Origin of the sequence: Streptomyces sp. 3MP-14 (assembly GCF_006334905.2) — a bacterium.
GTDB lineage: Bacteria > Actinomycetota > Actinomycetes > Streptomycetales > Streptomycetaceae > Streptomyces > Streptomyces triticirhizae.
The window spans coordinates 115,343-173,013 of record NZ_VDLZ02000017.1 but is presented as its reverse complement, the minus strand read 5'-3'; the positions used below and the strand labels follow the sequence as shown (position 1 = coordinate 173,013).

The 57,671-nt window shown below is 75.0% G+C and carries 46 protein-coding genes and 1 riboswitch (2 of these 47 running past the window's edge); of the genes, 14 read left to right on the top strand and 32 right to left on the bottom strand.

Going from position 1 to position 57,671, the window contains the following annotated elements:
* The 4 genes from FH609_RS25680 to FH609_RS25665 form a co-directional block, all read right to left on the bottom strand.
* Positions 1 to 543, bottom strand: the 5' portion of a protein-coding gene (locus FH609_RS25680) for an SDR family oxidoreductase (protein ID WP_226961952.1). 180 nt of this gene lie to the left of the window's left edge; only the first 543 of its 723 coding nucleotides appear in the window; it begins with the start codon at positions 541 to 543; its stop codon lies off the left edge, out of view.
* Between the two features lie 76 nt (positions 544 to 619).
* A complete protein-coding gene (fabG, locus tag FH609_RS25675) occupies positions 620 to 1,384 on the bottom strand; it encodes a 3-oxoacyl-ACP reductase FabG (RefSeq protein WP_139672031.1) in 765 nt (254 codons plus the stop codon).
* A 137-nt stretch (positions 1,385 to 1,521) separates the two neighbouring features.
* Positions 1,522 to 1,923 (bottom strand): DUF3037 domain-containing protein, encoded by a 402-nt coding sequence (locus tag FH609_RS25670; RefSeq protein ID WP_139672028.1) that lies wholly within the window; start codon positions 1,921 to 1,923, stop codon positions 1,522 to 1,524.
* On the bottom strand, positions 1,920 to 2,795 hold the full coding sequence (locus FH609_RS25665) for a HipA family kinase (protein WP_139672025.1): 876 nt from the start codon (positions 2,793 to 2,795) through the stop codon (positions 1,920 to 1,922). The genes FH609_RS25670 and FH609_RS25665 overlap by 4 nt, the downstream gene beginning before the upstream one ends.
* A 165-nt stretch (positions 2,796 to 2,960) precedes the next feature.
* Here FH609_RS25665 and FH609_RS25660 point away from each other — a divergent pair, with 165 nt between their 5' ends.
* From FH609_RS25660 to FH609_RS25640, 5 genes are all read left to right on the top strand, one after another.
* Positions 2,961 to 3,932, top strand: coding sequence for a hypothetical protein (locus tag FH609_RS25660; RefSeq protein WP_139672022.1), 972 nt, complete (start codon positions 2,961 to 2,963; stop codon positions 3,930 to 3,932).
* Positions 3,929 to 6,193 carry a CHAT domain-containing protein gene (locus FH609_RS25655; RefSeq protein ID WP_139672019.1) on the top strand — a complete coding sequence of 755 codons (2,265 nt, stop codon included), beginning with the start codon at positions 3,929 to 3,931 and terminating at the stop codon, positions 6,191 to 6,193. Before FH609_RS25660 ends, FH609_RS25655 begins: the two co-directional genes overlap by 4 nt.
* A gap of 67 nt (positions 6,194 to 6,260) precedes the next feature.
* Positions 6,261 to 6,524: a hypothetical protein gene (locus tag FH609_RS25650; protein WP_139672017.1), complete on the top strand. Its 264-nt coding sequence runs from the start codon at positions 6,261 to 6,263 to the stop codon at positions 6,522 to 6,524.
* Positions 6,521 to 7,519 (top strand): hypothetical protein, encoded by a 999-nt coding sequence (locus FH609_RS25645; RefSeq protein WP_139672015.1) that lies wholly within the window; start codon positions 6,521 to 6,523, stop codon positions 7,517 to 7,519. The genes FH609_RS25650 and FH609_RS25645 overlap by 4 nt, the downstream gene beginning before the upstream one ends.
* A 128-nt stretch (positions 7,520 to 7,647) precedes the next feature.
* The gene (locus FH609_RS25640) at positions 7,648 to 8,055 is read left to right on the top strand and encodes a Rieske (2Fe-2S) protein (protein ID WP_139672012.1); all 408 of its coding nucleotides are present in this window, start codon (positions 7,648 to 7,650) and stop codon (positions 8,053 to 8,055) included.
* A 129-nt stretch (positions 8,056 to 8,184) separates the two neighbouring features.
* Here the strand turns inward: FH609_RS25640 and FH609_RS25635 are convergent, their stop codons facing one another.
* From FH609_RS25635 to FH609_RS25610, 5 genes are all read right to left on the bottom strand, one after another.
* Entirely contained in the window at positions 8,185 to 9,372 is a 1,188-nt protein-coding gene (locus FH609_RS25635) for a glycoside hydrolase family 64 protein (protein WP_139672009.1), read from the bottom strand.
* A gap of 704 nt (positions 9,373 to 10,076) precedes the next feature.
* Complete coding sequence (locus tag FH609_RS25630; RefSeq protein ID WP_139672006.1) at positions 10,077 to 10,808, bottom strand: hypothetical protein; 732 nt, start codon at positions 10,806 to 10,808, stop codon at positions 10,077 to 10,079.
* Positions 10,809 to 11,015: 207 nt separating this feature from the next.
* A complete protein-coding gene (locus FH609_RS25620) occupies positions 11,016 to 11,321 on the bottom strand; it encodes a hypothetical protein (RefSeq protein WP_139672003.1) in 306 nt (101 codons plus the stop codon).
* 13 nt (positions 11,322 to 11,334) lie between these two features.
* On the bottom strand, positions 11,335 to 12,345 hold the full coding sequence (locus FH609_RS25615) for a LysR family transcriptional regulator (protein WP_139672000.1): 1,011 nt from the start codon (positions 12,343 to 12,345) through the stop codon (positions 11,335 to 11,337).
* Between the two features lie 84 nt (positions 12,346 to 12,429).
* Positions 12,430 to 13,761 carry an aminotransferase class I/II-fold pyridoxal phosphate-dependent enzyme gene (locus FH609_RS25610; protein WP_139671997.1) on the bottom strand — a complete coding sequence of 444 codons (1,332 nt, stop codon included), beginning with the start codon at positions 13,759 to 13,761 and terminating at the stop codon, positions 12,430 to 12,432.
* Between the two features lie 93 nt (positions 13,762 to 13,854).
* Here FH609_RS25610 and FH609_RS25605 point away from each other — a divergent pair, with 93 nt between their 5' ends.
* Both FH609_RS25605 and FH609_RS25600 read left to right on the top strand, forming a co-directional pair.
* Positions 13,855 to 14,538 (top strand): pyridoxamine 5'-phosphate oxidase family protein, encoded by a 684-nt coding sequence (locus FH609_RS25605; protein WP_139671992.1) that lies wholly within the window; start codon positions 13,855 to 13,857, stop codon positions 14,536 to 14,538.
* 450 nt (positions 14,539 to 14,988) lie between these two features.
* A complete protein-coding gene (locus tag FH609_RS25600) occupies positions 14,989 to 15,393 on the top strand; it encodes a DUF4232 domain-containing protein (RefSeq protein ID WP_139672159.1) in 405 nt (134 codons plus the stop codon).
* Between the two features lie 509 nt (positions 15,394 to 15,902).
* Here the strand turns inward: FH609_RS25600 and FH609_RS25595 are convergent.
* Together FH609_RS25595 and FH609_RS25590 are read right to left on the bottom strand one after the other, a co-directional pair.
* Positions 15,903 to 16,688 (bottom strand): CPBP family intramembrane glutamic endopeptidase, encoded by a 786-nt coding sequence (locus FH609_RS25595; RefSeq protein WP_193318048.1) that lies wholly within the window; start codon positions 16,686 to 16,688, stop codon positions 15,903 to 15,905.
* 118 nt (positions 16,689 to 16,806) lie between these two features.
* On the bottom strand, positions 16,807 to 18,294 hold the full coding sequence (locus FH609_RS25590) for a glutamate--cysteine ligase (protein WP_139671989.1): 1,488 nt from the start codon (positions 18,292 to 18,294) through the stop codon (positions 16,807 to 16,809).
* A 273-nt stretch (positions 18,295 to 18,567) separates the two neighbouring features.
* On the opposite strand from FH609_RS25590, the gene FH609_RS25585 reads away from it, so the two are divergent.
* Complete coding sequence (locus FH609_RS25585; protein WP_139671986.1) at positions 18,568 to 19,137, top strand: hypothetical protein; 570 nt, start codon at positions 18,568 to 18,570, stop codon at positions 19,135 to 19,137.
* Positions 19,138 to 19,224: 87 nt separating this feature from the next.
* On the opposite strand, the gene gcvP is transcribed toward FH609_RS25585, so the two are convergent.
* Positions 19,225 to 22,116: an aminomethyl-transferring glycine dehydrogenase gene (gene gcvP, locus FH609_RS25580; RefSeq protein ID WP_139671983.1), complete on the bottom strand. Its 2,892-nt coding sequence runs from the start codon at positions 22,114 to 22,116 to the stop codon at positions 19,225 to 19,227.
* 177 nt (positions 22,117 to 22,293) lie between these two features.
* A riboswitch (glycine riboswitch) is annotated at positions 22,294 to 22,393 on the bottom strand.
* A gap of 151 nt (positions 22,394 to 22,544) precedes the next feature.
* Here gcvP and FH609_RS25575 point away from each other — a divergent pair.
* Positions 22,545 to 22,937, top strand: a complete 393-nt coding sequence (locus tag FH609_RS25575) for a PRC-barrel domain-containing protein (protein ID WP_193318044.1) — start codon at positions 22,545 to 22,547, stop codon at positions 22,935 to 22,937.
* Here the strand turns inward: FH609_RS25575 and FH609_RS25570 are convergent.
* The 9 genes from FH609_RS25570 to FH609_RS25530 all read right to left on the bottom strand — a co-directional run bounded on the left by FH609_RS25570 (position 22,838) and on the right by FH609_RS25530 (position 31,923).
* On the bottom strand, positions 22,838 to 24,301 hold the full coding sequence (locus FH609_RS25570) for a DNA polymerase IV (protein WP_139671977.1): 1,464 nt from the start codon (positions 24,299 to 24,301) through the stop codon (positions 22,838 to 22,840). The two genes, FH609_RS25575 and FH609_RS25570, sit on opposite strands and share 100 nt — an antisense overlap.
* 82 nt (positions 24,302 to 24,383) lie before the next feature.
* The gene (locus FH609_RS25565) at positions 24,384 to 25,001 is read right to left on the bottom strand and encodes a MerR family transcriptional regulator (RefSeq protein ID WP_139672153.1); all 618 of its coding nucleotides are present in this window, start codon (positions 24,999 to 25,001) and stop codon (positions 24,384 to 24,386) included.
* A 143-nt stretch (positions 25,002 to 25,144) separates the two neighbouring features.
* Positions 25,145 to 25,618 (bottom strand): bifunctional nuclease family protein, encoded by a 474-nt coding sequence (locus FH609_RS25560; RefSeq protein WP_139671974.1) that lies wholly within the window; start codon positions 25,616 to 25,618, stop codon positions 25,145 to 25,147.
* 76 nt (positions 25,619 to 25,694) lie between these two features.
* Complete coding sequence (locus FH609_RS25555; RefSeq protein ID WP_139671971.1) at positions 25,695 to 26,396, bottom strand: FHA domain-containing protein; 702 nt, start codon at positions 26,394 to 26,396, stop codon at positions 25,695 to 25,697.
* Positions 26,397 to 26,559: 163 nt separating this feature from the next.
* Positions 26,560 to 27,360, bottom strand: a complete 801-nt coding sequence (locus FH609_RS25550; protein ID WP_139671969.1) for a DUF881 domain-containing protein — start codon at positions 27,358 to 27,360, stop codon at positions 26,560 to 26,562.
* Positions 27,361 to 27,364: 4 nt separating this feature from the next.
* On the bottom strand, positions 27,365 to 27,697 hold the full coding sequence (locus FH609_RS25545; protein ID WP_097232514.1) for a small basic family protein: 333 nt from the start codon (positions 27,695 to 27,697) through the stop codon (positions 27,365 to 27,367).
* Entirely contained in the window at positions 27,694 to 28,629 is a 936-nt protein-coding gene (locus tag FH609_RS25540) for a DUF881 domain-containing protein (protein WP_139671966.1), read from the bottom strand. The genes FH609_RS25545 and FH609_RS25540 overlap by 4 nt, the downstream gene beginning before the upstream one ends.
* A gap of 52 nt (positions 28,630 to 28,681) precedes the next feature.
* On the bottom strand, positions 28,682 to 31,177 hold the full coding sequence (locus tag FH609_RS25535; RefSeq protein ID WP_139671963.1) for a mannose-1-phosphate guanyltransferase: 2,496 nt from the start codon (positions 31,175 to 31,177) through the stop codon (positions 28,682 to 28,684).
* 137 nt (positions 31,178 to 31,314) lie between these two features.
* Positions 31,315 to 31,923 (bottom strand): CDP-alcohol phosphatidyltransferase family protein, encoded by a 609-nt coding sequence (locus tag FH609_RS25530; protein ID WP_139671960.1) that lies wholly within the window; start codon positions 31,921 to 31,923, stop codon positions 31,315 to 31,317.
* A gap of 280 nt (positions 31,924 to 32,203) precedes the next feature.
* On the opposite strand from FH609_RS25530, the gene ptsP reads away from it, so the two are divergent.
* Positions 32,204 to 33,880: a phosphoenolpyruvate--protein phosphotransferase gene (gene ptsP / locus FH609_RS25525; RefSeq protein WP_139671957.1), complete on the top strand. Its 1,677-nt coding sequence runs from the start codon at positions 32,204 to 32,206 to the stop codon at positions 33,878 to 33,880.
* A 17-nt stretch (positions 33,881 to 33,897) separates the two neighbouring features.
* On the opposite strand, the gene FH609_RS31260 is transcribed toward ptsP, so the two are convergent.
* Both FH609_RS31260 and FH609_RS25510 read right to left on the bottom strand, forming a co-directional pair.
* Positions 33,898 to 34,626: a hypothetical protein gene (locus tag FH609_RS31260; RefSeq protein WP_193318042.1), complete on the bottom strand. Its 729-nt coding sequence runs from the start codon at positions 34,624 to 34,626 to the stop codon at positions 33,898 to 33,900.
* Positions 34,627 to 34,659: 33 nt separating this feature from the next.
* On the bottom strand, positions 34,660 to 36,732 hold the full coding sequence (locus FH609_RS25510) for an acetoacetate--CoA ligase (protein ID WP_139671951.1): 2,073 nt from the start codon (positions 36,730 to 36,732) through the stop codon (positions 34,660 to 34,662).
* Between the two features lie 148 nt (positions 36,733 to 36,880).
* On the opposite strand from FH609_RS25510, the gene FH609_RS25505 reads away from it, so the two are divergent.
* Positions 36,881 to 37,621: a M15 family metallopeptidase gene (locus tag FH609_RS25505; protein WP_139671948.1), complete on the top strand. Its 741-nt coding sequence runs from the start codon at positions 36,881 to 36,883 to the stop codon at positions 37,619 to 37,621.
* A 38-nt stretch (positions 37,622 to 37,659) separates the two neighbouring features.
* Here the strand turns inward: FH609_RS25505 and FH609_RS25500 are convergent, their stop codons facing one another.
* Positions 37,660 to 38,778, bottom strand: coding sequence for a serine hydrolase domain-containing protein (locus FH609_RS25500; protein ID WP_139671945.1), 1,119 nt, complete (start codon positions 38,776 to 38,778; stop codon positions 37,660 to 37,662).
* A gap of 105 nt (positions 38,779 to 38,883) precedes the next feature.
* Between FH609_RS25500 and FH609_RS25495 the strand changes: the two genes are divergently transcribed.
* Positions 38,884 to 39,543 carry a TetR/AcrR family transcriptional regulator gene (locus FH609_RS25495; protein WP_139671942.1) on the top strand — a complete coding sequence of 220 codons (660 nt, stop codon included), beginning with the start codon at positions 38,884 to 38,886 and terminating at the stop codon, positions 39,541 to 39,543.
* Positions 39,544 to 39,797: 254 nt separating this feature from the next.
* Here the strand turns inward: FH609_RS25495 and FH609_RS25490 are convergent, their stop codons facing one another.
* A complete protein-coding gene (locus FH609_RS25490) occupies positions 39,798 to 40,235 on the bottom strand; it encodes a roadblock/LC7 domain-containing protein (RefSeq protein ID WP_139671939.1) in 438 nt (145 codons plus the stop codon).
* Between the two features lie 33 nt (positions 40,236 to 40,268).
* Positions 40,269 to 42,824: a nitrate- and nitrite sensing domain-containing protein gene (locus tag FH609_RS25485; RefSeq protein WP_139671936.1), complete on the bottom strand. Its 2,556-nt coding sequence runs from the start codon at positions 42,822 to 42,824 to the stop codon at positions 40,269 to 40,271.
* Positions 42,825 to 43,056: 232 nt separating this feature from the next.
* Here FH609_RS25485 and FH609_RS25480 point away from each other — a divergent pair, with 232 nt between their 5' ends.
* Positions 43,057 to 43,482 carry a hypothetical protein gene (locus FH609_RS25480; protein ID WP_193318041.1) on the top strand — a complete coding sequence of 142 codons (426 nt, stop codon included), beginning with the start codon at positions 43,057 to 43,059 and terminating at the stop codon, positions 43,480 to 43,482.
* Here FH609_RS25480 and FH609_RS25475 read toward each other — a convergent pair.
* The 4 genes from FH609_RS25475 to FH609_RS25460 form a co-directional block, all read right to left on the bottom strand.
* Entirely contained in the window at positions 43,371 to 48,152 is a 4,782-nt protein-coding gene (locus FH609_RS25475; RefSeq protein WP_139671932.1) for a hypothetical protein, read from the bottom strand. The two genes, FH609_RS25480 and FH609_RS25475, sit on opposite strands and share 112 nt — an antisense overlap.
* Before the next feature lie 62 nt (positions 48,153 to 48,214).
* Positions 48,215 to 49,078, bottom strand: coding sequence for a hypothetical protein (locus FH609_RS25470; protein WP_139671929.1), 864 nt, complete (start codon positions 49,076 to 49,078; stop codon positions 48,215 to 48,217).
* Complete coding sequence (locus FH609_RS25465) at positions 49,075 to 50,628, bottom strand: hypothetical protein (protein ID WP_226961944.1); 1,554 nt, start codon at positions 50,626 to 50,628, stop codon at positions 49,075 to 49,077. Before FH609_RS25465 ends, FH609_RS25470 begins: the two co-directional genes overlap by 4 nt.
* A 126-nt stretch (positions 50,629 to 50,754) precedes the next feature.
* Positions 50,755 to 53,253 carry a SpoIIE family protein phosphatase gene (locus tag FH609_RS25460; protein WP_139671922.1) on the bottom strand — a complete coding sequence of 833 codons (2,499 nt, stop codon included), beginning with the start codon at positions 53,251 to 53,253 and terminating at the stop codon, positions 50,755 to 50,757.
* A gap of 164 nt (positions 53,254 to 53,417) precedes the next feature.
* Here FH609_RS25460 and FH609_RS25455 point away from each other — a divergent pair, with 164 nt between their 5' ends.
* A complete protein-coding gene (locus FH609_RS25455; protein ID WP_139671919.1) occupies positions 53,418 to 53,867 on the top strand; it encodes a Crp/Fnr family transcriptional regulator in 450 nt (149 codons plus the stop codon).
* A gap of 497 nt (positions 53,868 to 54,364) precedes the next feature.
* Here the strand turns inward: FH609_RS25455 and FH609_RS25450 are convergent, their stop codons facing one another.
* Both FH609_RS25450 and FH609_RS25445 read right to left on the bottom strand, forming a co-directional pair.
* On the bottom strand, positions 54,365 to 57,196 hold the full coding sequence (locus FH609_RS25450) for a glycoside hydrolase family 88 protein (RefSeq protein WP_139671916.1): 2,832 nt from the start codon (positions 57,194 to 57,196) through the stop codon (positions 54,365 to 54,367).
* Between the two features lie 264 nt (positions 57,197 to 57,460).
* Positions 57,461 to 57,671, bottom strand: the 3' portion of a protein-coding gene (locus tag FH609_RS25445; RefSeq protein ID WP_139671913.1) for a hydantoinase B/oxoprolinase family protein. 3,389 nt of this gene lie beyond the right edge of the window; only the last 211 of its 3,600 coding nucleotides appear in the window; the start codon falls outside the window, past its right edge; the stop codon is at positions 57,461 to 57,463.

Sequence of the window (57,671 nt, the reverse complement as noted above, 5' to 3'; positions counted from 1 at the left end):
GGCGAACCGGGTCTTGACGACGGCGGGCGCCACCGCGTTGACCCGGACCGCCGGGGCCATCTCCTGGGCCAGCTGCTCGGTCAGGTTGATCAGGGCGGCCTTGGTGACGCCGTAGCCGCCGAGGAACGGCGTGGCGCCCAGCCCCGCGATCGAGGAGACGTTGACCACCGTGCCGCCGTGCTCGCGCTGCCAGGCCGACCAGGCGCCCCGGGCGAAGCCGAAGGCGGAGAGCACGTTGATCTCGAAGACCTTGGCCAGCAGCGCCGGCTCGACCTCGGTGAGCGGGCCGAACGCCGGGTTGCTCCCCGCGTTGTTCACCAGGTGGTCCAGCCGTCCCCAGGCCGCCATGACCCGCTCGACGACCTCGGCCTGGTGCGCCGGGTCGTGGGCCTTGCCCGCCACGCCCATGGCGTGCGGCCCCAACTCGGCGACGGCCTCGGCCAGTCGCTCCGCGTCGCGCCCGGTGACGCAAACCCGGTCGCCCCGGGCGATCAGCGCCCTGGCCACGCCGAGCCCGATGCCCCGGCTGCCGCCGGTGACCACGGCGACCGGCGCCCCGTCCCGCCCCTGCTCGCGCCCCGCGCGCGCCTCGTGCGCCGTGCGCGCCCCGCCGTCGGCGTCAGTCAAGGGGACCACCCGCCACATAGAGCACCTGGCCCGAGACGAAGCCGGCGGCCTCGCTCGCGAAGAACGCGATGGCGTGCGCGACGTCCGCCGGCTGGCCGACCCGGCGCACCGGGATCTGCTCGGCGGCGGCCCGCTGGAACTCGTCGAACGGCACCCCGACCCGGTCAGCCGTGGCCGACGTCATGTCGGTGGCGATGAACCCGGGCGCCACCGCGTTGACCGTGACGCCGAACTTGCCCAGCTCGATGGCGAGGGTCTTGGTGAAGCCCTGGAGGCCGGCCTTGGCCGCCGCGTAGTTGGCCTGCCCCCGGTTCCCCAGGGCGGAGCTGGAGGAGAGGTTGACGATCCGGCCGAACCCGGCCTCGACCATGTGCGCCTGGCAGGCGCGGGACATCAGGAACGCGCCCCGCAGGTGGACGTTCAGCACCGTGTCCCAGTCGGCCTCGCTCATCTTGAACAGCAGGTTGTCCCGCAGGACGCCCGCGTTGTTCACCAGGACCTGCGGGGGGCCCAGCCGCTCGGCGACCTCGGCCACGGCGGCCCGTACCGCGTCCGTGTCGGAGACGTCGCAGCCGACGGCGAGGGCGGTGCCGCCGGCCGCCTCGATGGCGGCGACCGTCTCGCCGCCGGCCTCCCTGCTCAGGTCGAGCACGGCGACCCGGTGGCCGTCGGCGGCCAGCCGTGCGGCGGTGGCGGCCCCGATGCCCCGGGCCGCGCCGGTCACCAGCGCGACGCGCTGCTGCGTGGTGGTGGTCATGTCGGTCGCTCTCCTCGCCGTCGAGTGCTGCGCTCGGCGTGAACGCCGTCGTTCACGCACTACCGAGAAGTAACTACCACCCGGCACCGACACCGCGGAACCCCGCCCCCGCGATTGAGGCGCCTCGGGCGGGCGCCTCAGCGCACCAGGAGGGTCAGCAGCCGCTCCAGTTCGGCGTCCGGGTCGGCGGTCAACCCGCTGTGCACCGGGCCCGGTTGGACCACGGTGCTGCGCGGCGCGATCAGCCAGCGGAACCGACGCCCGGCCTCGTCGCCGGCCGCCGCGCCCGCCTCGGGCCCGCCGTCACACACCCGCTCGACGGCGCGCAGCGCGGCGCGCACGCCGGCCACGTCCGCCGTCGGGTCGAGCGCCAGCAGCCGCCCGGTGTCCAGGTGGGTGCGGGCGGCCAGGAAGGAGCGGGGGCGCGAGTAGAGCAGCACGCCCGCGTTGATCGCCTCGCCGCGCTCCACGCGGGGCACCACCCGTAGCAGCGCGTACTCGAAGACGGCGCGGTCGGCGGCGTTCGGCGGCGGCGTCATCGGCTCGCTCCCCCGGTCCTGCCGGCCTCGGCCGCCTCGGGACCCGTCGGCTCGGGGCCAGCCGCCTCGGTCCTGCCGGTGAGCCAGCCGGGCGCGCCGGAGCCCCGCCGTTCGGTCCTGGCGCCCAGCTCGACGCGCTCGCCGATGGTGGCAGCCCGGGCCAGCAGCGTGTCCCGGTAGGCGGCGCGCAACGCGTCGGGCCCGTCGAGCCCCGGCTCGGACGCCAGCCAGGCGTCGGGCACCTCGGCGAGCACCGCGTCCAGCAGCTCGGCGGTGACCAGCGGCGCCAACGCGGCGTCCGCGCCCGCCACATCGGGCCCGAACGGCGCGAGCGCGTGGTCGGCGGCGGCGAAGGCCCGGGCCGCCGAGGCGGCGGCCGAGGGCCAGTTGTGGTGCCAGATCAGCGCGGCGCCGTGGTCGATCAGCCACAGCTCGCCGTGCCAGACCAGCAGGTTGGGGTTGCGCCAGGAGCGGTCCACGTTGTTGACCAGCGCGTCGAACCAGACGACCCGGCCGGCCTCGACGGGGTCGACGCGGTAGGCCAGCGGGTCGAAGCCGATCGAGCCCGGCAGGTAGTCCATCCCCAGGTTGGTGCCGGCGCTCGCCTTGAGCAGCTCCTGCACCTCCTGGTCCGGCTCGGCCAGCCCGATCACCGGGTCGAGCCCGATCAGGACCAGCTCCGGCACCCGCAGCCCGAGCCGCCGGGCCAGCTCGCCGCAGACCACCTCGGAGACCAGCGACTTGGGGCCCTGGCCGGCGCCGGTGAACTTCATGACATAGGTCCCCAGATCGTCCGCCTCGACGATGCCGGGCAACGAGCCGCCCTCCCGCAGCGGGGTCACATAGCGGGTGGCGAGGACTTCGCGGAGCATGGCCGTAGGGTATCCGGCGCGGCGGTCGGGTCCGTGGCGCGTCTCGCGGCCCGGATCACGGCGCCCGGGGCCGCCCGGGGGGCGGTGGCGGGCCCCGCGTCAACGGCGTTACGGAGCGCACGAGTTCGTCACGCGGTTCGCCACGAGACCACTACGCTGGTTCCCATGCCCTCGGAAGGGATGTCCCCGGACGAATCGCCCTCGGGCGCACCCGACGTCGTCGGCGGTCCGCGCGCGCCATGGGTGCCAGAGGCGTTGGCGTTGGAGGCCGGGCTGGCCAGGGCGTTGGACGACGACCACGGCCCGCCTCCCGACGGGAACCTGAGCGTGAACGCCTCCGCCGTGCGCGCGGCCGCCGACCAGCTGGCGGCGCGGGAGGGCCATGCGGCGGCGCGGGCCCTGCTGCTCCGGGAGGTCGGCCGCTGCCACCGCTGGTCGCGGGCCATCGATCTGGGGCTGGCCGGGAACGCGGGCGTGCCGGCCGAGCGGCTGGCCGCGACGCTGCGGGAGCACACCGCGCAGTTCACGATCTGGGCGGTCAGCCACGGCCTGTGGGCCGGGGTGCCGCCGCAGCGGCTGCGCGGCGAGTGCGTCGCCGCGCTCGCCCTCACCACCGAGCCGGCCCTGCGGGACGTCGCCGTGCGGTTTCTCGCCCTCTGCGAGACCAGGGACGGCCGCCCGGAGCTGGCGCTGTCGCTGCTGCTGCGCACCGAGCCCACCGATCCGGCCGCCCGCCTGCGGGAGGTGCTGGACGCGGCGCGCCGCACCGTGGGGCTGGGTGGCGCGGGGCGGGTGCGGCAGCTGCTCGACCTGGCGCCGTGGCCGTTCGACCCGACCGGCCTGGGCCATCAGCTGGTGCGCCGGCTGGTGGACGAACGGCCGCCGGGCCCGGCCGAGTTGGCGGAGCGCAACGCGCGCCGGCGCGCGGCCGGGGACGCGCGGGACTGGCCGGCGCTGTGCGAGCTGGCGCTCTCCGACGTGGTGTGGGTGCGGGAGAGCCGGGAGCGGTGGCTGGCGCTGGCCGGGCTGCTCCGGCTGACCGGGGCCGACGACCGATCCGACCTCGCCGCGCTGCTGGCCGAGACGGCCCCCGGGGCGGACGGGGCGCGGGACACCCGCGAGGGGAGCGGCCGGTGAACGGGGAACGGGAGCGGGAGTCGGTCTTCGACGCGTACGCGCGGTCCCGGAGCGCCGGCGGGGCCGGCCTGTCGGTGATGCGCCTGGGGCCCTCCGCGCTGACGTTCGCGTTCTTCGTGGAGGAGAGCTTTCTGGTGCCCACCGTGTTCGTGGAGAACCTCCGCAGAGGCGCGCGCATCACCTGGGACAGCATGATGGCCGCCGCCTGGGAGGCGGTGGAGCCGCTGAGTGCGGACCGGTCGGCGGGGCCCGCGTTGGGCGCCCAGCTGCTGGTGGCGCTGGGCGGCAACGAGCAGCGCGCGGCGGCCGACCCGCAGCGCCATGTGCGGCTGGCGCTGGCCGCGCTGGACAGCTTCCGTGGCCTGGGCCTGCCCCGGCACGAGGGGCGCGGCTATCTCGAACTCGGGCGGGCGCTGGTCGCGTTCGACCGGCCGACCGACGCGCTGACGGCGTACGAGCGGGCGCGCGCGCTGTTGGAACGCGCCGGCGACGACCGGGGCGCGCGGGCGCTGCACGCGCGGTCGGCGCACCTGCTCAACGGGCTGGGGTGCTGCGAGCAGGCCCTGGCCGAGGCCGAGGCCGGGCAGCGGGTGGGCGCGCGCCTCCCGCCGGTCGAACCCGCCGGCGGCGGCACGGTCGGCGACGGGCACCTCAGCGCGTATCTGCACCACGAGCGGGTGTTGGCCCTGACCAGGACCGGCTACCACCGGGAGGCGGAGGCCGCCTGGGAGGAGTGGCGCCGGGAGACCCCGGACACCTCGGAGAACGCGTTCGAACTCCAGGCGAGCCTCGCCCGGCTACGCCGGCAGCAGGCCCGGCACGAGGAGTCCCTGGACGCGTATCTGCGGGCGATCGACGCCCGGTTCGCCCGGCTGAACGCCGCCTCGCTGCCGGTCCGTGAGCTGTACCAGACGAACGCGGTCACCGTCTTCGGCGAGGCCATCGGCGCGGCCGTTTATCTCGACCGGCCCGAGCTGGCGTTGGCGCTGCTGGCCGCGCTGGCCACCGGCCCGCCGCCGGGCACCGCCCGCACCGGGGCCCCACCGCCGGCGACGGTGGCCACGGCGCTGCGCTCGCTGGACGAGGAGGTGACGCGGCTGGCCCGGCGGGCCACGGCCGTGACGGTGGCCCGCGACGCCGGCGCGCTGCGCGCCTGCGACGACCGGGCCCGCACCCTGCTGGAGACCCGCGACGACCTGTGGCACGAGGGCACGCGGGCCGGCCGGGCGGCGGGCGGCCGGACCGTGCGCGAGCTGGCCCGCGCCATCCCGCGCGCCGTCGGCCCCGGCGAACTCGCCCTGTGCTACCTCCCGGAGGGGACCGGCCGGCTGCGGCTCTTCGCCGTCCACGGCGGAGCGGTGACCCAGCACGTCGTCGGCCTGGGCGTCGAGGAGGCCGCCCGGCTGGCCTCGGCCGCCCGCCGGGAGTGCCTGGGCGGCGCCCCGCCGGAGGCGCTGCGGCAGCTGGGCGAGGCGCTCCTCGCGCCGGTCGCCGACCTGGCGGCGGGCGCCTCCGGCATCCTGGTGGCGCCCTCCGACACGCTGGCGGACTTCCCGTTCCACGCCGCCTCGCTCGGCGGTCGGCCGTTGATCTCCCGCGCCGAGGTGCGGACGCTGCCGACGCCGGCCGCGCTCGCCTGGCAGGCCGCCGGCGGCCGGCGGGCCACGGCCACTCCCCCACGCGTCGTGGCGGCCGGCGTGCCGCGCCCCCGGTACGAGCTGCTGCCCGAACTGCCGGCGGTGCGCGCGGAGTTGCGCACCGTGCGGGCGGCGTTCCCGCAGGCGGGGGAGCTGGGGCCCGAGGAGGCCACGGCCGAGGCGGTGGTGGCGGCGATGGCGTCGGCCGACGTGCTCCACCTGGCCGGGCACGCGACGTTCGAGGCGCACGCACCCAACCTGGCGCGGATTCTCCTGGCCGACCGCCCGCTCTTCGCGTTCGAGGTCGCCGCGGCGCCCCGCGCGCCGCGCCTGGTGAACCTGAGCGGCTGTCGGGCGGCCGCCGAGCGCCGCACGCCGGGCGGCGAGGGCGAGGGGCTGGCGGCGGCGTTCCTGGCGGCGGGCGCCGAGGCCGTCATCGCGCCGCTGTGGCCGGTGCGGGACGACGCGGCGCTGGCGTTCAACGCGCTCCTGTACCGTGAACTGACCGTTCCCGGCGCGCGGTTGGGGGAGGCGGTGCGCCGCGCGCGGCTCGCCCTGCGGGCGCGTGCGGAGTTCGCGCACCCGGGCCTGTGGGGCGCCTTCACGGTGCTGGGAACGCTCTGAGGCGTCGCCCCGGCGCGGGCAGACCCGGGCCCGGCGGGAGTGAGGGGTAGGAGGGGTAGGAGGGGCCGTGGACGATCCGAGGAATCCGTGGGCGCGTCGGGACGACGAGGCGCGCGAGGAGGAGACGACCGGGCCCCCGGGCCAGCCGGGCGAGGTGCCGTGGCACCCGGTCCGGCACGCCTTCCCGGACGACGGCCTGCCCGGGCAGCCGCTGAGCGAACTGCGCTTCGTCTGCGCCACGCACGGCGAGGAGAAGATCGTCGAGTACTACGACCCGGCCCAGCCGCCCCGGTGCAGCGCGGGTGACCCGATGACCCGCGCACCCCAGTGAACACGCTTCTGGAGTCCGGCCTGGACAGCGCCGAACGGCTGCTCGGCGCCAGGTTCCTGCTCGGCGTCCTGCTGCCGCTCACGCTGGCGGCCGGCGCCTCGGGCGCGGTGGTCCTGGCCGCCTCCGGCCACACCCCGGGCGAGGCCCTGCGGGCGTGGCAACGGTTCGACGCCTCGGGTCAACTGACCGCCGCCGTCCTGGCGTTGCTCGCGCTGGTCTGTCTGGCCAGAGTCCTGGCGCTCTTCCAACTGCCCCTGCTGCGCCTGCTGGAGGGCTACTGGCCGGCCGCCGGGCCGCTGGACCGGCTCTCCCGCCGTGGCACCCGGCGGCAGACGGCGCGCGCCAGGGCCGGCTGGGAGCGGGTCCGGGCGCTGGGCGAGGCCGGCGAGCGGACGGCCGGCACCGCGCTGGCCGCGCGGCTGCTGACCGGCTACCCGCCTCCGCCGCGCCTGGCCGACGGCGTTCTGCCCACCGCCCTGGGCAACCGGCTGCGCGCCGCCGAGTACTACCCGCTGGAGCGCTACGGCATTGACGCGGTGGTGGTCTGGCCCCGGCTCGTCCCGCTGCTGCCGGCGGAGGCCGCCGCCCGGTTGACCAGCGCGCGCACCGCGCTGGACGGCACGGTCAACCTCTTCGCGCTGGCCCTCGCCTTCGGCGTGTGCTGGCCGCCGGTCCTGCTGGCCGTGGGCGAGCCTGCCTCGTTGGCCGCGCTCTGCCTGCTGGCGCTGCCGGTCGCCTGGGCGGCCCACCGGGCGGCGCTGGCGGCGGCGGTGGGCTACGGCCAGGAGGTGCGGGTCGTCTTCGACCTGCACCGGCGGGCGCTGCTCGACCACCTGGAGGTCGAGGTGCCGCGCGACCCCGCCGAGGAGCGCCGGCTCTGGGGCGACCTGGGGCAGTTCTACCAGCGCAACCTGCCGTTCGACCCGCGCCCACGGCGGGGAACGGACCCGGGCGCTGCCGGCGGTGACGGGCGGGCCGGGTCCGGGAGTCCGTGAGGCGGTCCGGGAATCCGTGCGGCGCTGAGGCGGAGGCCGTTCCTCCGCTACTCTCGCCCGACGGCCGGGTGGCGGCGGGGCGCGTTCCGCCGTCGCCCCGGCGGGGTCGTTTCCGAGAGGGGTTGCGCATGAACGGTCCAAGGACCACACGACGCACGGCGATGCTGGCCGGCGCCGCCGGGCTCGCGGCGGCGGGGCTGGCGGGGTGCGGCTCCGAGGACGGAGGCTCGGGCGAAGGGGGCGGTGGCGGCGAGGAGTTGGCGCCGACCTCGGACATCCCGGTGGGCGGCGGGAAGATCCTCTCCGACCAGCAGCTGGTGGTGACCCAGCCCGCCGAGGGCGAGTTCGTGGCGTTCTCGGCGATCTGCACCCACCAGGGCTGCGCGGTCTCCCAGGTGGACGAGGACGGCATCCTGTGCACCTGCCACGGCAGCCGCTTCGCGCTCCGGGACGGCGCGGTGCTGGAGGGCCCGGCCACCGAGCCGCTGCCCGAGGAGCCGATCACGGTCGAGGGCGACACGGTCCTGCGCGGCTGAGGCGCCGCCGGCCGGCACGCGCCGCGCTCCCGGCGCTCGGGCGTGAAGCCCGAACGCCGGGAGCGGCTGGGTTGTTACCCGACGCCGGTCACCCGAGGCGGTGCGTCGGGCGGTCGGCGTGGACGCCGTTCACTCGTAGGGCGTCAACGTCATGAACGCCTCGGCCGGGTCGCCGTCGTGCACCAGCGACTCGTGGGCGCCGACGTCGTCGAACGCGAACGCGTACGCCTTGCCGTCCACCATCTGCTCGTGGATCACCCGGGCGTAGTGGTTGGTGACCGGGTCCTGGTAGAAGTTCGAGTTGTCCGGGTCCGGCTGCTCGGAGTTGGTCAGCAGCGTCGACCGGTTGAACCCGGCGCACAGGGTGCGCGACAGCGGGCCCCGCACCTGGTCGTTGGGCGCGTCCAGCTCCTTGTGGCAGCCGAAGACGCTGTCGGAGTCCGGCTTGTTGAAGCTGGTGACGACCTCGCCCGAGCCGTCGGTGAAGTTCATGACGTCGCCGGAGACCGTGCCGTAGTACTTGGTGTCCGGCTCGTGCGAGATCGGCGTGACCGTCAGGGTGTTGGAGGAGTAGTGCTCCCACACCCGGTCGATGTAGTCGCTCATCGCGTCGGCGGGGACGTCGCCGGTGCCGACGCCGTGGCCGGGCGAGAGCACCCGCAGCGGGGTGCCGTCCGGGCCGTTGTGGACCAGGTCGCCCCAGCCGGCATCCCGCACCCCGTCGAAGACGGCGGAGTAGCCGCCGGGCTTCAGCTCGCCGGTGGTGCGGACCGTTCCGCTCTGCTCGCGGACGCCGACGGTGTAGGGCGCGGTGAACATGTCGACCTGGGTGCTGTTGATCCACAGGCCGGCGTCGTTGAGCGTGTACTCGGACCAGTTGAAGAGGATGTCGCGGTTGGGGTCGTCCGGGTTCTGGACGGCGGGCTGGACCAGGCCGTCGGGGGTGAGGGAGAAGTGCAGCTTCTCCCCGACGGAGAAGTAGATCCGCCCGGAGAACTTGGGCATCTGGATGGTCAACGTCTCGCCGTTGGCGGGGCCTTCGATCGAGGCGTCGGGCGCGGGGGTCGGCGGGTTGCCCCCGGCGGGCCAGGCGTGGAAGGTGCCGTCCGCGTCGGCGTAGCCCAACTGGCCGCTGCTCAGCTCGGTTCCGAGGTTGTAGATGTAGACGGGTTCGCCCCGGCCCGAGTTGTTGGTGATGGTCAGCGGGATGGTGTCGGGAACGGCCTCGGCCTCGGGCGCCGGGCCCGAGACGATCAGGCCCGTCGCGACGGCGATGCTGGCGGCGGCTGCCACCAGGAATGTCCGCAAGCGGAACACCGGGTCCTCCTTGTTCGGCTGGGTGTGAGGGCGTCCGGTGTGCTGCGGCGCGCGCGGGTGGGCGCCGCTCCAGCCGGTCCCACGGCTGGTCCCGGCCGCCACTCCGCGCCGCGCCGGGGACCAACGCACCCGGGCGCGTGGGGGGTTGTGAACAACGCTCCCAGTGGGGGTGAGAGCGCTCTCACGTTCTCGTACAGGTCTGTACCTGTCAATAGTTTGGGGCCGGGTGGGCTGACGGCCACGGGCACGTGGCGGAGCCCGGGAGTCGTATCCAGCTCCCGGGCCCCTGGGGGTGCCACCCAGTTGCGCACGCCGGCGGCGTTGAAGAGGACGGATCAGCGTGAGGCCCTCGTGTTCTACCTTTGAACTACCGCACCGCGTGGAGGTGCAGGCGAGACTTGAACTCGCGTCCGAGGGCGTTCGTCCGTCCCCGATCGTCCGGCGATCGGTGGCGATGCTGAAGCTTGAGCGAGAGTCTGAGCTTGAACGCGGCTGCCCCACCCGGGCTGCCCCGGCCGGTGGGCCGGGGGAAGGAGTCGAACCTTCCTCTCACCGCGTGCGTCAGGCTGAACCTCAGTTTCAGCTTGCGCCCATCACGCGAACCGGGCCTCAATCCGGTCCGCGCCTGTTGCGCACCCCCGCGCTCGCGCGCGGGGGCGTTCGTGGGGCCGCTCTCGCGGCCGGGCGTCGGCCGGGTGGCGGCGTCAGCCGAGGAGATAGCCGAAGACCGCCTCCCCCACGCGCCGGTCCGCCACCTCGGCCGAGTTCGCCTCCTCGCGGGCGAACTTGACCGCGTTCTGGAGCTTCTCGACGCGCTCCAGCAGCTCGTTCACCGTGCGCGCCGCGAGGGCGCCGGAGAACTTCACCGTGGTCCAGTAGCCGATCGGCACGTCCTCGTAGTACACCTCGACCTGCGCCGGGTGCTTCTCCGTCGCCTCGGCCTTGACGTGGTTGCGCGGGACCTTGCGGGTGCGGATCGTGCGCACCGGCTCGGTCTTCCACCAGTCCGTGGAGGGGTCCAACGACCAGGTCTCGGCGGCGTCCAGGACGGGCAGCTTCTTCACGAAGCCGTGCAGCTCGGCGAGTTGCTTCTCCAGGAAGAGGAGATAGCTGACCGGCACGTCGGCCACGACGGTGCGCCCGTCGACCACGACATCGGCGCGGGCCGAGCAGTTGGCCCAGTCCTTGGTGGCCGTCACGTCGAACAGCCGGGTCAGCGACGTCGCCATCTCCCGGAGCACGTCCTCGGCCTTGACCTGGACCCGGGTGGACTCGGGCGGCAGCTGCTCGCCCTCCTCGTCCTTCGGCTGGTACGTCCGCGCGATCCCGACCAGCAACGCCGGCTTCTGTAGGCGCTGATGGGCCGCCGTGACGTCCTGGTACGACTTGCTCTTGACGCCCTTCTCGACGGCGATGATCTGATTGAGCTTCGCCACTGCTCCCCCTCGCTCCCCTGCTCCCCCGTTGTCAACACGCCCAACCTAGCCGAACCGTTCCCGCTCCGGCGCCCGTTTTTCCGCCGGCGGACGGGGAGTTGGGCGCGCCGGCGGACGGGAAGTTGGGCGGGGAGTTGGGCGGGGCGGGAACGTCGGGGGGCGGGGAGTCGGGCGGGGCGGGAACGTCGGGGGGCGGGGGGCGCGCGGCTAGGGCAGCGGAGGGGTCGCCGGCTGGGGGCCGTGCCCGGCGAGATAGAGCCGGAGGGCGCACTGGTCCTCGGCCTCGACGAACACCCGCTGGCCCCAGTGGGCGCTCAGGCGGTGCGCGACGTCGACCAGCCGCCGGCGTTCCTCCGGCGAGTACGCGGGGAACCTGACCCAGCCCCGCTCGGCGATGGCGTTGCCGAGGTCGTGGAAGAACACGGCCCGCACGCGCCGTTCCTCCTCCTCGGTCAGCGGCGTGGTGCCGCCCTCGGGCGGCTGCGCGCGCACGTTGTACAGGTCGCGGATCACTGGCCCTCACCCCTCATCCGGTCTGTTCGGACGAGACTATCGGCACGGCCGGCGGCCGGGGCGCCGCATCCGGCGGCGCGGGGGCGTTCGGGCCCTGCGGCGCCGGGGCGGCCTGGCCCGCGTCCTCGCCGGCCGGGGCGGCCGCGCGGAGGGCCGCCACGGCCGCGCGGATCGAGGGGCGCCCGCCGGAGCCCTCGCGCCAGACGGCGTACACCCGGCGGGTGATCGGGCCGCGCACGGGGATCAACGCGACGCCGTCGGGGACCGGCGTCCGGCCCAGGCGCGGCGCCACGGCCACGCCCAGGCCGGCCGCGATCAGGGCGAGTTGGGTGTGGTGCTCGGCGGCGGTGTGCACCACCCTGGGCTCGATGCCCCGGCCGCGCAGCGTGAACATCAGCCAGTCGTGGCAGATGGCGCCGGGCGGCCAGGAGACCCAGGGCTCGTCGGCGAGGTCGGCCAGGTCCAACTCAGGCCGGCCGGCCAGCGGATGGTCGGCGGGCAGCGCGACATCCGCCACGTCGTCGAAGAGCGGGCGCCTGCTGAGCCCGCCGGGCAAGGCCAGCGGCCGGTTGAACCAGTCGAGCACCACGGCCAGGTCGATGTCGCCGCGTGCCAACACGGTGAGCGCCGCCTCCGGCTCCATCTCCCGCAGCATGGGCCGCAGTTGGGGGTGCTCGCCGCGCAGCGCGGCCAGCGCGGCGGGGAACAGCCCGCGCGCGGCGGTGGCGAACGCGCCCACCCGCAGCTCGCCGACCGCCTGCCCGCGCTGGGCCTCAAGGTCGGCGTGGGCCAACTCGACCTGGCCGAGGATGCGTTCGGCGTGGTCGGCCAGCAGGCGGCCGGCGTCGGTGAGCCGGATGCCGCGCCCGTTCTTGGCCAACAGCCGCTGGCCGGTCTCCCGTTCGAGCTTGGCGAGCTGCTGCGAGACGGCGGAGGTGGTCACGCGCAGCGCGAGGGCGGCGCCGCTGACGGAGCCGTGGTTGCGGACGGCGTGCAGCACCCGCAGCCGGTCGATGTTCAACACCTCAGCGATGCTACACAGTCCATCGCCCCTCCCCTCAGCAGCGCTTGATCCCGACCGTGGCTCATGTCCGCGTCTCCCCTCGGCTCAGCCGAACCGGTGCCCGGCGGCCGGGCGGGCGGCGTCGGCCACGGCGGCGGCCAGCGGCTCCACCTCGGCCTCGGCCACGGCGACGACGGTGAGCCTGATCCCCTGCGGCGAGGCCACCCGGAACCGCGCGCCGGGGGCCACCGCCCAGCCGGCGCGCAGCAGTTGGGCGACGGCCCGGGTCTCGTCGGGGACCGGAACCCAGACGTTGAGCCCGCTGCGGCCCCTGGCCTCGACGCCGCGTTCGGCCAGCGCGTGCAACAACCGGTCCCTGCGGGCGTCGTAGGTCGCGGCGACGCGCGCCGCGTCAACGGCGCCGGTGCGCCACAGGTGGGCGACGATCCGCTGGAGCAGCAGGCTGACCCAGCCGGGCCCGAGCCGCTGCCGGCCGCGCACCCGGTCGACGGTGGTGCGGTCCCCGGTGAACGCGGCGACCCGCAGGTCGGGGCCGTGCGACTTGGCCAACGAGTGGATCTCGACCCAGCGTTCGGTGCTGCCGACCACCGGGTTCAGCGGCGCCGAGACGATGCCGCGCCCGTGGTCGTCCTCGATCACCAGCGTCTGGGGGTGCTCGGCGAACAGGGCGCGCAACTCCCTGGCGCGCGCCGGCGTGACCGCCGCGCCCGTCGGATTCTGCGCGCGGGCGGTCACCACCACCGCGCGTGCGCCGGCGCGCAGGGCCTCGGCCACCGCCTCCGGGCGGGGGCCCTCGTCGTCGAGGCGGCACGGCACGGGGCGCAGGCCGAGCGCGGCGACCAGGTCCAACAGCGCGGCCCAGCCGGGGTCCTCGACGGCGACGGCGTCGCCGGGGCGGAGCCAGGCCAGCAGCACGCGTTCGATGGTGTCCAGCGCGCCGGAGGCGACCCCGACCGGCCCCGGGGGAACGCCGTCGGCGTCGAACCTGGCCCGCGCCAGCTCCGCCAACTCCTCGTCCACGGCGGCCTCGCCGTAGAGCACGGGGGCGTTCCCGGCGCGCTTCGCGGCCTCGGCGAGCGCGTCGGCCAGCGGCGGCAGCAGGGCGGGGTCGGGATTGCCCTTGGAGATGTCCCGGGTGCCGGGCGGGAGGTCGAACGGCATGGCCTCGCGGGGGCTGGTGGCGGGCCTGCCGCGCACCCGGCTGCCGCGCCGGCCGGCCGTCTCGATCACCCCGCGCTCCCGCAGGGCGCGGTAGGCGGCGGCCACGGTGTTGGCGTTGACCCCGAGGTCGGCCGCCAACTCCCGTTGCGGCGGCAGGACATGGCCCGGGGCGAGGGCGCCTTCGCCGACGGCCCGCTCGATGCTCGCGGCAATCTCGGCGGCACCACGCCCGCCGATCCGATATTCTCCTAGCACAAAGCCGAGTTTGCACTAGTGCAATCTCGGCGTCAAGTTCCATCCCGGGTTCCGCCAGCCGCGAGCCCGAAAGTTCTTCTGAGGAGCGAGGACATGTCCGCCACGACCGCCGGCGCCACACCGGGGACGCCACTCGGCAGCTATGCGCCCGCCACGTCGACCACCCCCACCCGGGCCAGGGAACGGGTCACCTACGACCGGGCGTTGGTCCACTCCGTCCTGGACGCGACCTACCTGTGCCATCTGGGCTTCGTCGCCGACGGCCAACCCGTCGTCCTGCCGACGCTCTACGCCAGGGACGGCGAGCGGCTCTATCTCCACGGCTCCACGGGGGCGCGGGCGCTGCGCCACGACGGGCTGCCGGTCTGCGTCACCGTCACCCAGGTGGACGGACTCGTTCTGGCCAAGTCCGCGTTCCACCACTCGATCAACTACCGCTCGGTGGTGATACACGGCACCGCGCGCCGGGTGACCGACCAGGAACGGGCCAGGGCGGCGCTGGACTCCCTGGTCAACGCGGTGGTGCCGGGGCGGGCCGCCGACTGCCGGCCGGCGAACGCCAAGGAGCTGGCGGCCACCGCCGTGCTGGAGCTGGACCTGGCCGAGGTCTCGGCCAAGGTCCGCGCCGGCGGCCCCAACGACGACCCGGCCGACCTGGGACTGCCGCACTGGAGCGGGGTGGTGCCGGTGCGGACGGTCAACGGCACGCCGCTGCCGGCCGATGACGACGGCACACGCCCCGAACTGCCGGACTATCTGCGGGAGTTCGTCGCCTGAGACGGGCGGGAAGCGAGGATGACGAGGACCGGTGGCGGGCAGGGGTAGGTCAAGCGCCGGCGCGCGTGCGGCCGTTGGCGCCGGTCCCGCGCTTCCCCGCGCCCCTGGAGGGAGGAACCCAGGACGGCGGTCGAGCGTCGGACCAGTTGCACTCCTCCGCATCCAGCCGAATCCCTCCGGAGGACACGATGACCCCGACGAGTCCCACATCCCCGAAGAGCCCGATCACCGCGACCCCCACACCCCCACCACGGCGGTCCCCGCTCCGCCGGACCCACCGCGCACGTCTTCTCGTCCTCGGCGCCGCCCTCGGCCGACGACCGGTCCGACACCCGCCCCCAGGCGGGCGCCGAGGACCAGGACGCCACCGAGCGCCCCGACGCGGACGACGCCGACGCCGACGCCGCCGAGGAGTCGGCACCAGCGGTCGACTGGTGCGCCCCCGAGGCCCTGTCCGCCTCGCTCACCCCGCTGGACTCCGGCGCGGGGAACCGCTACGCGGCCCTGACGCTCACCAATGTCTCGGACGCCGACTGCCGCACCCAGGGCTGGCCAGGACTGGAGCTGGCGGACGACGACGGCGAGGCCCTGCCCACGACCACGGTCAGGGACACCTCGCAGGAGGCCGACCAGCTGACCCTGGCCCCCGGCGAGAGCGCCTGGGCCCAGCTGCGCTGGACCGTGGTGGCCGGCGAGGAGGACGCGACGGACGGCACCTGCGGTCCCGAGCCGGCCGAGCTGCGGGTCATACCCCCGGACACCTACGACGCCACGGCGACGGACTGGGCCGGCGGCACGGTCTGCGGCGCCGGACGCATAGAGGCGCTGCCACTGGCGGCAGGCGACGGCCCCTGAGCCAACCCGACCACCCTTCCAAAGTCCGCCCGTTGACGGGCCTGCACTCGACTACGCGCCGGGACCGCCCTCCACCGTTGTCGTCTGCGGTCAGTCCCCTATGACTCGCGCAGTTCCCCGCGCCCCTGAGCGCCCACGCGCCTGAAGGGGCGCGGGGAACTGCGCGAGCAACCGTCGACGGGCCCGCACCCGACCACGCGCCGGGACCACCCCCACCGTTGTCGTCTGCGGCCTGCACCCGACCACTCTCCCCGGCCGCGCCAACGGGCCCACCACAGGACCGTCCTGACCCGACGCGCCCCTCGCCGGCAAGCGTGGGACCGGCGTGCGCGAGGCCGGCGCGGCTTCGCGCGGCGTGCCGTTGGGTCACGGCGCGCACCACACACCGGGCCGCACGCCGGCAAGGCGCACCGCGCACCCGGCCGCACAGCGGCCGCCGACAGGCCGGCAAGGCGCACCGTGCAACCCCACCCGCACGCCGGCAAGGCGCTTGGCGCGCCACGCACAAGTCAGAGCGTGGGCAGCCAGTCCACCCGTCCGGCCAGCAGGCCGTAGCCGACGAAAGCCACGATGTCGATCAGCGCGTGGGCGACCACCAGCGGCATCACCCGGCCCCAACGCCGGTAGAGCCAGACGAAGATCACGCCCATCGCCACATTGCCGAAGAACCCACCGATGCCCTGGTACAGGTGGTACGCCCCGCGCAACAGCGCGCTGGCCGCCAGGGAGCCCGTCGCGCTCCAGCCGAGCTGGTCCAGCCGCCGCAGCAGGAAGCCCACCACGATGACCTCCTCCACCACCGAGTTCTGCACGGCGGAGGCGATCAACACCGGGTACTTCCACCAGACCTCGGGCAGCGACTCGGGCACCACCGTGAGGTTGGCGCCGGCCGCGTGGGCGCCCAGGTAGAGGGCCAGCCCGCTGCCGCCGATGCCGGCGGCGACCACGGCCCCCCAGGCCAGGTCGAAGCGGGGCCGCGTCAGGTCGAAGCCGATCAGCCGCATCCCTCGTTGCCCCGGGCGCCCGTCGGGGCCGCCGTAGCCGTACTCCCTCAGCAGCAGATGGGCCACCAGCAGCACCGGCACCAGCGCGGTGGAGATGGAGACCAGCTGCCAGGCCAGATCCAGCCAGGGGCGGTCGGGGGCGCGCGAGGTGTTGAGGTTGGCCGCCTGTTCGCTGAGCCCGCCGGGGCGGGTGACCACCCCGGCGAAGCTGACCAGCGCGCGCACCGCGCTCGCGCCGAGCGAGACGCCGAGCACCAGCAGCAGTTCGTGGCGCAGGGCGCGCGCCGGCAGCGCGCACGGCGCGGGCTCCGGGGGTGGTGGGGTGGCCGCCCGGCCGTCGTCACGCGTGAGCCGCACTCCGTCTCCCGTCCGGCGCGCGACCGCCACCGGCGCGCGCCGGCCCGCGCCGTCAGGGCTGCGTCGGCCAGTCGTGCACGGGGGTGTCGGTCCGCGCCAGTTCGCAGTACCGCCGCACGAGGCCCTTGAGGGCCGTCGCCCGGTCCTTTCCGTCCGCCACCAACTGGTGGTAGACGGAAGTCTGCCAGTCCGCCCCGGTGACCCCGCGCCGGCACCGCCCCTCGATGACCGCGAGATAGCGGTCCCGGTCGGCGGCGTTGACGCCCCAGGCGTCCAGGCCGGCGGCGGCCAGCGGCAGCAGGGTCTCCGCGATCAGCTCGGCCGCCGGCAGCTCCCGGGTGCCGTCCGGCCCCGGCCAGCGGAGCCGGGCGCCGAGGCCGTGCCGGCAGGCGGCGTCGAAGTTCCGCTCGGCGTCGGCGAACGGCAGCCGTTCCCACACCGGTTCCGGCTCGTCGGCCAGCGCCCGCACCAGCCCGTAGTAGAAGGCGCCGTTGGCGATGGTGTCGGTGACGGTGGGGCCGGTGGACAGCACGCGGTTCTCCACCCGCAGGTGGGGAACCCCGTCCACGACGGCGTAGACCGGGCGGTTCCAGCGGTAGACCGTGCCGTTGTGCAGCGCCAGTTCGCCGAGCGCGGGAACGCCGCCGGCCGCGAGCACCGCCTGCGGGTCCTCGTCCCCGAGCAGCGGCAGCAGCGCGGGGTAGTAGCGGACGCTCTCCTCGAAGAGGTCGAGCGCCGAGGTGATCCAGCGCTCGCCGAACCAGGTGCGCGGGCGCACGCCCTGCGCGGCCAGCTCCGGCGGGCGGTCGTCCGTGGCCTGGAGGAAGAAGATGGGCCGCGACTCGTGCCACAGTTCGCGCCCGAAGACGAACGGCGCGTTGGCGCCGACCGCCGCCTGCGCCGCGAGCGCGGCCTGCGCGGCGTTCCACGCCGGCGCGAAGCGCTGGGGCGTGACCTGGAGGTGGTACTGCACGGAAGTGCACGCGGACTCGGGGGCTATCGAGTCGAAGGTGCTGGTCAGCCGCTCGGCGCCGGCGATGTCCAACTGGATCGACTCGCCGCGCGCGGCCATGATCTGGTCGTTGAGCAGGGTGTAGCGGTCGCCGAGGGAGAGGCTGCCCGGGACCATCTGCTCGGCGGCGATGGTGGGCAGGACCCCGGTCATCACGACCTGGGCGCCGAATTCGCCGGCCATTCGGTCGGCGTAGCGCAACGCGATACGCAACTCCTCGGCCATGTCCTCGAACACACCGCCGCCCAGCTCGCGCGGCGACATATTCAGTTCGATCGTGAATTTTCCCAGCTCACTCTGGAAATCCCGGGTCGCCATTCGGCCAAGAACTTCCGCGTTGACCATTCGGGGGGACCCGTCGGAATCGGCCAGGCAGAGTTCGACCTCCATGCCCACCCGATCCCTCGGCCCGTGGAACCGCTCCTCGGCGAGGAGCGTCGCCAGGGCGTCGAGACAGGCGTGGAGTCGGTCCCTGAACCGCCCTCGGGCGGCGAGGTCGAACCGGTCCGCCGCGACCTTCTCCCCCATGGGGCCACCTCCTGCGTCGAGGGACGGGCGCCCTCGATCCTGCCCACGTCACGCCGGAGATAACACGCAACGTGAGGCTCAGGCCCCACGGCGGGGGCATATTCACTTGGCAAGACAACGGTCGGAACGTCCGTTTTGGCGGCCGGATTTACCCTTGCCGAAACACTGCGGTAAGGCTAGTGGAAACAAACCGCAATCCAGCATCGTATAAAATCGCGGGACGGCGTGTCTCCTATTAGAGGCGACCTACTCCAAAGCGAGAGGCGACCCATCATGCCCCTGAGCATCCCCCAGGTTCCCGCGACGGTCGAGCGCACGATCGACGAAGCTCTGCGCTCGGCCGCCGTCCCCGCCCCCCGCAGGCTCCGGTTCGACCGTGGCGCGCTGCGTCCCACCCTGCCGCTGCCGGTCCACCGCCTGGAGCGGCTGACCGCGCCGGCGGAGCCGCCCACGGCCCGGCTGACCGGCTGGCGTTATCTCCTCGCCCAGGACGGCCTGTCCGTGGGCACCGCCGAGTGCCAGGTCACCCCGGACGGTTGGGCGTTCTCGCACTTCGGCGAGGGCCCCTACATCGCCTCCACCGAGCGCGCGCTCCGGCTCGCGGAGGAGCGGCCCGAGCGCTTCCAGCCCCGGCTGCTCTCCGTTCCCGAGTTGTACATGCTGACGCTCTGGCTGTATCCGGACGAGGCGGCCGACCCCGCCGAGGGCAGCCCCTCAGGGAACGACCTGCTGATTCCGCTCGCGCCGGCGCCGCCGGGGATCGCGGCCGAGCGGCTGATCACCGTGGACGCGCTGGTGGCGCTGGTCGCCAACCGTCTCGCCCCGCTGGGCCTGGCCAGCTGAGCGACGCGCCGTAACGTTCCACCGCCGGGGGCGGTCGGGCATCCCGCCCGACCGCCCCCGGCGCCGTGTGCCGCTGCCCGGCGGGCGTTACTCCGCCAGCTCCTCGATGGGCGGGCAGGAGCAGACCAGATTGCGGTCGCCGAAGGCGCCGTCGATCCGGCGCACCGGCGGCCAGTACTTGCCGTCCCGGGACAGCTCGCCCGGGTAGACGGCCTCCTGCCGCGAGTAGGGGTGCGGCCAGTCGCCGGTCAACTGCTCGGCCGGATGCGGGGCGTTGACCAGCGGGTTGTCGTCGGCCGGCCACTCGCCCGAGGCGACCCGGTCGATCTCCCCACGGATCGCGATCATCGCGTCGCAGAAGCGGTCGAGTTCCGTCAGGTCCTCACTCTCGGTGGGCTCGATCATCAGCGTGCCGGCCACCGGGAACGACATGGTCGGCGCGTGGAAGCCGTAGTCGACCAGCCGCTTGGCGACATCGTCGATGGTGACCCCGGTCGCCTTGGTGAGCGGGCGCACGTCGATCACGCACTCGTGCGCCACCAGCCCGCCGGGCCCGGTGTAGAGCACGGGGTAGTGCGGCTCCAGCCGCCTGGCCACGTAGTTGGCGCTGAGCACGGCGACCTGGGTGGCGCGGCGCAGCCCGGCGGCGCCCATCAGCCGCACATAGGCCCAGGAGATCGGCAGGATGCCGGCCGAGCCCCAGGGCGCCGCCGAGACCGGACCCGACCCCTCGGGCCCCGCGCTCGGCTGCCCCGGGTGCCCCGGCAGATACGGCGCCAGATGGGCGCGCACCGCGACCGGGCCCACGCCGGGGCCGCCCCCGCCGTGCGGGATGCAGAACGTCTTGTGCAGGTTGAGGTGGGAGACGTCGGCGCCGAAGCGGCCCGGCCTGGCCAGCCCCACCAGGGCGTTGAGGTTGGCGCCGTCCACATAGACCTGGCCGCCCGCGTCGTGCACGGCGGCGCAGATCTCGCCGATGCGCTCCTCGAACACGCCGTGCGTGGACGGGTAGGTCACCATGAGCACGGCCAACTCGTCGCGGTGCTTGGCGATCTTGGCCTCCAGGTCGGCGACGTCCACGTCCCCGCTCTCGCTGGTGGCCACGACCACCACCCGCATCCCGGCCAGCACCGCGCTCGCCGCGTTGGTGCCGTGCGCGGAGGACGGGATCAGGCAGACGGTGCGCTGCTCCTGCCCGTTGGCGCGGTGGTGGGCGCGGACCGCGAGCAGGCCGGCGAGTTCGCCCTGGGAGCCCGCGTTGGGCTGGAGCGAGACCGCGTCATAGCCGGTGATCTCGGCCAGCCGGTCCTCCAGTTCGCGGATCAGCGCCAGATAGCCCTCGGCCTGCTCCAGCGGCGCGAACGGGTGCAGCCCGGCGAACTCCGGCCAGGTGATCGCGGCCATCTCGGCCGTCGCGTTGAGCTTCATCGTGCAGGAGCCGAGCGGGATCATGCCCCGGTCCAGCGCGTAGTCCCGGTCGGCCAGCCGCCGCAGATACCGCAGCATCGCCGTCTCGGAGCGGTGGGCGTGGAAGACCGGGTGGGTCAGGTACTCGTCCTCACGCAGCAGGCCGGCCGGCAGCGCGTCGGGCACCCGGGCGTCCAGCGCGTCGATGTCGCCGGCGCCGGCGGGGACGCCGAACGCGGCCCAGACGGCGGCCAGTTCGTCCCGGCCCGTGGTCTCGTCGCAGGCCACGCCGACGCGGTCGGCGTCGACCTGGCGCAGGTTGACCCCGGCGGCGCGGGCGGCGGCCACCACCTCGGCGGCCCGGCCGGGCACCCGCGCGGTGACGGTGTCGAAGAACGCCTCGTGCGCCACCTCGACGCCGCCCTCCCGCAGCCCGGCGGCCAGCAGCGCCGCCAGCCGGTGGGTGCGGCGCGCGATGGCGGCCAGCCCCTCGGGCCCGTGGTAGACGGCGTAGAGGCCGGCCATCACGGCGAGCAGCACCTGGGCGGTGCAGATGTTGCTGGTGGCCCGCTCGCGGCGGATGTGCTGCTCCCTGGTCTGGAGCGCCAGCCGGTAGGCGGGCTTGCCGGCCGCGTCCCGGGAGACTCCGACCAGCCGGCCCGGGAGGTTCCTGGCGTACTCCGCGCGCACGGACATGTAGCCGGCGTGCGGCCCGCCGAAGGCCATGGGAACGCCGAACCGCTGGCTGGTGCCGACCGCGATGTCGGCGCCCAGCGTCCCCGGCGAGGCGAGCACGGTCAGCGCCAGCAGGTCGGCGGCGACCGTCACCACGGCGCCCAGCTCGTGCGCCCGCTCGATCAGCGCGCGCGGGTCGCGCACGGCGCCCGAGGCGCCCGGGTACTGGAGCAGCACCCCGAACACCCCGCGTTCGACGGCCTCTTCGGGGATGCCAGCGCTCAGGTCGGCGACGAGCACCTCGACGCCGGTCGGCTCGGCGCGGGTGCGCACCACGGCGATGGTCTGCGGCAGGCAGTCGGCGTCCACCAGGAAGACCCCGCCCGCCTTCCGCGTCACGCGCCGGGCCAGGGCCATCGCCTCGGCCGCCGCCGTGCCCTCGTCGAGCAGCGAGGCGCCGGCCGTCGGCAGCCCGGTGAGGTCGGCGACGACGGTCTGGAAGTTGAGCAGCGCCTCCAGCCGGCCCTGCGAGATCTCCGGCTGGTAGGGCGTGTAGGCGGTGTACCAGGCCGGGTTCTCCAGCACGTTGCGCTGGATCACCGGCGGGGTGAACGTGCCGTGGTAGCCGAGCCCGATCATGGAGCGGGCCACGGTGTTCCGCCCGGCCAGCGCGCGCAGTTCGGCCAGCACGGCCGCCTCGTCCAGCGGGTCGGGCAGGTCCAGCGCCTCGGTGTGGCGGATCGCCTCCGGCACGGCGGCTGCGGTCAGCTCGTCCAGGGAGCCGAAGCCCACCTGCGCCAGCATCTTGGCCACGGCTTCGCGGTCGGGCCCGATGTGCCGGTCGGCGAAGGGGGTGCCCTGCTCCAGGGCGGTCAGCGGGGTCGGGTGCGCGGTCATCGTGGAGGCTCCTTGGGCCGTGGGCGACCTACGGGGCGCCAGGCGGCACCGCCTGACTGCCTCCCCCTCTGTCATACGACCTGAGAGCTTCGCCCCGCGCCACCGCGCCGGGCTTGCACCGTCGGTGAGGACGACCGGGGAACAACGCTCCGCCGCCGCCCTGCTTTCCAGAGTGGTTTCGCTCGCGCGGTACAGGGGCCTGAGAGATTCCGGGGAGGATTTGCTCCTTCGGCGCCCGTCGCCCCGAAGGGCGGCAGGACTCTCCCGCACGAGGTTGACAACCGCCTCCGAGACTACCAGCGCCACCCGGCTGGGCCGAGGGGTGGACCTCGACTGGCCGGCGGCCCGATTCTGGCCTTGGGTAGGTGTGGGGGGACGACGTTCTCGGGGACGCCCACACCGTCCCAGGCGCGCAGTTGGAGGAACCCGTGCGAACCGACATCGATCCGCGTGGCCTGATCGGCCGCAAGGCGTTCGACCGCCACGGCGACAAGATCGGCACTGTGGACGAGGTGTACCTGGACGACGCCACCGGCGTCCCCGAGTGGGCCGCCGTGCGGACCGGGCTCTTCACCCGGGACGCCTTCGTGCCGCTGGAGCCCAGCGAGCTGGTGGGCAACGCGCTGCGCGTCCCGTTCGACAGGTCGCTGATCCGCCGCGCGCCCGACCTGGGCGTGGGCCGCCACCTCTCCCCCGAGCAGGAACTCCAGCTCTACCGCCACTACGGGCTCGACCTCCCGTCGGGACCTGACGCCGAGGCCGGCCCGGCCCCTGACGCCGACTTCGGCCGTCTGGCCTCGTCCGACGACCCGGAGGGCTGATCCCGGCCGAGCCCCGCGCCCGGCCGCGCCAGCGGCAGCGGCAGCGGACCGGAGCGCGTCAGCAGCGGATCGTCCACGGCGAAGGTCCGCACCCGGCCAGGCGCCACGTCCTCCGGCCGCTCGAAGCGCACCGTCACCCGCCCCACCCCGCTGCCCTGCACCCAGCCGGGGCCGAACCGCTCGTGCGTCACGTCAACACCGGGCAGCCACCGCCGGTCCGGCTCGGGCTCGGCGGGCGCCGCCTCCGTCGTGGCCGCCGGCTCGGGCGGCCTCTCCGCGCCCGATCCGGCCCGTTCCGACTGCGCGAAGAGATCCTCCTGGGTGAAGTCGGCCAGCGAGCTGACCCCGACGCCCAGCAGCCGCACGCCCTCGGTGGTGTCCACGCCCTCCAGCAGCCGCTCGGCCGCCTCCCGCACCACGGCCAGGTCGTCCGTCGGCCCGCGCAGCGTCTCGGAGCGGGTGAGCGTGCTGAAGTCGTACCGTCTGACCTTCAGCACCACCGTGCGGCCCGAACGGCCGGCGGCGCGCAGCCTGGTCACGCACCGCTCGGCCAGCCGCCGCACCTCGAACCTGATCCGGGCCCGGTCGGTCATGTCCACCTCGAAGGTGTCCTCCACGGAGATGGACTTGGTGTCCCGCTCCGCCACCACCGGCCGGTCGTCGACGCCCAGCGCCATCTGGAAGACCCCGGCGCCGTGCGCCCGCCCCAGCAGCCGGGTCAGCTCGGCCTGGCCGGCCCGCACCGTCTCCTCGATGGTGTGGATGCCGGCCCGCCGCAGCACCTCGGCCGTCGCAGGACCGACGCCGGGCAACGTCCGCACCGGCAGCGGCGCCAGCAACTCCCGCTCCGTGCCCGGCTCGATCAGCACCAGCCCGTCGGGCTTCGCCCGCTCCGAGGCGATCTTCGCCAGCATCTTGGCGCCGGCCAGCCCGACCGAGCCCGTCACCCCCGTCACGGCGGCGATCTCGGCCCGCAGCCGCTCCCCCACCGCCCGCGCCTGCTCGGCGGTGGCGGCGCTGCCGCCGGCGGCCAGATCGACGAACGCCTCGTCCAGGCTGAGCGGCTCCACCAGCGGGGAGAGCCGCGCCAACAGGCCCATCACGCGCTCGCTGACCGCCCGGTACACCTCGAACCTGGGCACCAGATACGCCCCGTGCGGGCACAGCCGCCGCGCCTGGGCCGTGGGCATGGCGGAGCGGACCCCGAACACGCGCGCCTCGTACGACGCGGTGGCCACCACCCCGCGCGGCCCGATGCCGCCGACGACCACCGCCTTGCCGCGCAGGCTCGGCTTGGCCGCCTGCTCCACGGAGGCGTAGAAGGCGTCCATGTCGAGGTGGAGAATCGTTGGCTGGCCCCTCACCCGTCCGATGGTGCCCCAGGGCACTGACAATCGCCGGTCCGGACGCGGTGCCCGGTGCTCGGCCGGTCGAGCGCGGGGCCGCTCAGCGCGAGCGCTTCCGCCGCCTGGCCAGCTCGTCCTCGGGGTGGTCGGCGGGGACGACGCGCTCCCCGGTGTCGGCGCGCTCGGCGTGCAGCCGGCCCAGCGCCGCCTCCACGTCGCTCCAGACCGCGCCGACCGCGATGCCGAAGACCCCACGGCCGCCGCGCAGCAGCTCGGCCAGCTCGTCGGGGGACGCGCAGCGGTAGACCGCTGCGCCGTCGCTCATCAGCGTCATGTGCGCCAACTCGCCCAGCTCGGCGGTGCGCAGCGCCTCGGCGGTGGCGCGGATGGCCTGGAGCGAGACCCCGGCGTCCAGCAGCCGCTTGACGATCTTGAGAACGAGCACGTCCCGGAAGCTGTACAGCCGCTGCCCGCCCTGGCCGGGGGCCGGCCGGACGCCGGGCTGGACGAGGCCGGTGCGGGCCCAGTAGTCGAGCTGTCGATAGGTGATGCCGGCCGCCGCACAGGCGCTGGGTCCCGGGTAGCCCAGCAGTTCCCTGGCCGCCTCGTCCCTGCGGCCCGCCGGGGGCGCGACCGACTGTCGCAAGCCCGGGCGGGGCGCGGCACCGGAAAGTGCCGTGGTCTCCCCGACCGCGCGGCTGTCGCCGTCACCTGTCACGCCGGCCTCCGTTCCACATGTCCCGACCGTGTCCTTGTCACTCACCGGCTGTCACGATGAGTTGGCACACAGCGCTCCTCCCAAGACATGCCCCACTGAAGCTAGGTATCCACACGGAGCGCGTCAACGATCGCCACGCGCCGCTACTGGCTGCTGGTACCGAAGTCCTCGGGGGAGATCTGGTCGAGGAACTCGCGGAACCGCTCCACCTCGTCCTCCTGCTCGTCGGGGATGATGATCCCGGCGTCGTCGAGCACGGCGTCGCTGCCGTAGATCGGGGTGCCGATCCGCAGCGCGAGCGCTATCGCGTCCGACGGGCGGGCGCTGACCTCGACCCCGCTGGCGAAGACCAGCTCGGCGTAGAACACCCCGTCGCGCAGATCGGTGATCCGCACGGCGCTGAGTTCCTGGTCGACGGCCTCCAGGACGTTCTTGAAGAGGTCGTGCGTCAGCGGCCTGGCCGGGGTCATCCCCTGCTGGGCGAACGCGATGGCGGTCGCCTCGCCCGGCCCGATCCAGATCGGGAGGTAGCGATCGCCATCGACTTCTCGGAGGAGCACGATGGGCTGGTTGTTGGGCATCTCCACCCGCACGCCCACGACATCGAGCTGATTCACACAGCAACCCTAGGCCGTGCCCGGTGCATTTGGATAGTCGAGCCTCGGCCCCACGCGCTCTCGCGCCCCCGCACCGTCAGTGCCCCTGCCGTCCGGCGAAGTACACCATCCGGTACTTGCCGATCTGCACCTCGTCCCCGTTGGCCAGGGCCACGGAGTCGATCTGCTCGCGGTTGACGTAGGTGCCGTTGAGGCTGCCGACGTCGCTGACGGTGAACCCGCCGTCGGGGCTGCGCCGGAACTCGACATGGCGCCGGGAGACCGTGACGTCGTCCAGGAAGATGTCGCTCTGCGGGTGCCGCCCCGCCGTGGTGACATCGCTGTCGAGCAGAAAGCGGGAGCCCGAGTTCGGCCCTCGGCGAACGACGAGGAGGGCCGAGCCGGCGGGCAGCGCGTCCACCGCCGCCTGGGCCTCCGGCGAGAGCACCGGAACGTGGTGCTGGCCGGTGGCCTCGGCGTCGTACGCCTCAAGTCCGGAGATCGAGATCGTGGAGGTGGTCTCCGACGAGCCCTCGACGCCGGGGCGGAGCGCGGCGCCGCAGTACGAACAGAAGCGGCTGTTGGGGGTATTGGTGTGGCCGCAGCGGCCACAGGCGGGCCCCGCGGCCCCGCGCCCCTGGTCCGCTATGCCGCCTGGCCGGGAGACCTCGTCCCGGAACAGGGGGCGGCCGGGCTCGGACGGCGGCGCCGGAGGCTGGCCTTGCTGGCGGGCGCGGGCTCCTGCGGCACTGTGCGTGCCGCTCTGACGCCTGCCGAACAACCTAGCGAAAAAACTCACCAGCGATCCCCTCGCACCTAGCCCGGCCCGCCACCGGGGCGGGACGGTCCATTCTCTCTCTCCACCGACCACACACGTCATCCTGACAACGTGAGCGGCCTCTCTTCAGTTTCCCTCACTGGGCGGCACGGTGATCGATAGCCCCCGTGACGTCGAGGTTCGGTCATGATGACGACTGAGCGTAGTCAGGCTGCTCCGCCGATCGCAAGGCATCCACGGTCACGGTCTCGGGACGCGTCACGGCGACCGCCGCCTGCTTGTTCTCCAGCGACTGCACCACTCCGCCCGGGATGTTCAGCGCCGGCTCCAGGTCCTGCGGGCGGCCGATCGCGTCGATCACAAACGGAGCACGAATGCGCTCGTCGTCCACGTGAACCCCACCGTTGTGGTCCACGAAGGAGGTACTCGCGACGATCCGCACCCCGTTGATCTGAAGTGCCTCGGCACCGGCGGCGCGCAGCTCCTGGACGGCGTCGAGCAGCATGTCGGCCGTGACGGCGCCCGTCGGGTCGTCGACGCGGAGGGTGATGCCCGGGCCCTCCGCCGCCACCGTACCGGCCAGCACGCCCAGTTGTCGCTCCCGCTCCTCGCTCTGCCGGCGGGCCTCCTCGGCCTGGTCGCTGCTGTTCTCCAGCTCGGCGCGCTGGTCCTCCAGGGTGCTCTGCTCGTCCTCCAGGCGGGCCGAGCGGTCCTCCAGGTCGCTCAGGATGCGCACCAGGTCCTCGGGGCGCGCGCCGCGCAGCGCGGTGTCCTCGCTACCGGCGGCCCGCACCTGGATGGCCAGGCCGAGGCCGAGCACGAACAGCAGCACGGCGGCGACCAGTTGGCCCCGGCTGGCGCGCGGCGGCCACAGGGCGGCCCGCAGCGCGGCCCGGCCGGTGGGCCTGGCGGGCGCGCTCGGCTCGTTCGGCTCGTTCGGCTCGCGGGAGCCGTTCGGCTCGTTCGGTGGGTTCGGTTGGTTCACGGGTTCACGCCCCGAACACGTGGCGGCGGATGGCGGCCGCGTTGGAGAAGATCCGGATGCCCAGGACGACGACCACGCCGGTGGACAGCTGGGCGCCGACGCCCAGCTTGTCGCCGAGGAAGACGATCAGGGCGGCCACCACCACGTTGGAGAGGAAGGAGACCACGAAGACCTTGTCGTCGAAGACCCCGTCGAGGGTGGCCCGCAGGCCGCCGAAGACGGCGTCCAGCGCGGCGACTACGGCGATCGGCAGATAGGGCTCCATCCCGGTCGGGACCACGGGGCGGGTGACCACCCCGATCACGACGCCCAGCACCAGGCCCAGCACGGCGATCACGGGGCGGTCACCTCTTCCGGCTCCTCGCTGTCGGGGGTTTCCTCGGGGTCGGCCGGCTCGGGGAGCGGGCGCGCGCTGCGGGTGGTCAGGCTGGGCGCCGCCGGCAGCCGCAGCTCGTCCCTGGTCGAGCGCTCCACGCGGATGTCGTAGTCGTCCTGGAGGGTCACCAGGTAGTGGCCGGCCAGGGTCGCGTCGAAGTCGTCCAGCAGGGTCTCCGGGTCGCCGAGCGCGAGCAGGGTGTAGGGCGGCACCAGGGGGCGGTTGTCCACCAGCACGGCGTCGCCCGCGGCGCGGATCGCGGAGAGCGCGGTCAGCCGCTGGTCGTTGACGGCAACGGCCTCCGCGCCGGCCTGCCACAGGCCGTTGACGACGCGTTGCAGGTCGCGGTCGCGCACCCGGCCGGTCTGGGCGAAGCCGTCGTCCCTGGGGCCGCCGCTCGCGGCGTCGCCCACGTCCCTGGCGTCGTCGATGACCAGCTCGACGCCGGGGCCACGCGCGGGGCTGGCACCGGCCAACAGGGCTACCAGCTCGGCGCGTTCGGCGTCCTCGTCGCTGAGCGCGTTCCGCTGGCGGGCGGCGACATCGGCGCGCAGGTCGTCGACCCGGGCCTGGAGGGCGTCCAGGCGCTCGGTGCCGTCGTCGACGCGCTCCAGCAGCTCCTCGCGCTCCTTGGCGACGGTGGGCGCCGCCTCGCGCGCCTGGGCCGCGCCCAGGGTGACGACGACGCCGGTGAGCACCAGGCCACAGGCCAGCCAGAGCTTGGCGCGCGTGGAGCGCGGCAGCTCTGACCGGCCCGACTCCCGCCGTCGGGCCGCCGCCTGGGCGTAGCCCTCGTCGAGGGTGTTGCTCATGACGGTGGTCAGCAACGACATGGAGGCGTCGGGGCGCGCGCGGGGCGCGGCCCCCGGCTCCTGCTCTGGCATGGCGCACATGGTGGCACGCCGGTTGTCCCTAGATCGAATCGGGCCGGTCGGCGGCCCCCGGTCAGCCCTCGGCGCCCTCCACCACGCTCGACCAGTCGTCCAACAGCTCCTGGGCTGCGGCGTCGTCGGGGCCCTCGGCCCACAGGTGGGTGACGGCCTCCGCCGGGTCGGGCAGCACCAGCACCCAGCGGCCGTCTGGCTCCACGACCCGCACGCCGTCGGTGGTGTCGACGGAGCGGTCGCCGGCGGCCTCCACGACCCGGCGCATCACCAAGCCCTTGACGGCCCACGGGGTGGCGACGTCGCGGCGCAGGACGTGCGCGCGGGGGATGCGGGCGTCGATCTGGCTGAGCGAGAGCTGGGTGCGGGCGACGAGGCCGAGCAGCGCGGTGAAGGCGGCGGTGGCGTCGAAGACGCTGCTGAACTCGGGGACGATGAAGCCGCCCTGGCCGTCGCCGCCGAAGACGGCGTCGTCCTGGTGGGCGGCGCGGGTCAGGTCGTCGGGGGACGTCGTCGTCCAGTCGACCTGGGTGCCGTGGTAGGCGGCGACCTGTTCGGCGATGCGGGTGGTGGTGACGGGCAACGCGACCCGGCCGCCGCGCCGTTCGGCGGCGATCAGGTCGAGCAGGACCAGCAGGGCGCGCTGGTCCTCGATGATCCGGCCGCGCTCGTCGACGAGGGCCAGCCGTTCGCCCACCGGGTCGAAGCGGACGCCGAACGCGGCGCGCGCCGAGGCGACGATCTCACCCAGCCGCACCAGGCCGGCGCGGCGGGTCTCGGCGCTCTCGGTGGGGCGCGCCTCGTCGAGGCCGGGGTTGATGGTCAGCGCGTCGACGCCGAGCCGGCCCAGCAGGCTGGGCAGGACGAGGCCGGCGCTGCCGTTGGCGGCGTCGACGACGACCTTGATGCCGGACTCGGCGATCCCGCTGGTGTCCACGGCGCGCAGCACCGAGCCGGTGTAGCCGTCGAAGACGCTGGCGGGGAAGCGCAGGTCGCCGATCTCGCCGGGGAAGGCGCGGCGGTACTCCTGGCGGGCGTAGACCCGGTCGAGCTTGCGCTGCCTGGCCTGGGAGAGGTCGGCGCCGCGCTCGTCGAAGAACATGATGTCGACGGAGTCGGGCACGCCGGGGGTGGTGCGGATCATCACGCCGCCGGCGCTGCCGCGTGCGGTCTGTTGACGGGCCACGGGCAGCGGCACGTTCTCCAGGTCGCGGACGTCGATGGCGCTGGCCTGGAGCGCGGAGATCACGGCGCGCTTGAGGGCGCGGGCGCCTCGTGAGTGGTCGCGCGCCGTGGTGACGGTGGAGCCCTTCTTGAGGGTGGTGGCGTAGGCGCTGGCGAGCCGGACGACCAGCTCCGGGGTGATCTCGACGTTGAGGATGCCGGAGACGCCCCGGGCGCCGAAGAGCTGGGCCTGGCCTCTGGCCTCCCAGATGACGGAGGTGTTGACGAACGCGCCGGCCTCGACGGTCTTGAACGGGTAGACGCGGACGTTGCCCTGGACGATGGACTCCTCGCCGACCAGGCACTCGTCGCCGATGACGGCGCCGTCCTCGATTCTGGCGGCGCGCATCACGTCGGTGTTCTTTCCGATGACGCAGCCGCGCAGATTGGTGCCGGGGCCGATGTAGACGTTGTCGTGGACGACGGCCTTGTGGAGGAAGGCGTCGGCCTTGACGACGACGTTGGAGCCGATGACGGTGTGTTCGCGGATTTCAGAGCCGGCCTCGATCTTGGCGTAGTCGCCGACATAGAGCGGGCCGCGGAGTTTGGCGTCGGGATGGACCTCGGCGCCCTCGGCGATCCACACGCCGGGGGAGATCTCGAATCCGTCGATCTCGACGTCGACCTTGCCTTCCAGGACGTCGGCCTGGGCCTTCACATAGCTCTCGTGGGTGCCGACGTCCTCCCAGTAGCCCTCGGCGACATAGCCGTAGATGGGGCGGCCTTCCTTCATCAGGCGGGGAAAGACGTCGCCCGACCAGTCGACCGAGGCGTCGGGCTCGACATAGTCGAAGACCTCGGGCTCCATCACGTAGATGCCGGTGTTGACGGTGTCCGAGAAGACCTGGCCCCACGTGGGCTTCTCCAGGAAGCGCTCGACCTTGCCCTCGTCGTCGACGATGGTGATGCCGAACTCCAGCGGGTTGGGAACGCGCGTCAGGCAGACGGTGACCAGGGCGCCGCGCTCCCGGTGAAAGCGGATCAGGTCGGTCAGGTCGAAGTCGGTGAGGGCGTCCCCGGAAATGACCAGGAACGAGTCGTCCTTCAGGGCCTCCTCGGCGTTCTTCACACTTCCGGCCGTGCCCAGTGGTTTCTCCTCGTGGGCGTAGGTGAGGTCCATTCCCAACTCCTCACCGTCCCCGAAGTAGTTCTTCACCAGGGAGGCGAGAAACTGCACCGTGACCACGGTCTCGGTGAGTCCGTGGCGCTTGAGCAGGCGGAGCACGTGCTCCATGATCGGGCGGTTGGCCACGGGCAGCAGGGGTTTGGGCATACTCGCGGTCATGGGGCGAAGCCGGGTGCCTTCGCCGCCAGCCATTACGACGGCCTTCATATCGGAAGTGTCCTCCTTGGGGGGTCCGACAGTCGTTCCGACTTGTTGCCCGCAGGAAGGGGCCCGGGCCCGGGGTGGCTCCCCGGAAGATCGCGACGCGTACGGGCTCCAGACCCCCGCGACGCTGCCAGGGCGATTCAGTCGGCCGTGGCATCCGCCGCGAGGAGACGGCGGACCTGGACCACGTAGAGGATCCCTGCCCACCAGTAGAGCGCTGTACCCCAGGCGGCGAACGCCCATCCGAAAATAGCAGCGAGTGATGCCACAAGGCCACTTGAGTCACTGAGCAGCAGGAGGGGGAAGGCGTACATCAGATTGAAGGTGGCGGCCTTGCCCAGGAAGTTGACCTGCGGCGGGGCGTAGCCGTGGCGGTCCAGCAGCCAGACCATGACGAGCAGCATCAGCTCCCTGGCCAGCAGCAGGGCGGTCAGCCAGAGCGGGAGGATCTCGCGCCAGGTGAGGCCGACCAGGGTGGAGAGGATGTAGAGCCGGTCGGCCGCCGGGTCCAGCACGCGGCCGAGGGCGCTGATCTGGTTCCAGCGGCGGGCGAGCTTGCCGTCGAGGTAGTCGCTGACGCCGCTGAGGGCGAGGACCAGCAGGGCCCAGCCGTCCATCTTGGGGCCGTCGAAGACCGGGGAGAGCACCAGCCAGAGGAAGAGCGGGACGCCCAGCAGGCGGGCCATGCTCAGCACGTTGGGGATGGTCCAGATCCGGTCCGTCTGAACCCGTGTCTCCTGGACCTCCACGCGGAAGCCTCCCCCGTCGCACCGTGCCGTCGCCAACGCGCCTTGACCTTACCCGGCGGACCGGGGCGGGAGGACGGCGGGGACGGTGGGGACGCGCCGGGTGTCCTGCGGCGTTTGACGGCGGGTCGGCTGCGCCGTGCGGCGCCGGGGGGCGTGGTGCGACGACAATGGCGCGGGTGAGGCCGGCGCGCCCGCCTGTGTGGCCCCGGGCCGGGGTCGGCGCGGGCGGGGGCGCCGGTGGACGCTGGTAGGCAGCCGACGCGAGGCGGGTGGATCGGGCGTGACGGAGACCAGACTGCTGGGAGTCGGGGTCAGCCACGGTGTGGCGATCGGGCAGGTGCGGCACATGGGCACCACCGTGCTGGAGCCGCCGCCCCGGCGGATCACTCCGCAGGACGGGCCCAGGGAGCTGGCCAGGACGCGGCGTGCGGTGCGGGCGGTGGCCGCCGACCTGCGGGCGCGGGGCACGTTGGCCGGCGGCGAGGCGCAGACCGTGCTGGAGGCGCAGGCGCTGATGGCGGAGGACCCGGAGCTGCTGGCGGACGCGGAGCGGCGGATCAGCGTGGGCAGCAGCGCGGAGCGGGCGGTCTATGACGCGTTGGCCGCGTACCGGGCGCTGCTGGCCGGCGCCGGGGAGTATCTGGCGGGGCGGGTGGCAGACCTGGACGACGTGCGCAACCGGATCATCGCCCGGCTGATGGGGCTGCCGACGCCGGGGGTGCCGGACAGCGACGAGCCCTATGTGCTGATCGCGCGTGATCTGGCGCCGGCGGACACGGCGTTGCTCGACACCTCGCTGGTGTTGGGCTTCCTGACGGAGGAGGGCGGGCCGACGAGCCACAGCGCGATCCTGGCGCGGGCGTTGGGGGTGCCGGCGGTGGTGGCCGTGCCGGGGGCCGGGGAGATCGCCTCGGGGACGCTGGTGGCGGTGGACGGCTCGACCGGCGAGGTCGTCGTCGAGCCGGGCGAGGAGCTGCGGGAGCGGCTGGCGGAGGCGGCGGAGCGGCGGCGGGCTGCCGTCTCCCGGGCGAAGGGTCCTGGGGCGACCTCGGACGGGCATCGGGTGCCGCTGCTGGCGAACATCGGGGGGCCGGCGGACGTGCCGGCGGCGGTGGCGGCGGGCGCGGAGGGGGTGGGGCTGTTCCGCACGGAGCTGCTCTTCCTCTCGGGTGGGGAGCGGCCGCCGGAGGTGCGGGAGCAGGCGCGGGTGTACCGCGAGGTGTTGGAGGCGTTTCCCGAGGGGCGGGTGGTGGTGCGGGTGTTGGACGCGGGGGCGGACAAGCCGCTGGCGTTTCTCTCCTCGGGGGCGACGGAGCCCAATCCGGCGCTGGGCGTGCGGGGGCTGCGGGCGCTGCTGGAGCATCCCGAGGTGTTGCAGTCCCAGCTGGCGGCGTTGGGCGAGGCAGCGGCCGGACTGCCGGTGCATCTGGAGGTGATGGCGCCGATGGTGGCGGACCGGGCGGACGCCAGGGCGTTCGCCGACGCCTGTCGGACGGCGGGGCTGCCGGCGACTCCCGGGGTGATGGTGGAGATCCCGGCGGCGGCGCTGCGCGCCCGGGCGCTGTTGCAGGAGGTGGAGTTCCTCTCGCTGGGGACGAACGACCTGGCGCAGTACGCGTTCGCGGCCGACCGGCAGGTGGGGGCGGTCTCCCGCTGGCAGGACCCGTGGCAGCCGGCGCTGTTGGACCTGGTGGCGCTGACGGCGGAGGGGGCGGCGGCCGAGGGGAAGAGCTGCGGGGTGTGCGGGGAGGCGGCGGCCGATCCGGTGTTGGCCTGTGTGCTGACGGGCCTGGGGGTGACCAGCCTGTCGATGGGGGCGGCGGCCATCCCACAGGTGCGGGCGACGCTGGCGCGGCACACGCTGGCGCAGTGCCGGCGGGCGGCCGCCGCCGCGCGGGCCGCCGAGGGGGCGAACGGCGCGCGGGCGGCGGCGCACGGGGTGCTCTCCGGGGAGTGAGCCCGGGGCGCTGGCGCTCATGCGCCGGGGCAGTCGCCGGCGGGCGGGCGTGGGGCCGGGCGGTAGCGGACGCCGTGCTCGGGTGGCAGCGGCTCGCCCGTGGTGGGGTCCGTGCAGTAGGCGGCGAACACCTCGGCCTCCCCGAGCGGGACCAGCCGGCCGCCGGCCAGCCGCCAGCCGCGCACCTCCTGCCGGGGCGTGGCGCCGGGCGGCGCTTCGGCACCGGAGCGCAGCACCAGGCCGCCGGCGGCGCCGGCGGCGAGGGCGACGGCCAGCACCGTGCAGAACACGGCGGCCTGCCGCTCGGGCGGCCCCGGCGGCCGGCTTGAGCGCGGCGGCTCCACCGGCAGGTTGGCGCTGAGCGGGGCGTCGGGCAGCAGCACGCTGCACACCAGGTGGTGGTCGCCAGGACCGGCCCACTCCAGGAGCCAGCTCAGCAGGCGGGCGGCGCGGGCGAAGGCGCAGCGCCGCTGCGGGGCGCCGCAGCGGGCGCAGCGCCCGGCCTCGGCCAGCAGGCGGCTGCCCCGCTCCCAGGTGTACCGGGGATGGTCGGCCGGGGCGGGCGCCGCCCAGGGAGCGCGCGCTCCCGGCGGCCCGGCGGGCGCGGGGCCGCGCCGCGACCGCGCGCCCCCCGGGCCACGCCGCCAGCCGCCGGGCCGGCGGCTCCCGCCGCGCCGGCGACGGCGGCCGCGCCGCCGCTCGCCCTCCGATCCCTCGGGCCCTCCGAAGCCCTCGAACCACCGCATGACGCCCACCTCCACGGTCGAACAACCATTTGGTCACCCACCGTAGCGGCCGTCACTGACAGTTGATCTCTCGTGGGCGAGCCGGGCGAGGAAGCGCAGCAGTTCCGGGTCGTCCACGGCGCCCAGGTTGGCCGCCCGGTCCAGCTCGACGCCCTGGAAGAGCCGCTTGACCGGCACCTCAAGGCGCTTGCCGGTGCGGGTGTGCGGCACGCCGGGGATCTGGAGGATCTCGTCCGGCAGATGGCGCGGCGACAGCCGTTCGCGGATGGTCGCGGCGATCCGCCCGCGCAGCGCGTCGTCCAGCACCGCGCCGTCGGCCAGGGCGACGAACAGCGGCATCCAGTAGCCGCCGTCGGGCCGTTCCACGCCGATCACCAGGGACTCGCGGATCTCGGGCAGCAGCTCGACGGCCTCGTAGATGTCGGCCGAACCCATGCGCACGCCCTGCCGGTTGAGCGTGGAGTCGGAGCGGCCGTGGATGATCACCCCGCCGTGCGAGGTGTGGGTGATCCAGTCGCCGTGCCGCCAGACGCCCGGGTACATGTCGAAGTAGCTCTCGCGGTACCGGCTGCCGTCGGGGTCGTTCCAGAACGAGACGGGCATCGAGGGCATCGGGGTGCCGACGACCAGCTCGCCCACCTCGTCGATCAGCGGGGTGCCGTCGGCGTCCCAGGCCGCCAGGTCGGTGCCGAGGCAGGGCGCCTGAAGCTCCCCGAGATACACGGGCAGGGTCGGAACGCCGCCGGCGAAGCAGCTGCACACGTCGGTGCCGCCGCTGACCGAGGCGATCCACAGGTCGGCGCCGGCCTCCTCGTGCAGCCAGCGGAACCCGTCGGGCGGCAGCGGCGAGCCGGTGGTGGCGACGCAGCGGGTCGCCGACAGGTCCAGGTCGCGCGCGGGGTGCACGTCCTTCTTGGCGCAGGCGGTGACATAGGCGGCCGAGGTGCCGAAGACGGTGGCCCGGACGCGTTCGGCCACCCGCCACTGGATGTCGGGCGTGGGCTGGGCCGGGGCGCCGTCGTAGAGCACCGCCGTGGTGCCGGTGAGCAGGCTGGAGGCGAGGAAGTTCCACATCATCCAACCGGTCGAGGTGTACCAGAACAGCCGGTCGCCGGGGCCGAGGTCGAGGTGCAGGCCCAGCTGCTTGAGGTGCTCCAGCAGGATGCCGCCCTGGGACTGGACGATCGCCTTGGGCAGGCCCGTGGTGCCCGAGGAGTACAGCACCCACAGCGGGTGGTCGAACGGGACCCGCGCGAAGACCGGTTCGGTCGGGTCGGCGGTGGCCTCGTCCCAGCTCACCGCGGTCTCGGGCGGGGCGGTGCCGAGCAGCGGAACGTGCACGACGGCGCGCAGCGTGGGCAGCCCGGCGCGCAGCTCGGCGACGGTGTCGGCGCGCGGGTGCTCCCGGCCGGCGAAGCGGTAGCCGTCGACCGCGAACAGCACGGTGGGCTCGACCTGTTGGAAGCGGTCCAGCACGGCGCGCGCGCCGAAGTCGGGGGCGCACGAGGTCCACACCGCGCCCACCGCCGCGCTGGCGAGCAGCGCCACCACGGCCTCGGGGACGTTGGGGAGGTAGCCGCACACCCGGTCGCCTGGGCGCACGCCCTGCGCGCGCAGCCAGGCGGCGAGCGCCCCGACCGTGCCCCGGAGTTCGGCCCAGGAGATCGGGCGCGGCGTCAGGTCCTCGCCCAGGGCCAGCAGCGCCGGCCGCTCGGCCGCGTCGGCGTCGGCGTCGGTGCCGGCGTCGGCGTCGGCGTCGGTGCCGGCGTCCGTTGGGGCCGGGCCGCGCAGCGCGTGCTCCGCGTAGTTGAGGGTGGCACCGGGGAACCAGCGGGCGCCCGGCATCCTCGGGTCGGGCAGCACGGCCGTGGGCTCGGCGGCGAACCGCACGTCGAAGAACTCGGTGACGGCCCGCCAGAACGCCTCCAGGTCGGTGACCGACCAGCGGTGCAGCGCCGCGTAGTCGGCCTCCGGGTCGTCGCCCCCGGGCGGCGGCGCGCCGTGGCGCTCGGCCGCGACGGCGTGGAAGCGGGTGATCCGGGCGGCGGCGACCCGCGCGGGGTCGGGCCGCCACAGCGGCTGGTCGGTGCGGTCTTCGATGCTCATGGGCGGCTCCGGTAAGCGACGGCACTGGCGCTGGGTACCGGGACGATCTCAGTTCGGCCCGGTGGGCACCAGTGTGGCGGGCACCCGAATGCCCGGCCAACGCCCCCGCCGGGTTTCCGGCCGACCGGCGCCCTGGTAGGCGTGGGGGGTGGGCTTCCTCCGACGGCCGGCCCGCGTGGTGACGGCCGGGTTGGCGGCCGGGGTGCTGGCCGCCCTGGCGGGATCGGTCGCGCCGGCGCGCGCGCCGGAGGAGACGGAGCGCGCGCCGGCGGGCTTCGCGGCGCTGCGCGCGGTGGCGCCCGGGATCGACCAGGACATCAGGTACGCCGGCGACCACAACTTTGTGGGCGAGCGGATCGACGGCTACGAGGAGCCCGAGTGCCTGCTGGCCGAGGAGACCGCGCGCGCCCTGGCCCGGGTCGAACGCGACCTGGCGCGGGACGGCCTCGGCCTGCGGGTCTTCGACTGCTACCGGCCGCAGCGCGCCGTCGACCACTTCCTGCGCTGGGCGGAGGAGCCCGGGGCGGACGAGCGGCGGGCGGAATTCTATCCCAGGGTGCCCAAGGACCGGCTCTTCGACGAGGGTTACCTCGCCGAGCGCTCCGGGCACAGCCGGGGCGGCACGGTGGACCTGACGCTGGTGGACGACGAGGGGCGGGCGGTCGACATGGGCACCGGCTTCGACTTCTTCGACCCCGCCTCGCACCCCGACTCCCCCGAGCCCGACGCCGACCAGCGGCGGGCCAGGGAACGGCTGCGCTCCGCGATGGCCGCGCGGGGCTTCACGCCGATCGACACCGAGTGGTGGCACTTCACCCACGACGAGGAGCCGTTCCCCGACCGGCACTTCGACTTCCCCGTGGAGCGCGCCGCGCTGCGCGAGGAGTAGCCGGGCCCACCGCCCGCCGCGCGGCGGGCGGGCTCGGGTCAGCCGTAGAGCGCGAGGCGGTGGAACGCGGCCAGGGCCTCGTCGATGGGGTGGGGTTGGGGGCGGCCGGCGGCGTCGAGCCGGTTCCAGCGTTGCAGGTTCACCGCGACGGCCAGCTGCCGGGCGCCGTCGGCGCGGGTCATGGCCAGCGTTCCGCCGCCCCAGACCGTGCCGCCGTGGCCCCAGAACGTGTCCCGCCCGGGCTCCCTGGTCGGGTGCAGGCCGTGGCCGTACTCGATGGTCCCGCCCTCCTGGGAGACGACGGGCGCGGTGCGCCGCATCTGCTCCAGCGAGGACGGGGCGACGATCTCGCCGGCCGTCAGCAGGGCGAAGAAGCGGTTGAGGTCGGCGACGGTGGAGACCAGCGCGGCGGCCGGGCCGACCCAGGACATGTCGAAGACGCTGTAGTCGCGCGGCGGGTCGAGCTTGCCGAACCACGCCTCGTAGAGCCGCGCGTGCGGGCCTTCGACGGTCGGGTCGGTGGGGAACGCGGTGTCCTTCAGGCCGGCGGGCTCGATGACGTTCCGGGTGACGCACTGCTCGGCGGTGGTGCCGGTGACGTGGGCGAGGAGTTCGCCGAGCAGCAGGTAGTTGGTGTTGGAATAGACCCCGGGGGTGCCGCCGGGGGTGCCGACGGCGGGCGCCGAGACGCCCAGGGCGATGAGTTCGGTCGCGTGGAAGCGGGTGAACCGGTGCTCGTCCAGGCTCTCCGGCCCGGTGTCGGCGATGACGGGGAACGCCTTGAGCGAGGGGTAGGCGTAGGGCAGGTACTCGGCGAGGCCGCTGGTGTGGTTGAGCAGCATCCGCACGGTGATGGCCCGGCCGCGCTCGCCGGGCACGAGGCTCGGCAGGTAGCGGCCGATCGGCGCGTCCAGGTCGATGTGGCCGCGCTCGGCCTGTTGGAACACGGCGGCGGCGGTGAAGGTCTTGGTGACGCTGCCGACGCGGTGCCGCAGGTCGGGGGTGACGGGGCGGCCGGTGGCGAGGTCGGCCACGCCGGCGGCGCCGCGCCAGGTCCACTCGCCGTCGCGGACCTCGGCGAACAGGCCGGGTATGCCGGCGCGTTGGACGTTCTCCAGGGCGGCGGTCAGCTTCTCGGGATCGAGCGAGGAAGTCATGCCCCTCATTATGCACGCGGTGCGTGCAACGCCAAGTGCACAGGAATGCGCATGGGCTAGGCTGAGCCGCCGGCTAGGACGGGGAGACGACGAGAGGTGCGTGGGATGACGGGCCGCAGGCGTTGGTCGACGGAGGAGATCCTGGACACGGCGGCCGAGCTGCTGCGCACGGGCGACGTCGAGTCGTTCAGCGTGCGGCGGCTGGCGCAGGTCCTGGGGACCGACTCCTCCAGCCTCTACCGGCACTTCCGCAGCAAGACGGAGCTGCTGCGGGCGGTCGCCGACCGGGTCCTCGCGGCGGCCCTGGAGGGCCACCGGGCCGAGGGCGACTGGAAGCAGCGCATCACGGCGCTGGCGCTGCGGGTGCGCGGGGCCTTCGGCCAGCAGCCCCAACTCGCCACGGTCTGGGGGCGTTACGCGTCGGGCGGCGTCGGCTCCCGGCGGGTCCTTGAGGAGGTCCTCCAGGCCCTGCGGGCCTCCGGGCTGCCGGACGAGGAGATCCCCGCCCGCTACCACCGGCTCGCGGTGCTCCTCGCGGCGCTGGTCGCCTCCGAGGCCGGGATCGCCGCGGGCACGGCCCGGGAGCACGAGCAGGGCATGGAGCACTTCCGCGTCGCGGTGCTGGGCGCCGACCCCGAACAGTTCCCCGCGCTGGCCCACTTCGCTCGGGACATCCGCCCGCTCGGCGCCGAGCGCGACGCCGCGTTCGAGGAGATCCTGGCCGCGCATCTCGCGGGGATCGAGGCCGCGATCCCCCGCGCGTAGCCCGCGCCCGCGCGGTGCACGAGATGCCGGGCGCGCGTCGGCCGCGCGGGGCGCGACGGTGACGGCGGCGTCCCGGAGCCACCCCCGTCGGTCCCGGAAGCCGCCGTCACGTGTATTCGGACGCCGCTCACGCGACCTTGGTTCGCCTGGTCCCCCGCTTTGTCACCCGTTCGCGACATTCCGCGCCGGGCGCCGTCGGAGCCGGTGCCGGGGCGGCCTCGGGTCGGGCCCGGGAGCGCGGTCGACGGCCGCCGTCAGGGGCGGCGCGGCGGGGTCGCGAGCAGCGGGCCCAACCGCTTGACGAGCAGGGCCATCTCGTAGGCCACCTGCCCCACCTCGGCCTCCGCCTCGGTGAGCACCGCCAGGGCGCTGCCCGAGCCGGCCGCCGTCACCAGCAGGAACGCGTCGTCCAGCTCGACGAGCGTCTGCCGCGCGGTGCCGGTGTCGAAGTGCTGGCCCACGCCGCGCGCCAGGCTGTGGAACCCGGAGGCCACGGCGGCCAGTTGTTCGCTGTCGACCCGCCCTAGGGCGCGGGAGGTGCCTCGGGCCAGGCCGTCGGCGGTCAGGAGCAGGGCGTGGCGGATGCCGGGGACCCGCTCGACCAGCTCGTCGAGCAGCGGATCGACGGACTCGGCCGCCGGCGGGCCCTTCCGCGCGGCGGGGCCGGGGGTCGTCGGCTCGGGTTCGGTCATGCGTCCTGCCTTCGGGGTCTGGCGCCTACTGCTTCACGGGTTCGAGGAATTCGGGGAGGGCGAGGGGTCGGGCGCGTGCGCGGGGGGCGCGGGCTGGGGCGCGTGCGCGGGGTTTCCCTGGTGCGGGTCCTGTGGGGCCTCGTCGCGCGCCGGCTCCTCGGTCTGCTCCCGGCCGCGCCGCCAACCGCGTTGCAGCGCGGCCAACTTGCTGCGCAGCTCCTCCGCGTCCAGGTCGGGCACCGGCTCAGGCTCGGGGTGGCCGGCGGGGCCGGCGGCGGCCGCGCGCTCGGGCGCCGGGGCCGAGCGGCGCACGCGCCGGGGCAGGCCGGCGCCGGTCAGGCCCTCGCCCTGGCCGGCGGCGCGGTCCGGCTCGCCGGCGCCGGGCGGCGCGCCCCGCTCGGGCGGCCGGCCGACCGGCCGCCCGTGGTCGGCGACCAGGACGGGCGCGCTCCTGGGCCGGCCGGGGCCCGCCGGCTCGCTGGGGGCGGCGCGCTCGGCGCCGTGCTCGGCCGGGTGTTCCGCGGTGTGTTCGGTACTGCGCTCGGCGCCGCGCTCGGCCGCGTGCCTGCCGGTGGCGGGCCGGCCCGTCGCGCCGTCGCCGGAGCGGGAGTTGGCACCGACCGAGGCCGTCAGCTCGACCGGCCCGTCCACCGGCCCGTCGAGCAGCGCGGGCCGCTCGCGCGCCGGGATCAGCCGCTCCCGGACGGGCGGCGGCTCGGCGGCCTCGGAGAGCAGTTCGCCCGGGATCAGGGTGACGGCGGTGGTGCCGCCGTAGGGCGACTCCCGCAGCGCGACCCTGATGTGGTGCCGCTCGGCCAGCCTGGCCACCACGAACAGCCCGATCCGGTCGGTGTCGGACAGCTGGAACTCGGTGATCTCGGCGAGCCGTCGGTTGGCGTCCCGCAGCGCCTCGGCGGTCATGCCCAGGCCCCGGTCGTGGATCTCCAGGGTGACGCCGTGCGGCACCCGTTCGCCCGAGACCTGCACGGCGGTGTGCGGCGGCGAGAACACCGTGGCGTTCTCCAGGAGTTCGGCGATCAGCTGGATCAGGTCGGCGACGGCACCGCCGGCGACGACGAACGGCGGGAGGCGGCGGATCTCGACGCGTTCGAAGTCCTCGATCTCGTCGACGGCGGCGCGCACCACCTCGGTCAGGTGCTCGGGCTTGCGCCACTGGCGGGCGGGCGCGGCGCCGGAGAGGATGACCAGGCCCTCGGCGTGCCGCCGCATCCGGGTGCTGAGGTGGTCCAGGCGGACCAGGTCGACCCGGGCCTCGCTGTCCTGGCTGCGCTGTTCCATGGTTTCCAGCAGCTGGAGTTGGCGGTGCAGCAGCACCTGGTTGCGGCGGGCCAGGTTGACGAAGACCTCGGAGACCCCGCGCCGGGTGTAGGAACGCTCCACGGCCGCCGAAGTGGCTTCCCGTTGCAGGGTGTTGAGGGCCCGTCCGATCTGGCCGAACTCGTCGTCCCCGTACTCCAGGCGGGGCGCCTCCGTCTCGACGTCCACATGCTCGCCGGCCTCCAGGCGGCGGGTGACGCCGGGCAGCCGCACCTCGGCCGCGTCCCTGGCCTCCCGCGTCAGGTCCGTGAGGTCCCGGGTGAGGGAACGGCCGCCGCGCAGCGTGAACCAGGCGGCGCCGGCCACCAGGGCCACGCCCAGCCCGCCGGCCAGCACCGCCCGCAGGACGAGCGGGCCGTGGGAGGAGTCCAGCCGGTCGTCGAGCCGGCCGTCGGCGTCGGCGAACAGGACGCCGGTGCCCTCCAGCACGTCGAAGGTGGACTGCTCCCAGTGGTCGGTCGGCAGGGTGCCGGTGGCGGTGACGACCTGCTGCTCGGCCTCGGCGAGGATGCGCGCGGTGCCGCTGTCCCAGAAGCTCTCGTGCGCCTGCCGGTCCTCCAGCGGCAGGTCGGGCACGGCCTGCGCGTACACCGCCTCGCGGCGGGCGATCAGCTCGGTGAGGGCGCGCCGTTCGGTGTCGGTGCTGCGGCCGGTGCCCAACACGCCGGCCACCAGGGCGTCTTCCTGGGATATGTACTCGCGGGCCTGGGCCAGGCCGGCGATCGCGCTGGAGTGCCGCTGGTCGCCGGCGTCGGCGGCGGGCGGGAGCGCGGCGCGGAACCGCAGGGCGGCCGCCGTCAGGTCGCTGTAGGCGTCGAGCGCGCCGGAGAGCGGGATGGTGTTGCTGTCGGTCTGGCCGCGCAGCCGGTCGAGTTCGCCGAGCGTCCTGCGCAGCGTCGTCAGCCGGCTGTCGGCGGCGCCGGTCAGCCCGTCCGCGCCGTCGACGGCCCGCCACAGCCGGCGCAGCGCGGCGTCGGTCTCGACCCTGGCCTCGTCCAACGCCGCCAACGCGTCGGCGCGACGGGGGTCGGCGAGGTAGACGACGGCGGTGCGGCGTTCGCGTTGCAGGGCGGCTATGGCCTCCTCGGCGGGGGCGGTCAGCCGCCCGGCGACGGAGGCGGAGCCGCTGGCGGAGAACGCCTCGCTCACGGTGAGCACGGCGGTGAACGTCCAGACCGCCAGCAGGGCGAGGAGCGGGACCAACACCAGCGCCCAGATTCTGCGTTGGACCGTCATACCGCGAACGCGCATACCCTCCCCTTGCTCTGCCCGGGCCGCTCCCCCGCGCGACGGCTGCCGCCGTGTCGCCAGCGCGAGCCTACTACCGGGCCCGGCGCCCGACCCGGTAACCGTCCGGTAATCATGGGAGTTGACACTCGGTGGGCGCCTCATCCTGGTCCGTGCCGGGCGGGCGCGCAAGGCGTTCTACCATGGAGCGCGAGGACATATCCGCGCATCTCACCGTGCAGGGAGCGAGAGCGGCGTGTATGCGAGACCCCGACTTCCGGACCCGGTGCGCGCCGCCGCCGTGCGGGCGGTGATCATCATCGCGCTGACGCTCAGTCAGCTGATGGTGGTGCTGCTCGGGCTGTTGGCCGGCGCCTGGCTGGTGCTGCCGATGGCCATATCGACGATCGTGAGCGCCGTCGTGGCGACCTGGGCCGTGTTGGACATCTGGATCACCTCGCAGTCCTGGAAGCAGCGGAACGGGGTGGTCTCCGTGCCGAGCAGCGTGGCCAGGGCGAACGCCAGGGCCCGGCGCGCGGAGCGCCGGGCGGCCAGGAAGGCGGCGCGGCGTCAGGGCCGGGCCGCCGGCGCCGGTCCCGGTTCGGGCTCGGGGGCGGGCCCGGGGACGGGCGCCGGCGATCCCGACGGCGCGGAGGGCTGGGACGTGTTGGGCCTGCGGTAGACGCGGGTCGCGGTGACCTCGCCGTGCACCGGCTCGGCGCCGTCCTCGAGGCGGGGCAGGCCGGGGCGCAGATGCTCCTCGACGCTGATGTACTTCAGACCAGCGCGCAGGTCGGCGTCGTTGCGCAGCCGGATGACCAGCGGGAACTCGGCCAGCGCCGTGGTGTCGAACAGGCCGGTGGTGTAGAGGAGTTGGACGCCCAGCGCGTCGGCGACGGCGCGTTGCAGCTCCAGCAGGTAGGTGGCGTTGGCCCGGCCGATGGGGTTGTCCAGGAAGAGGGTGCCGGCGTGCCGGTGTCCCTCGCGGCCCCGGTCGTTGCCGCGCAGCGCGGCCATGGTGCAGTACAGGGCGATGGCGGCGGTCAGCAGCTGGCCGCCGGAGAAGACGTCTCCCATCTGGCCGACGGGGACCCGCTCGGCGCGCAGCACCGCGTCCGGCTTGAGGATCTCCACCCGCACCCCGCGCGGCCGCAGCGCCGCGTGCGTCCCGCGCAGCAGCAGGGAGATCCCGTCCCTGCGCAGGTCGGTGTTCTTCCGGACGGCGGCGCGGGTGACCTCGTCGACGACCTCGCCCAGCCGCTCGGTGAGCGTGGCCTGGTCGGGCTCGTCGAAGCGGATGCGCAGGAACTCCTGCCCTGACCACTCCCCCAGGCCCTCGGGCAGCCGGGAGAGCCGCTGGGCGGAGCGGAGGGTGGCCAGCGCGGACTCCACCAGGCCGCGCAGCCGGTCCACGATGCCGTCGCGGTTCCGCTCCAGCTGGGTCAACTCGTCGCCCAGCACGCGCAGTCGGGGCGCGAACGCCTCGGCCCAGGCGGCGGCGTGGGCGGGCAGGGCCGCGCCGGGCAGCTCCCTGATCTGGGCGCGGGCCGGGGTGCGGACCTGCTCGAAGCGGCTGGCGTTGGCGTGCCGGACGAGTTGGTCGCAGGCGTCGCGGACGGCGGACTCGGCGGCGGCCAGCCCGGAGCCGGCGGCGCGCAGGGCGCGGCGCGCGTCGCCGACGGCGGCCCTGGCCTCCTCGATGGCGCTCGGGTAGGGCTCGGGCGGGGCCGGCGGGGTCTCCGACTCGTCGGTGGGGTCGCGGAGTTGGTCGCGCAGCTGGGCGGCGATCTCGGCGAAGCCGTCGGCGGCGCGCACGGCCTCGGCGTGCTGCTCGGCGAGCCGGCGGTGGGCCGCCTCGGCCTCGGCGAGGGCCTCCTCGCGGGCGGCCAGCTCCGCCTCGGCGGCGCGCAGCAGCTCGGCGGCGCGGGGCGCGTCGGCGGGGACCCGGTCGGCGGGCAGCTCGATATGGGCGCCGCCGTCGGCCGGGGCGAGCCGCTCGGCCTCGCCGCGCAGCCGGCCGAGCCGTTCGCTGGCGGCTACCGAGCGGCCCTCCAACGCCTGGACGTGGGCCTCGGCGCGCTCGGCGGCGGCGCGGCGGGAGGGGCCGTCGGCGCCGTCGGGGCCGTCGAGGAGGCGGGCGGCGCGGGTGCGGACCTTGTTGCTCAGCCGGTCGAGCGCGGCGCGGGCGGCGGACTCGTCGCCCTCGGCGCGGGCCTGCTCGGCACGCAGGTCGGCGCCGACGCCGACCTTCTCGTAGAGGCGGGAGGCCGAGCGGTACGCCTCGCGGAGCGCGGGCAGCGAGGCGGCGTCGGCACCCTGCCGTGCGGGCCGCGCCCGGTCGCCCGACTCGTCCCGGGCGTCGTTGCCCTGGGCGTCGGCGGCCTGGTCGGCGCCCGGCTCGGCGCCCGGCCCTTCGTGGGCGTCTTCGGCCGGCGCGTCGTGGGTGTCGTCCGGGTCGTCGTCCGGTGTGTCGGGGGCGCCGGAGACCTCGGCGCGTTCGGCGCGGAGGGCGTGGGCGGTGCGGCGGGCGTCGTCGGCGGCGCGCTGGGCGGCGCGGCGGTCCTCGTCGGCGTCCTGGGCGGCGGCCAGCAGCTCGGCCGCCCGGGCCTCGGCCTCGGCGGCGTCGGCCGCCAACTCCCGCACCCGGGACTGCCATCGGCCGCGCTCCCGCAGCCGGGAGGCGAGGCCGGCCAGGGCGTCGGCGGAGCGGCGGGCGCGCTGGGCGGTCTCCTGGCGTTCGTCCCTGGCGGCGGTGGCCTCGGCGGCGCGCTCGGCGGCCTCCTCTGCGGCGGCGAACAGCGCGGCCAGCCGCGCCTCGGCCTCGGCGGCGGCCGTCGCCGTGCGCTCGGCGTTGGCGGCCAGCTCGCCGAGCCGGCCGGCGGGGCAGCCGGCGCGCCAGGACGCGAGGCGGGCGGCGAGGGAGCGGTCGTGGGTGACGCGGGCGGCCAACGTCCTGATGTCGGCGTCCCGTTCGCCGGCGCGGGCGCGCAGCGCCTGGCGCTCGTCGTCGGCGGCGCGCTCGTCGTGCATGGCCGGGTTGGGCGGCACGAGGAAGATGCCGCTGTCGGTGCCGCCGGGCGGCGGGGTGGGGGCGAGCAGCGCGGCGGCGGTGCCGACGGCGACGGCGGAACGCGGCAGCAGCGCCGCGTCGGCCAGGACCTCCCGGGCGCGGGCGTGGCTGTGCTGGTCGGTGATGACGACGCCGTCGACCAGCTCGGGGCGGGCGGCGAGCACGGCGGCGTGGTCGGCCGGGTCGACGGCCTGGGCGAGATAGCGCCAGCCGGGCAGCGCGGGGATGCCGTGCTCGCCCAGGTACTCGACGGTGGCGAGCACGTCGGGGCCCGGCGGCAGCAGCCCGCCGTCGCCCAGGGCGGCGAGGATGCGGGCGTCGTCGGCGGCCTCGGTGCGCAGCGCGAACAGCCGGCGCTCGGTCGACTCCAGGGAATCGTCGAGGAGTTGGGCCAGGCTCTCGGCGTTGCCGTCCAGTTCGGCGACGGTCAGGGCATCCGCGACGCCGAGCAGCTCGGCGAGCCTGGGCTCGGCGGCCAGCGCGCCGGCGGTGGCGCGTTCGGCCGTCAGCGCGGCCTCGGCGGCCTGGGCCGCGTCGGCGGCGCGGGCGGCGGCCAGCTCGGCCGACGCCCGCTCGGCGGCCAGCTCCCCGGCGCGGGCTGCGGCGCCGGCGGCGGCCTCGCGGGCCGTCTCGAAGGCGGCGACGGCGGCGCGTTCGGCGTCGGCGGCGGCGAGCGCGGCGCGGGCCGGGTCGGCGCCCGGGCCGTCGGCGAGCCAGCCGGCGGCGACCGCCTCAGCCGTCTCCTGCTCGACCTCGGCGAGCCGCTGGCCGAGGTGTTCGGCCTCGCTGCGGGCGCGTTGGGCCTCGGTGGCGGCGGCGGTGGCGTCCCGGTGGGCGGTCTCGGCGGCGCGCAGCAGGGCGGCGGAGCGCTCCTCGTGCTCGGCGGCGGTGCGTTCGCCGCGCCGCGCGGCGGTGCCCAGGGCGCGGACCAGCGCGGCGGCGGCCCGGGAGCGGGCGGCCAACGCGGGGGCCGCGTCCCGTTCGGCCTCCTGGATGGCGGCGGCGACCCGCGCCGCGCGGTCGGCGGCGGCGCGGTGCTGGAGAACGGTCTCCGCGGCCTGCCAGGCGGCCTGCTGGGTGCGGGCCTCGGTCAGCTCGCGGCGCTGCGCCGTGGCCGCCTGCTCGGCTGCGGCCAGCGCCAACGAGGCGTGCCGGTAGGCGAGTTCGGCGGCGGTGCGGGCGGCGGTGGCGCGGCCGTGCTCGGCGGCCGCGACGGCCTCGGCGCCGCTCGCGGCGCCCTCGGCCAGCTCGGCGGCCAGGCCGCGCTCGCGCTCGGCCCTGGCGTCCAGCCGGCGGGTCAGCCCCCGGGCGCGGTGCTCGGCGGCGGTGTGCACGGAGCGGGCGGCCTCCCGTTCGCCGGCGGCCTCGGTGACGCGCTGGAGCAGTTCGACGGAGCCGGCGGTGAAGTCGCGTTCGGCGGTCAGCTCGGCGCGGCGGCCGAGCTTGTCGGCGAAGCCGTGCACCAGGTCGGCGAGGCCGTCGGTGTCCCTGGGGTCGGTGACGGCGCGCAGCAGCAGGTCGGTGAAGTCCGCGTCGTTCTTCACCGCGAACAGGCCGGCCGCCTCGCCCTCGTCGGCGTTCATCTCCCGCTGGTAGCGGAAGAGTTCGGGGTCGAGGCCGAGCCTGCCCAGGTGTTCGATCCAGCGCTCGTGGACCTCCTCCCAGACCACGTCGAGGTTGGGGTAGGCCCTGCCGGTCTCGGTGAGGACGTCGCGGAAGCCCTTCATGGTGCGGCGGCGGCCGCGCGCCCCCGAGGTGCCGTCGCCGGTGTCGGGGCGGCGCAGGGCGGTGGACTCGGCGACGGGCAACGAGTCCAGGCTCATCCCGGGGCCCGGGCGGAACGAGTACCACGCCTCGGCGAACTTCCGCGGGTCGTTGGAGACCTGGCGGCCGCGCCACTCGCTGACCTTGCCGACGACGACGGTCTCGCCGGTGCGGGTGTGCTGCCACTCCAGGGCGACGTGGCCGCAGTCGTCGGCGAGGAGGAACTTGCGCAGCACGCCGGAGCTGGCGCCGCCCAGGGTGTTGCGGTGGCCGGGCAGCATCACCGAGAAGATCAGCTTGAGCAGCACGGACTTGCCGCCGCCGTTCTCCAGGAAGAGGACCCCGGCGGGGGCGGGGCGCAGCGGCGGGCCGGTGGGCTCGTCCTCGAAGAAGTCCGCCTGGGCCGGGGCCGGTTCGGGGACGGGCGCGCCGACGCCACGCAGGTCGAGCACGGTGTCGGCGTAGCGGGCACCGGCTGGGCCGATGGAGTAGAGGCGGACCCGGGACAGCTCGTACATGGCGGGGACTCTCGTGCGTTCCTGTGGTGGCGTTGGTCGGGGGTAACGGGGCGGGGCGGGGGCTAGCGGTGGAAGGGGAGGCCGGCGCCGTCGGCGAGGTCGGCGGCTTCGGGGTCGCCGGGCAGCAGGGTGCCGGTGCCGTCGCTGACCGGGACCAGGCCCAGCTCGGTCAGCTCGGACAGCGCGGCGGTGGCGGCCAGTTCGCGGACCTGGAGCTGGTAGCGCGGGGTGGTGCGGTAGGTGCCGCCCTGGTCGTCGCCGACGCGGTGCAGGAAGCCGGAGTCGGCGAGGAAGGCGACGGCCTTGCCGACGATGCCGGTCGTCGAACCGGCCAGCCGGCGGGCGTCCTTGGTGGCGCCGGTGGAGCTGCGGCGGGCGTAGACCCGCCAGGCGGCTTCGAGGCCCGGCTCGTCGCTGGCCGGGTCGGTGTTCTCGCCGCGCTCGGCGGCGCGTTCGGCGAGCCGTTGGCAGGCGTGGCGGACGAACGCCTCCACGCCGTTGACGGAGATCCGGCCCAGGTAGTCGTCGTCGGCGAGGTCGGCTGGGCGGGGGAACGCGAGGGCGGCGACGGCGAGATGGGCCAGGCCGTGCAGGAAGCGGTCGGCGGTGTCGGCGGTGGTGCGGCGGGCGTACTCGCCCAGGCGGACGGCGAAGACGGAGTCCTCGGCGGCGGCGACGGCCATCCCGGCGCGCGGCGAGACCTCCAGCACGACCAGGCCGAGCCCGCCGGCGACGGCGTCGGCGACCCGGGCGAACGCGGGCTCCTCCTGGTAGCGGCGGAGCAGCGCGGCGTAGTCCGGGTCCCTGGCGGGCGGCAGCTTGGGCGTCAGGCCGAAGGAGACGAGCCGGGCGGCGTCGGCGGCGTCGGCCGGGGTGAGGGCGGTGGGGCCGGTCTGGGCGGGCGAGGCGGGGGCGGGGATGGTCATGGGGTGGTCTCCGTGCGTGCGGCGGCCATGCCGGCCGCGTCGAGCAGGGCGGTGCCGACGACGAGGTCGGCGCCGCCGAAGTCCTGGTCGTTGAGCGGGGTGCCGTCGTCCACGGCGAACAGCAGCCGCCGTTCGCCCTGGCGGTAGGCGGTGCCGACCGGAGGGCTGGCGGCGTGCGCGGCCAACAGGGCGATGAGGTGGGGTAGTTCGGGGTCGCGGGCGCGGGCGTCGGCGAGCAGCCCGGAGAGCCGGCGTGGCGCGTCGGGCGGCAGCCGCAGCAGCTCCATGGCGGCCTCCAGCTGGGCCTCGCTGAACCGGCTGTCGTCGGGCGTGGCCACCAGGTCGGGCTCGGGCAGCTCGGCGCCCAGGTGTTCGCGGGGCGCGGGCGGGGTCAGCAGCTGCTCGACCAGGTCGGCGAGGCGGACGGCGCCGGGCGGGCGGGGCCCGGTGCCCCGGGCGAAGTAGGCGTCGGTGACGCGGGTGGCCTCGGCGACCGGCCTCGGCAGGAGTGGGCCGAGCAGCTGCCCGTACAGGTCGACGCCGGCGCGGGCGGCGGGGGTGGCGAACGCCTGCCGGTCCTGCTCGGCGCGGAAGAGCGGGCCGGCCTCCAGCAGCCGGGACTGGAGCTGGGTGTGGCGGCGGATGCAGTCCCGGACGATGTCCACCAACTCGGCGGCGCGCAGCTTGTGTTCGGGGTCGACGGCCTCGTCCCTGGCGTGCCGGATGTGGGTGAGGATGGCGTTCTCGTGGCGGTAGCGGTCGGCGATGTGGTCCAGTGCCTCGTCCACCATGTCGGGCACGGCGCGCAGCCAGTCCACGGCGCGGACGTCGCGCCGGGTGGTCTCCAGGGTGCGGCGGAGGGTCTCCGCGTACTGGACGGTGCGGTAGCGGGCCTGTTCGGCGGCGAGTTGGGCGTCGGCGAGGCGGCCCCTGTTGATGAGGACCTCCAGCTTGACCTCGGCGGCGATCTGGGCGCTGGTGACGTCGGTGTCGAGGGCGCCGACCAGGACGTTGACCGCCTCGTCCGTGGTGCGCAGGTAGACCCCGCCGCCGGGGCCCTGGACCTCCTCGATCAGCTTGAAGTCGTAGTCCCTGCGGGTGTATTCGCCGTCCGCGCCGAAGGTGCCGTAGACGGCGCGGAAGCCCCGGTCCACGCTGCCGACGTTGATCAGGTTGTCCAGCACCCAGCGGGCGACGCGGCCGTGTTCGGCGGCGGGGCGGGTGGGGGCCTGGGCGGCGATCCTGGGCAGCAGGCGGGCGATGACGTCCTCGTGCTCGGCGCCGGTGTCGAAGTCCATGCTGAGGGTGACCAGGTCGATCGCGGCGAGCGCCACCTCGGCCATCGCGTAACGGGCGTACTCGCCGGCCAGGTTGGCCTTGCGGACGTCGAGGTCGTGCAGCGGGGCGGTGCAGGCCAGGGCGCGCAGCCGGCGGGCCAGGCCCTCGTCGGCGGCGGGCCCGGGGGCGGGCCGGGACGCGGCCGGCGGGGCCTGCGGCGCCTGCGGGGCTGGCCGGGCGGCGGTGCTGCCGTTCGGTGATGGTGCGGTCACGAGGCACACCCTAGGCGGTGCCACCGACAACGCTCGATTCGGCACGGATGCGGCTGTTGTCCCCGGCGGGCGCGCGGGGCCTCAACGGGGGCCGCACGCCGGGGTCTTGCGATCGGCCGTGGGGGCTCAGCCGAGGGGCTGTTCGGTCCAGATGGTCTTGCCGGTGGCGGTGTAGCGGCTGCCCCAGCGGTGGGCGAGTTGGGCGACGAGGAACAGGCCCCGGCCGCCCTCGTCGGTCGGCCGGGCCCGGCGCAGGTGCGGCTGGGTCTCGCTGGGGTCGGAGACCTCGCAGATCAGCACCTCGTCGCGGATCAGGCGCACGCCGACGGGGCCGCCGGCGTAGCGGATGGCGTTGGTGATCAGCTCGCTGATGATGAGTTCGGTGGGGAACGCGTTCTCGGCGAGGTCCCACTCGCGCAGCTTGCCGAGGACGAGGTCGCGGGCGCGGCCGACGACGGAGGGCTCGGCGGGCAGCTGCCAGTCGGCGGTGGCGTCGGGCGGCAGCGGGCGCACCCGGGCGACGAGCAGCGCGATGTCGTTGGCGGGCGCCCGTTCGGGCAGCAGCCGGTCGAGGACGGCGCGTCCGGCGTCGGCCGGGGAACGGTCGCTGGCCGCCGCGCGGGTCATCTGGGCGCGCAGCTCGGCCATCCGGTCGGCGCTCGCGTCCTGTTGGCCGGGCTCGGCGTCGCCGGACGCGGAGCGTTGCGGGTGTTCGGCGACCAACTCCTCGCTGAAGAACGCCATGACGCTCTCCGGGCCCACCCGCTGCGAGAACGTCTCGAACGGCGCGCCGCCCACGCCGAGCGCCGGGCCCGGCTTCATGGGCATCGCCTCGGCCGACTCGCCGGGCTGGGCCACGACGGGCGGCGTCCGGCCGGCGCTGGCCAGGGTGCACTCGCCGCTGACCGGGTCGTAGACGCAGTACAGGCAGGTGGCGCCGATCGCGCCGCCCTGGCCGTCCTCCTCGGCCGAGGCGAACTCGGCCAGCCGGATGGCCAGGTCGTCCAGCCGGGTCATCAACTCGTCCGGGGCGAGGTCCATGTCGGCCAGCGTCTGCACGGCGGTGCGCAGCCGGCCCATGGTGGCGGTGGCGTTGAGGCCGTGGCCGGCGACGTCCCCGATGACGAACGCGACCCGCGCGGAGGAGAGCGGGATCACGTCGTACCAGCTGCCGCCGATGCCGGCGGTGGTCTCGGCCGGCACGTAGTGGCCGGCGGTGCTGGCGGCGGTGACCTCGAAGTCGGGGGGCGGCAGCAAGCTGCGCTGGAGGGTCTCCAGGGTGTGGTGTTCGCGGGTGTAGCGGCGGGCGTTGTCGAGGCTGAGCGCGGCGCGGGAGCCGACCTCCTCGGCGAGGTCGGCGTCGGCCTCGCTGAACGGGGCGCGGTCCGGCGAGCGCCACAGCGCGAGCGTGCCCAGCACCTGGCCCCTGGCGCGCAGCGGCACCACCATCAGCGAGCCGGGTGAACGGGGCAGCAGCAGCGGGGCGGTGCTGTGGGTCGACGGCGGCTCCTCGTCGGCGCCGAGGGTGTGCAGGGCGGCGGCCGCCTGGTTGCGGATGGCCTGGCCGCCGGGCGAGCCGGCGTCGGGTGGCATCTCGATGCGGAAGGTGGCGCCCAGCGGCTGCACCTCGTCGGGCCAGCGCCCGTGGGCCTCGGCGGTCGCGACGCGTCTGACCCGGTCGCGGGACAGCGCCTCAGGGCCGGGCTCGTCGCCGCTGAGGACCCGTTCGCCCAGGTCGACGGCGGCCAGGTCGGCGAAGTCGGGGACCAGCACCCGGGCCAGCTCCTCCGCGTTGCGGGTGACGTCGAGGGAGGGGCCGATCCGCTGCGCCGCCCGGTGCAGCAGGGCCAGCCGCAGCCGGGTCTGGTGCTCCTCGGTGACGTCGGTGTAGACGCTCATCACGCCGAGGAGTTCGCCCTGCGAGTTGTTGAGGCGCAGCGAGGTGACCGACAGCTTCTGCTCCTGCTCCGGGGAGCCGACGCGGCGGTAGGTGTGTTCCCAGTTGATCAACGGCTCCCCGGTGGCGGCGACGCGGGACAGCCGGTCGCCGACGGCCCTGGCGTCGCCGGGGTCCATGATCTCGTCGAGGGTCACGGGCAGGCCGTGGTGCAGGCCGAGCCGTTCGTTCCGGGTGGCCCAGTCGTTGGGGTCGGCGTTCATCCGGGTGACGGCCAACTCCTCGTTGTGGATGGCGAGCCCGACCTGCTGCTGTGAGAAGAGCGCCCTGACCAGCGAGCGGTCCTCCTCCTGCCGGCGGGCGGCGGCCGCCTCGGTGAGCGCGACCAGGCGGCGGACGGGGTGGCCGATGAGGGTGGGGAAGATGTCGAGCTGGGCCTCGACGCGGCCGCCTTCGCGGCGCGCGACGGTGACCGGCCAGCGGCCGACGGCGCCGTCCACCACGGCCGCGCGCGCCTCGGCGTCGGGGATCAGGTCGGCCAGCGGGGTGCCGGGCAGCTCCTCGGCCGGCACGCCGGTCAGCCACTCCGAGGCCGGGGTCACGGCCAGGACCACACAGTCCCCGCCGAGGTCGCCGCCGACGCCGTCGTGGACGTCGCCGACCTCCAGCAACACCACCGGTTCGCCGGACGGACCGCCCGGGTCACCGGGTGTCGGGATCGCGCACACGTTCCTCCCTCGGTCCGCCGGACGCAGCCCTTCCGTCTCACTGTCGCGGACCGTGACCCGCCCGGCGACTTCTCCGCGCCGGCCGGGGATGCGGGACTGCTCCGTTGGGAGTGCAATGGAGGAGCGGAACCGGACCACCCGACCGGAACCGGGAGGAGGCGGCGATGACCGCTCCACGACGGCTGCTGCGCGTCCTGCCGCCGGGCCATCGGGAACGGCTGATGGCGCTGGCGGGCGAGGTGTCCTTCGAGCAGGGCCAGCGGATCTTCGAGGAACGCGGCACCGCCGACCGGTTCTGGATCGTCCGGTCGGGAACGGTGACGCTGGACCTGCGGCTGGCCGGGCCCCGGCCGACGGCGGTCTCCTCGCTGGAGTCCGGTGACCTGTTGGGCTGGTCCTGGCTGTTTCCGCCGTTCCAGTGGGACTTCGGCGCGGAGGCGCTGAGTCCGGTGCGGGCGTACGAGTTCCAGGGGGCCGAGGTGCAGGCGCTGTGCGACGAGGACCCGGCGTTCGGGTATGCGCTGCTGCGGGTGATCGCGGAGATTCTCGCGTACCGCGTTCAGGCGGCGCGGGTGCGCCTGCTGGACCTCTTCGCCCCCCACGCGGGGCGCTAGCCCTGCGCGGGGGCGGGCCGCGGACGACAACGGTGGGGGGCGGTCCCGGTGCGTGGTCGAGTGCGGGCCCGTCGACGGTTGCTCGCGCAGTTCCCCGCGCCCCTTCAGGCGCCTGGGCGCTCAGGGGCGCGGGGAACTGCGCGAGTCATGTGGGACGGACCGCAGACGACAACGGTGGGGAGCGGTCCCGGCGCGTGGTCGAGTGCAGGCCCGTCGACGGTTACTCGCGCAGTTCCCCGCGCCCCTGGTCCCCCCTGGGGGCGCGAGGAACTGCGCGAGTCATGTGGGACCGACCGCAGACGACAACGGTGGGGGGCAGTCCCGGTGCGTGGTCGGGTGCAGACCCGTCGACCGTTGCTCGCGCAGTTCCCCGCGCCCCTGGTCCCCCCTAGGGGCGCGGGGAACTGCGCGGGTGATGGGGGACCGACCGGAGACGACAACGGCGAGACACCACCCCGGCGCATAGTCGAGCGCGGCCCGGCGCCCAGCGCCGGGCCTCAGGAAGCCAGCGCAGCGACCTCCGTTCCGGCCAGCAGCACCGCGCCCACCGCGAAGTCGCTGGTCGTCGTCGCCGTGACGGGCTGGCTCGACTCCGGTTCGTAGCCGACGCCCTGGACCCAGCCCAGCAGCCCGTCCTCCCGGATCGCGTCCCGCACCAGCGCGTTCCACGCGCGGGTGACCACCGGCAGGTAGGTGTCACGGTCGAGCCGCCCGGTGCGCACCCCGTACGCCAGGCCGTAGAGGTGCATCGCCGTCCCGCTGGTCTCCCGGCCGCCGAAGTGGTCGGGGTCGCGCAGCGAGACGTTCCAGAAGCCGTCGGCGCGTTGGACGTCGCGGAGGGCGCGGGAGACGCCCTCCAGGTTCCAGCCGTACTCGACGACGTGCTCCTCGTCGGCCGGCAGCGCCCGCAACACCTTGGCGTGCGCCATCATCGCCCAGCCGTTGCCGCGCGACCACAGCACGTCGCGGCCGCCCGGCGAGGCGATGCCGCCGGGGAGGTAGTTCCCGTCGCGGAACCAGAGTTCGTGCCGGTAGCTGTAGAGGCCGGGGCCGCGTTCGCGCCGCTTGGTGTGGTCGTAGAGGGCGTACATCTTGGCCCAGTAGGCGGGGTCGTCGCGGAGCGCGCCGAGGCGGGCGAGTGGCGGCATCGCCATGTGCAGGGCGTCGGTCCACCACCAGTCGTCGTTCTTCTCCGGCCGGTCGGTGTACGTCATGCGGTGCAGCGACGCCTCGATGGCGGCCAGCCGGTTCGGGGCGGGGTCGATCTCGTGGAGGTCGAGGTAGACGTCGCCGGCGGCGTGGTTGTCGGCGAACCGGGTCTCGACGCCGCCGTTGAGGCCCCAGCCGTGGTGTTCGGCCCAGCGCAGGCTGTGGTCGAGGTAGCGGGCGTCCTCGGTCAGCCGGAAGAGGGCGACGTTGCCGCTGTGGTAGGTGGCGTTGTGCCACTCGTTGCTGCCGGGTTCGGGGTGGGTGGCGATCCAGTGGTCGGCGACGCGGCGCAGGGCTTCGACGACGGCGGCCCGCTCCAGCGGGGGGACGTCGAGCCGCAGGGCGCGTTGGGCGGCGTGCAGGTTGGCCGGTTCGGGCACGGCGCCGGTGCCGACCTCGACGACGTTCTTGTCGCCGCAGACCATGGCGTCGGCGCAGCGGTCGTCGCGTGGGCCGCGCATCCCGACGAGCGCGCCGTGGGTGAGCATGTCCGGCTGGAAGACGGCGGTGCCCGAGGTGCCCCGGTTCTCGACGTTCCAGTGCGCGATGCGCCGGCCGTTGCGCGGCCCGGCGTAGGGGGCGCCGCCGACCTGGCCGTCGTTGCGTTCCAGGGTGATCTCGGTGCGGACGTTGTCGAACGGCAGGCCCCGGTGGGAGTCGAACGTGCCGTGCGCGAGGTGGCCTCGGGACCAGACGCAGCCGGACGCCAGCCACTCGTGGTTGATGCCGTGCCAGACGCGCGGGGCGTCCAGCGTGAAGTCCTGCTGGAGGATGTCGGCGGAGAACGAGCGGACGGCCGTGAAGTGGTGGACCTTCAACTCGCTGCGGACCGCGAACCGTTCGACGGTGACGGACTTGGCGCAGGAGAACAGGACGCCGTTCTCGGCCTGTTCGATGGCGATGTCCCTGGCCCAGCAGTCGATGACGCGGTTGAAGAAGATGCCGTTGGCGCCCCGGTCGGTGAGGTGGCCCTCGGCGGGGTCGTGGGCGCCGGCGGTGACGATGGTGAGGTGCTCGACGCCGGACTCGGTGATGACCTGGCCCATGGTCTGGAAGTCGGTGTCGAGTTCGGCGGCGGTGACGCCGATCCTGAGCGGCTGGGCGAGGGCGACGTGTTCGGCGGTGAGCGAGGCGATCCGCACCGGCCAGCGGAACCGCGGCGTGGCGGGCGCGTACATCCGGTCGGCGGTGGGCCAGTCGTAGCCGTCGCGCATCAGGGGGTGCGCGCCGAGCCGCTTGAGCAGGCCGAAGTCGCCCTCGGCGCCCCGGGAGCGCCAGGTCATCAACGCGTGCCGGCCTGCGATGAGTTGGGCGGTGGTGTCGACCTTGACCGTGGCGGTGCCGCGCGGCGGGTCGCCGACGACGCGGGCCAGCCGGCTGCCCTCGCCGTCGCCGCCGCCGCGCCACTGCTCCCAGGAGTTGGTCTGGTTCTGCGCCATGTCGACCGGTTGGCCGGCCCAGTCCAGCAGTTGGAGGCGGGAGTCGAAGGTGTCGGTCGGGCCGATCCAGATCAGGCCGCCGGACCAGCACCACTGCGACTTGCCGTCCTCCAGGTTGGGTCCGAGGATCTCCTCCAGGCTGCGGGTGAAGACGATCCGGGTGCGGTCCTGGCCCTCGCCGCGCAGCACCACGCCGGAGCGGTTGAGGCGCAGGAACCCGTCGCAGCGGTAGTCGCCGGCCGCGAGGGCGACGGCCCCGCCGCCGGCGTCGGCGGCGGCGATGATGGCGCGCTGGATGGCGTCGGTGTTGTCGGTGGTGCCGTCGGGGACGGCGCCGTGGTCGGCGGCGCGCACCACGGTGGGCACGTCGGGGATGGGGGCGCCGCCCCGGTAGCCGGCGTGGGAGACGTCGGGGATCTGGGGGTGGTCGCCGGGGTTGGCCTGCCAGGCGGCGAACAGTTCGCCGGGCGTGCTGGCGGCGGCCCGGGTCGCGGGGGCGGCGGCGGTCGGGCCGTGCGCCGGGGTGGTCGCGGGGGCGGCGGCCCGGGCCTGGCCCGCGTGGCCGACGCCGCCGAACAGGGCGAGCCCGCCGGCGGCGGTGGAGCGCAGCAGCGATCTGCGGTCGAACCCCCGGGCTTCGGGGGCGGGTTGGGGGCTTGCGGGGTGCGGTTCCTGGGGCATGGCGGTGGGCGTCCTCGCGGTCGGCTGGCCGGATCGGCGGGTGGGGTCGTCGAGGCGCACGGGCTGGGCACCCGCTTTCCGCTTTTCGGCAAAGCCTTTCGGCCACCGCCGGGAGCGGTCAACGGGCGGTGCTGGGTGGGGCGTTGGTGCGCGGCGACGCGGGTGGGGAGAGTGCAGAAAGGGGTGGCACGGCCCTCGCCAGTGAAAATCGCACCCCGGCGGAGGGGCGTCAATCCTTTCCGCGTTTTTCCGTGCGTGCGCCGCTCAGGGCGTGCCGTAGCCCCCGCCGCCCGGGGTCTCCACGACGAGCACGTCGCCCGGGCCGACGTCCACGCTGTCGGCGCCCGCGAGTTCGGCGACCGTGCCGTCGGCCCGTTCGACCGCGTTGCGGCCGAGCGCGCCGGGCGCGCCGCCGGCCATGCCGTAGGGCGGCACCCGGCGGTGACCGGTCAGCAGGGCCACCGTCATCGGTTCG

Bases quoted from the DNA above. Each gene is read 5' to 3' on its own strand.
- FH609_RS31260 (WP_193318042.1), bottom strand. From the start codon at position 34,626: ATGCGGTGGTTCGAGGGCTTCGGAGGGCCCGAGGGATCGGAGGGCGAG.
- FH609_RS25660 (WP_139672022.1), top strand. From the start codon at position 2,961: ATGCCCTCGGAAGGGATGTCCCCGGACGAATCGCCCTCGGGCGCACCC.
- FH609_RS25485 (WP_139671936.1), bottom strand. From the start codon at position 42,824: ATGCGCGTTCGCGGTATGACGGTCCAACGCAGAATCTGGGCGCTGGTG.
- FH609_RS25540 (WP_139671966.1), bottom strand. From the start codon at position 28,629: ATGTGCGCCATGCCAGAGCAGGAGCCGGGGGCCGCGCCCCGCGCGCGC.
- gcvP (WP_139671983.1), bottom strand. From the start codon at position 22,116: ATGACCGCGCACCCGACCCCGCTGACCGCCCTGGAGCAGGGCACCCCC.
- FH609_RS25590 (WP_139671989.1), bottom strand. From the start codon at position 18,294: ATGGGGGAGAAGGTCGCGGCGGACCGGTTCGACCTCGCCGCCCGAGGG.
- FH609_RS25475 (WP_139671932.1), bottom strand. From the start codon at position 48,152: ATGTACGAGCTGTCCCGGGTCCGCCTCTACTCCATCGGCCCAGCCGGT.
- FH609_RS25490 (WP_139671939.1), bottom strand. From the start codon at position 40,235: ATGACCGAACCCGAGCCGACGACCCCCGGCCCCGCCGCGCGGAAGGGC.
- FH609_RS25665 (WP_139672025.1), bottom strand. From the start codon at position 2,795: ATGCTCCGCGAAGTCCTCGCCACCCGCTATGTGACCCCGCTGCGGGAG.
- FH609_RS25450 (WP_139671916.1), bottom strand. From the start codon at position 57,196: ATGCCCCAGGAACCGCACCCCGCAAGCCCCCAACCCGCCCCCGAAGCC.
- FH609_RS25470 (WP_139671929.1), bottom strand. From the start codon at position 49,078: ATGACCATCCCCGCCCCCGCCTCGCCCGCCCAGACCGGCCCCACCGCC.
- FH609_RS25455 (WP_139671919.1), top strand. From the start codon at position 53,418: ATGACCGCTCCACGACGGCTGCTGCGCGTCCTGCCGCCGGGCCATCGG.
- FH609_RS25670 (WP_139672028.1), bottom strand. From the start codon at position 1,923: ATGACGCCGCCGCCGAACGCCGCCGACCGCGCCGTCTTCGAGTACGCG.
- FH609_RS25500 (WP_139671945.1), bottom strand. From the start codon at position 38,778: ATGACTTCCTCGCTCGATCCCGAGAAGCTGACCGCCGCCCTGGAGAAC.
- FH609_RS25640 (WP_139672012.1), top strand. From the start codon at position 7,648: ATGAACGGTCCAAGGACCACACGACGCACGGCGATGCTGGCCGGCGCC.
- FH609_RS25605 (WP_139671992.1), top strand. From the start codon at position 13,855: ATGTCCGCCACGACCGCCGGCGCCACACCGGGGACGCCACTCGGCAGC.
- fabG (WP_139672031.1), bottom strand. From the start codon at position 1,384: ATGACCACCACCACGCAGCAGCGCGTCGCGCTGGTGACCGGCGCGGCC.
- FH609_RS25495 (WP_139671942.1), top strand. From the start codon at position 38,884: ATGACGGGCCGCAGGCGTTGGTCGACGGAGGAGATCCTGGACACGGCG.
- FH609_RS25510 (WP_139671951.1), bottom strand. From the start codon at position 36,732: ATGAGCATCGAAGACCGCACCGACCAGCCGCTGTGGCGGCCCGACCCC.
- FH609_RS25585 (WP_139671986.1), top strand. From the start codon at position 18,568: ATGCCCCTGAGCATCCCCCAGGTTCCCGCGACGGTCGAGCGCACGATC.
- FH609_RS25535 (WP_139671963.1), bottom strand. From the start codon at position 31,177: ATGAAGGCCGTCGTAATGGCTGGCGGCGAAGGCACCCGGCTTCGCCCC.